This is a genomic window from Mesorhizobium sp. M0208, assembly GCF_040322015.1.
Lineage (GTDB): Bacteria > Pseudomonadota > Alphaproteobacteria > Rhizobiales > Rhizobiaceae > Mesorhizobium.
Genome location: NZ_JAMYSP010000046.1, coordinates 1 through 41,232 on the forward strand (window position 1 = coordinate 1; position 41,232 = coordinate 41,232).

Below are 41,232 nucleotides of genomic sequence, written 5' to 3' on the forward strand. Positions count from 1 at the left end.
ACGGCATCAACACCTCCCGGCAAAAACCGAAAAGTGTTACCTATGTGTCCGGTACAAATCGTCACCTATGTCTCGGGCCGCTCACTGCTGCCATTGCCCGCCGGTGCGCAGGAAAGCTCGGCCTCGAGCTCCGGCAGCGGCGGCAATTCGACCACAACCGGCTGGCTGGACACCTTGCTTTTGTCTGTCTTGCACGGCTTGATCCGGATCCACTTCTCCACGGGTCGGACTGCCCAGTGCGGCAAAAGGGCGGCTGCGGCGTGAAAATAGGACAGGAGAAGAGGCCGATCTCGTCCGCGTTCTGCGCAGAGGGTGAGCGTGTGCCATAGACCAAGCGAGTGACGTTCGTTCAACCCACCGGCTGGACCGAGCGGGCCGTCGCCTGAGTAGCACTCACCGTATCCGTCGTAACGGACGACTTTTGTCTGATAGTGCACCGGCTTCATGCGGTCTTGACGTCGAAAATCGGCCTTCACATATTTTCCGCAGGTTGCTGCCGATTGCTGGGGCGACCATCCTCAACCACCTGAAATCGTTCAAAGATTGGAGGTTTCGATGAGCGAGAGAACATTTGAGAGTCCCGTGTTCGTGAGAGCCGCGGAAGGTCTCATTCAAGAGATCGCCTGTCTTGAGGATGCTTTCGATTTTCTCGACGAATGGCCGAAGCATCGGCGAGGCGTGATCTACGAAACGGCAAAGCGCGCGTGTCACCGCGCCTACGACGGTCTCATACCGTTAAAAGTCGCGCGGGATGCGTTCGCCGGCTTTGCCCGCTCCGTGAAGATCCTCGAGGACGTCGCAACGGCGATGCCTTGGGTGGCGGCCGCAAAGTCGGGCGAGACGGGCGGCGTTGCCGCCTGACCGTTTCGGAGGGAGGAAATCATGCTTTCTCAGCCCTTCGAAAAGCCCGTTCGCGTCTGGGTCGGACTCGGGTTCCCGAGGCAGCTGAATTCGGTCGTGGATGCCTACCAGTTCGTCACCGACTGGTGCGGGAACAGCCCTGAACAAAGGGCTGCGATCCGCGCCTGTAAAGCCGCATTGGCCGGCGAGATCGACGCGGAGACGGCGCGCGGCGTTCTCGTGCAGTTCGCCAGGAAGAAAGACATCCTGGTCGAAGACGGAATGATGCCGCCGGTCACCACTACCGGGCAGGTTCTGCAAGCTTGATCCGCGGGCGGTTTCAGAGGCGGTGGCCATCGGGCCGCCGCCCAAAAGGTGCGCCGTGCGAAAACGCGCGCGTCGATGCGCCGGCAGAGTTTGCTGGCGGTTTCTATGTGCACCGCACTCCACTGGGTTGGGCGGTGAGCAAGGTTAAGGTCACAAGCTGTCAGACGTTGCGCCTGTTTCGCTGACTAGATGGGGTAACGGACCGCCAAAAAGCCGCGAGCGGAGCGCGCCACCCAAGCGCCGTAGCAAAGTGAGCCGCCCGCTTAGCGGCCCATTACCCCGCCTAGGTAAGACGTGGCGCCGCGAGCGCCGATGGAGTAATCTTGCCCCATCAGTTCTCGGGAGTAAGAGCCATGAACGCAGTTCCTCGATGGCGGCTCGCAGGCGACTGGTTCGACATCTGCAGCTGCGACATCCCTTGTCCTTGCGAATTTGCACAGCGGCCGACCGGCAATCACTGCCAGGGCGTGCTCGCCTGGCACGTGCGTGAGGGCCAATACGGTGACGTGAAGCTCGACGGCCTGACGCTGGTGGCGCTCGGAGAGTTCGAAGGCAATCTCTGGGCCGGCGACGCAAAGGCCGTCATGGGCATGTACCTTGATGAGAAGGCCAACGAGAAGCAGCGCGAGGCGCTGCAGACCATCTTCGGCGGGCAGGCCGGCGGCTGGCCGGCGGGCTTTGCCGCCAACATTGGCGAAATGCGCGGCACGGAGTTTGTGCCGATCGCCTTCGAGGTGGCGGGCGACCTCGCCACCTGGCGGGTCGAGATCCCTGGCCGCGTCGTCGGGCGTGCGGAAGCGCTTTCGGGGCCGACTACCCCACCCGGCAAACGCGTGCAGACGATCAACCCACCGGGCTCCGAGGTCGGTCCCGGCCAGGTTGCCACCTGGGGCCGTTCCGTCGAGGTCAGCACCAAGGGCTTCGGCCTCGACTGGACGGGCACTGCCCGCTCGAGCAAGCACATACCGTTCGAGTGGACCGGCCCGAGCTAAGGCGGTGGCAGACCCACGCGCCATCGGCCGGTTCTCCTTGCCGCCGCTTGTCAGAAGGCTGGGCGGCGTGCCACTCGGCCTGCTTGCTTCCCTCGCGCTGCTGACGGCGGCAGCCTGGGCGGTGACGCTCTACCAAACCCTCAGCATGAACATGCCGATGGGCATTGCCGTGCGCGGCCGGATGGGAGGCGTGGAGGGTATGGCCGGCATGGCGATGGGCGGCATCGCCGCCGAGCCTTGGTCGATCGGCAACGCCGCCGTGTTTCTCGCGGTATGGACCGTGATGATGGCGGCGATGATGCTGCCTGCTGCTGCGCCGATGATCTTCATGTTCGCGTCGGCACAGTCAAGGCGCGAACGCCGCGTTGCAGTTCCGACCTGGATCTTCGTCGCCGGCTATATCCTCGTCTGGGCTGGAGCCGGCTTTCTAGTGTATGCGCTGGTCCAGCTCGGCAGCGATATCGCGATGAGCTTCGATCCGCCTCAGCGTTCGCGTTGGGCGCAGCTCGCGCTCGGCGCCACGCTCGCAGCGGCTGGGCTCTACCAGTTCACGGCGGCCAAGCACATCTGCCTCGGGCACTGCCGCTCGCCACTGGCCTTCATTGCCGAGCACTGGCGCGACGGGCGGATCGGCGCCCTTCGCATGGGGCTGCGGCACGGCCTGTACTGCCTCGGCTGCTGCTGGGCGTTGTTTGCCGTTCTGGTCGCGGCCGGTGTCATGAGCCTCGCCTGGATGCTGCTTTTGACGCTGGTCGTCTTCGTCGAGAAGCTGTTGCCGCGCGGCCGCCGCTTCGAGGCGACGGTGGGGATCGCGTTGCTCGCACTCGGCATCGCGGTGGCGAGCGGCGCGGTGGCGATGCCATGGATGGCAGGGTAGCGCCGACGACGGCTCGACCCGACATTAACGGTGTCGGCAAGGAAGCGGGCCGAAGGGAAAATCGTCTCTCCGTCGCGGGTGACCACCTCGAAGAGCCCGCCATGGATGTGCATGGCGTGGGATGAAGCCGTTGTTGGTGCCGATGAAACGCACTTTCAGGGTCTCGCCGACCTTCACGCGGATCGTCTCTGGCGCGAGCCGCTGGAGTGGAGCTTTCTCGCCATCGGCACTTCGGCAAGTCCAGCCCGATAAGTCCTCCTGGCGACCGCTATCAGGCGCCACGTCTGCCGCCGCCAAGGCCAATCCCGTTTTACGAATCGGAGCCTGATATATCCCAGGCGCCGACACCGTTTCCCGCCATTCCCTGGAACAGATCATCCGCTTGCGCCGGTGAAAGGTTCGTGTCGGTGGCGACCCACCAGGTGAGGACCGCAAGAAATGCGCCGGCGATGAACTGGACGGCGAATTCGACGGGCACTCCACCTCCACCGACCCGCTTTCCGACAAGTTCTGCTCGGACGGCGCGCCGGATACGCTCGCGCAATTCGTCATGGATCGTGTCGCCGCTGCTCGCAAGCAGCGCGTGGTGAAGCGACCGGAACGCAAGTGCGTGTTCGAACATGGGAAGGCTAAACGCAAACAGGCGAGCACCAATCTCCTGACTTGCCGACATGCGCCCACGGCTTAGCGACCCCAGATGCGCCTCGATGGTCGCGCTGCGTAGAGCATCCTTGTCTGCGTAGTGGGTATAGAAGGTCGACCTGCCGACATTTGCTCTCTGACAAATGTCGTCGACCGTGATGGCCGCATATGCGTGCTCCGGGATCAGGGCAATAAGCGCATCCTGCAGCAGCGCGCGCGTCCGCGCGACGCGGCGATCGATGGTGTTTGAGTCGCTCGTTCGGTCGATTTTTTATGGTCATCGCCACGTTCGGCGCCTGCTTCTGGACATTCAAAGGTCTGGTGTCCGGAATCTCATGCTGGACATTGTGTCCAGTATGATACGCCAAGTCCAGAAGCTCAAATCGTATATTGGACAGGCCGCAACGGAAGGTCGCCGACATGCACTTATCTGGTCACCGCGCCGGCAACGGACGGCATTCGCGCAAGGGCGTGATCGCGATGGCCCTGCTTGCCAAACTGTCGCTCGTCGCCGGCTTCCTCTTTCTGGGCAATTTTGGCATGGGCTACATCGGCGCCGGCGCCTGGGTGGCGGCGTTCCACGGCCTTATCCTAGCGGCAATCGCGATCGTATTGCTGTGGGGCTTCCTTTCTCGCATAGGCCTCGGCGGAAAAGGCACGCACAGCACGAGCGACAGGGGGATCGGCATCGTCCTGCACCGGGCGGCGGGCTATGACTGGCTTGCGCACGTTCTGACCTTCGGCGGCGAGGGGCGGTTTCGCGAGCACATGCTTCGCTTGGCGAAACTCCGGCCGGGCGAAGCGGTGCTTGATGTCGCCTGCGGAACGGGAACCCTTGCGATTGCCGCGAAGCGGCTAGTGGGTTCTGATGGAAGCGTCACAGGCGTCGATGCATCGGCTGAAATGATCGAGAGGGCGCGCGCCAAGGCCAAAAGGTCTGGCCTCGATCTGACTTTCGTCAACGGGACGGCGCAGAAGCTTCCCTTCAAGGACGCACGGTTCGACATTGTGATCGGCACGCTGATGCTGCATCATCTGTCGAAGCCCGTTCGATCGGCCTTCGTCCGCGAGGCAGCACGCGTCTTGAAGCCCACTGGCCGGCTGTTGCTTATCGATTTCGGCAGGCCGGTACGCAAGTCCAGATTGCCGAGACTTCATCGACATGGTCACGTGGACATGAATGGGATCGCCTCGTTGTTGACCGAGAGCGGATTCAAGGTCGGCGACATCGGCGCCGTCGGAACCAAGAACCTGAACTATGTTCGCGCGACGACGGACAAGGTCCGATCAGCGTGACCGAGGCATGCGACAGCCGCCAGACTTAAGCGTCGCCCCGAAAAGTCACGCGACATGGAGCCCGGGCCTCGAAGGCGTAGCAGTCTGGCGGGTCGTGCGAACTGAGCGCCGGCCTTGCCGACTCGTGGCAGGGTCGTCGACGTGGGTCGTGACGGCAAGCCCCTGATCCGCATGTCGTTGCTGATCTCGGCCGAAGCCCGCCGCGGCGGCCAACGCCTCGGCCCTTCAATCGATCAGCGTTGTAGATATTTGACGAGCGCCGCGATCGCGAGCACGAGGGCGACCAACACCAGGATCCAGATGAGGCCCATCCCACCCATCAACCACATGCCCTCTGACCCATCCATCATGGAAATGATCCTCTAGCGCGAAGGCTGAGTTCGCCGCCCACGATTGGCGAGTGCAAGCTAAGTTAAGTCGCCGGCAACCTCCGCCAAGACAACGGTGATTCCGGTTACAGAACGGGGAAAGATGCATACTCCGGCAATTCTACATTCCCCCGCCGCAGCCGTCGGACAGGTCCCATACATTCACAATTTGCGTGCCGTCAAAGCCGTGTTCGTGGATCAGGTATTTCGCCAGTCCACCATACACTCTCCAGCGCCAGCATGGGCAGCAGCAGGGGCCCTTCTCCTCGGAATTGGCCATCGCGTAATCGTAGGCCTTCTGCTCGTCCCCGGTGAGCTTCAGATCGTAGTAAGGCAGCATCTGCTGCGCGGTCGCCGCCGGTATGTCGTACGGGTCGCTGGGGATCATCGGGATGGCGCGATATTGGGTAAGCCCATTTACCTGCTCGCGATAGCGTTTCAATTCCATCGGGCTGCAGCACGAGCCCTTGATGCGCGCCATCGCGGGCATGGTCGCGATCGACTCGGTAAACTTGGCCGAGCAGGTGCTGTTGCCGCTCTCGCTAAGATCTTTGAACCGTTTGGTCAATTCGGGATCGTCGGCAGCGATTGCCAAATCCGGTGCGAGAAAGCCTGCAGCCGCGGCGGCGCCGAAGACGCCGAGAATGACCGTGCGTCGATTTGGGGTCCTTGTCATTTGCCGCTCCTCGCCTGCTCGATGAGCTTCTTCAGCGTCGCAAGATCGGTGGCGCCGGGAAAAATCTGGTCGCCGGCGATAAATCCCGGCGTTCCCGTTATTCTCAGCGCCTGGGCCAGTTCCATGTTGCGGTCGATCAGCGCCTGGATGTCCGGCTGCCGCATATCGCCCTTCATGCGCTCGACGTCCAGCCCGGCCTCGGCGGCGATCTTGAGGACGGCCGCCTCGGTCACCCTTGTCTTGGACCCATAGAGCGCCTTGTGAAACGCTGTGTATTTGCCCTGCTTGTCGGCGGCGAGCGCCGCCTTGGCCGCGAACACCGAATCTGGGCCGAGGATGGGGAATTCCTTGTAGACGATCCTGAGTTGCGGATCGTCGGCCGCAGCCTGTTCCATGACCGGCGCCATCTGCCTGCAATAGGGACAATTATAGTCGAAGAACTCGACCAGGGTAACGTTGCCCTCGGCGTTGCCGCCGACTGGACTTTGCTTGTCACGGAAGATGTCGTCCGCGCGCGCCTTGAGCACCTGCCTGGCCTGGGCTGCATCTGCTTCACGCTGGCGCTGGTCCAGGCTTTTCAGCGCCTGCACGAGAACCTCCGGATGCGCCAGGATATAGTCGTGTATCCGCTGGTCGAACTGATCCTGGGACATTTCGCCTGCAGCATTCGCCTGTATGGCTTGAAAGCCCGGATCGATCAGGAACCATCCTGTCAGGCCGGCAAAGAGCAGGGCGCGGGCGATGCCGCTGCAATACCTGGCTGCATCGCTTGGCTTGGTGAACATGCGCGTCTCCCTTTCTTGTCGTCGAGAATGTCGGTGCCTCTCCGTCAAAAGAGGCCCTTCAATTTTGCCAGCCAGCCTTCGTCCCGTTCGTGGTGCGTGCGCTCGACATTGTTGGTGAGCGCGTTGACGAAGGTGACGAGATTGACGGGCGCGAAGTTCAGGCCGTGGAAATTCGCCCGCCAGCGGCCCTCCTTGTCGATCACATGCGTGACGATCCCGTGCATCTGGTAGCCATCATTGGTCAGGCTGAATTTGTGACCGAAGGCTTCCGCCAGATTGCGGGTCATATCCTCCGGCTGGCCCGGGGCAGTGGTCAGGAACAGCCAGTTGACAGGGTCGAGCCCATGCGCCGGTCCATAGGCATTGAGCACATCGGGCTTGTCCTTTGTGGGATCGGTGGTGATCGTCACGAAGGTGACCTGATCCTTCATCGGCGTGCTATTCACCATCTTCTGGATCTCGGCGATCTTCTCGGCATGCAGCGGGCAGACGTCCGGGCACGATGTGTAGATGAAATGGAGGACGACGACCTTGCCGATGAGGTCGGCCGGCCGCACGATGCGACCGTCGGCGGTGCGCAGCGTGAAATCGGGCGTTGGCCTGTCGATCTGCTGGAAATATTTCTCGTCGTTCTGCAGCATGGCGTCGACTTCGTCCATTGAATGCGCCCGCGCTCCATGCGTGAAGCCGGCGATCAGCGCGGTGAAGACGATCAGGCCGCACAACAGACGCATCCATTCGTTCCAGGTGGATGAAACGTCCCGAACCGTCGGCTCGTCCCGGTTTCTGGCAAGCATCAGCCTTTTCCTTTCGGGCTAGCGGCAATACGGCTGCGGATGAAATCGACCATGTCGGGAGAATCCCATTCAGCCGGCCCGATCAGCCGGCCGATCTCCTTGCCGTCGCGGTTGATAAGCACGGTCATCGGCAGGCCCACCGCGCCGAGCGTGAACATGACTTTGGCCGAGGTATCGATGTTCAGCGCAAGGTGTATAACGCCGGTCTCGGCGAAGAATTTCTTCACGGCGTCGGGCCCCTTCCGGTCCATCGACAGCGCGACGACCTCGAAATCCGGTCCGCCTAGCTTGGCCTGCAGCCGGTCAAGCGTCGGCATTTCCTTGCGGCAGGGCGCGCACCATGTCGCCCAGATGTTGAGCAGAACCACCTTACCGGAGAAATCGGCGAGCGTTTTCGGCTTGCCGGTGCCGTCCTCGAAGCTGATTTCCGGCACGGCGGCGGGCGTATCGAGCAATGTGAAGTTCTCAGATGCCCCCGCTGCCACGGAGGGCGGCGGAAACGCCAGCAGCGAACAGACAAGGAAGATAACCCATTTGCACTTGATCACGGTGCGCTCACTCGGTCGCATAGACGGTCGGCGCCTTGCCGTCCTTGGTGAAGGCGTAGATCGTCCAGGTCTCGGACTTCTCGCCGCCCATGCCGGGCGCGCCTGCCGGCATGCCGGCCAGCGTGATGCCGCTGATGGCTGGCCGCTCGGTCAACAGCTTCTTGACGATTTCGACTGGCACAAGGCCGTCGACGACATAGCCGTCGACAATCAGTGTATGGCAGCCCTCAAGGTCTGCCGGCACGCCGGCATCGCTGCTGATTTGAGAGAGATTGTTGACCGGCTTGATATCGACCTTGAAGCCATTGTGCTCAAGATAGTTGGCGTAGGATTCACAGCAGCTGCATTGCGGGTTCTTGTACATGACGGCGTTGATCGTTGCGGCGAAGGCGGGCAGCGGCGTTGCGATCAGCAGGGACAGTGCGGCAAGGCGGTAGGTCAGTTTCATTGCAGTTCTCCTTGGTTGGATAAAACTTTCAGGTCACGCGGAACACTGTCATCAGGCCGGCCATCTGGTGATCGGCGACATGGCAGTGCAGCATCCAGTCACCGGGATTGTCGGCAACGAAGGCGCATTCGATCGTGTCCTTGGGGGCGAGCAGCACCGTGTCCTGCCATTGCCGGTGCGGTACCGGCAAGCCGTTGCGCGAAAGCACCGACAGGCTGAAGCCGTGAACGTGCATGGGGTGCCACCAGGCGGTTTCGTTGCGCACAGTGAGGTGGCAAGTCACGCCGCGTTTGAGCGTAAACTGCGGCGCCATGCCGGCATCGCCATCGCCGGTCATCGACATGCCGTTGATTGCCCAGGCGGCGGCGCCGTTCATGCCGGGCATCGCCATGCCCATCATACCGCCGACGCCGGCCAGCTTGCCGCCGCCCATCATGCCGCCTTGCAGGACGATCTCATGCCGTTCGGCCTTGGCCAGATCGGGGGCCGGCAGCGGATTGGCGGGCAGGCGACGCGGCGCATCGAGAAGATGGTGGCGCAGCGGCGGCGCCTTGTCATAGGCAAGCGTTGTCAGCGTGTAGACGAGGCCGTCATAGAAGTCGTCGACCACGGCGTGCCTGCTGCCGGGACCGCCCTGCATGTCGAGCATAATGTCGATGCGCATGGCCGGTGCCAGCACCAGGCGGCCGTCTTCCGGTTCATGCGGGTCGCAGGGCTGGCCGTCGACCGCGACGATCACCGGACGGTGACCCTCGAAGCGCAGCGCCACCATGCGGGCAAGGCAGGCATTGGCGAGCCGCAGTCTGACGCGCTCACCTGCCGTCACGCTCAGGTCGGCCGGCGCCGCGCCGTTAATGGTGACGGCATTGCCGACGCGGCCCGACATCGACGCATCCATCATGCTGCCGAAGCCGCCGGCGATCTGGCCGTCGCTGGTGAGCCGCCAGTCCTGCAGCAGCCAGAGGAGATCGCGTCGGCGGCGACGGGCTCACGTTCCTCAACGATCAGCGGGCCGGCGAGTCCACGGCCGATCTGTACCAGGCTGTCGGCATGCGAATGGTACCAGAAGGTGCCGGCATCTGGCGGCGTGAACTCATAGACGAAGTTCTCGCCCGGTCCGATCGGCCTCTGGGTCAGGCCCGGCACGCCGTCCATGGCGTTCGGCAAACGGATGCCATGCCAATGGACGGTCGTGTCTTCGTCTAGTCCGTTCGAGACAGTGATGCGGACCGGCTGGCCCTGCCGCAGGCGCAATGTTGGGCCGGGGGTGGTGCCGCTATAGGTCCAGACTGCGGTAGACGGACCGTCGGCGCCATTGAGCAGCGCCTGGCCCGGGCCGACCTTGATCCGGCGCTCGTCCTCGGTCGAGGCGCGTGCAGGACGCAGCGAGCAGGACACGGCAGCGCCCGCCGCCGCCGCAAAAAACCCGCGGCGCGATATCGAATGACTGAAATCGTATTTCACCCTGCTAGCCCTTTGCGATCTCGATCGATGGCGAGCCACTCGGCATCGAACTGGAATGCTGTATGCGCCCGCGCGCGCAACGATGCGCAACACAGGCGATCAGGCGCCGGGAATCAGCCGCGTCACGGCTGAAACGGCGTCAAGCGCTGAGTCGGGGAGGGTATGGGTCGGGTAGGGAACTTCGTCCCTGCAGGAACGGGGCAGCTTGCGTCGATGGCTGCTGCACGTGGAGAACTGCCGTCACCGCGAGGTCTTGCGGCAGCACCGCCAGCACCGGTGCGATGCAGGTCGGCGGACAATGCATCGCGTTGCCACTGTCGCCGATGTCTTTGAGGCACGCCCTGCAGTCGCCGTTCATGGAAGCACCGGCCAAAGTGCCTGTGCTGGCACCGGTGGACATCGCCATAGCGTCCGCCATCTTGGCCGACATGACGCTGGCCTGAGCGGCAGACAGGCTGAACCCGGCGGTCAGGAAGACCGCTATTAGCATGACGAGGAGATGCTTTGGCGACAGCCGGGCCATCATCCGCCTAGGCTGGCCGCAAAATGCAGCTTTTGCAAGTCCCCGATGCTGCGACATCAAGACTTACGCGATAAGCTCCGGATTGGCTTCGGTGGATTCAGCGTGCGGAACGAATGATGGCTAGTTCCTTCATCGCGAAGGGCCCGGTCGATCAGCACGAAATAGGGCGGTGGTCCAAGCACCGTGATCTGGCCGGCCGAGGTGATGCTGATCAGCAGGCGGCACCCCGACGCGAAAAGCTGCTCGGCGACCGGCACGGCGAAGGAGGAGCCGACCGCACAGCCAAATGATGCCAAGCGTCTGGCCATCCAGTTCGAACTCGTGAAGGACGGTATGATAGCAGGCCCAGCCCGACGATGGGCGGGCGCGGCCTTCTTTGCGCAACCGGCGCACTATGTCGCCGTCCGGATCAAGGACACACACAGAAGGCATGCGTTCCGGCGACAGGCCTTTTTGCCGCCGCGCCTCGCGAAGCATGTTTCAACCTGAAACACGGACTCGGCCGAATAGTCCTTCAGCTCAAGCAGCGGTGATCGCGGAACTGGTGGCGTCATGTTGTTCGATCGAAAACTTTTGGCTGCGGGACCACTCAGGCCGCTGCCTCAATTGGAAGGCCTGCGGCCTTCCAATCGGGATACCCGTCCTCGAGCCGGTGAGCGACATACCCTCGCGCCCGCAGTGCCGCGACAGCCTCGAACGAGAGAACGCAATAACGGCCGCGGCAATAGGCAATGACCTCGCGGTTCGCGGGAAGTTCCGCCAGCCGGTTTTCAAGTTCAGCGAACGGAATGTTGAGCGCCCCCGGTAGATGTCCGAGCGCGAATTCGTCCTCCGACCGGACATCGAGAACCGTGACAAGGCCATCACGCAACCTTGAGACAAGCTCTTCACGCGACACAGCCTCCAAGGCGTCGCGAGCCTGGAAATAGTCGGTCATGACGCGGTTGACCTCGGCGACGTTCCGCTCGCCCACGCGCCCCAGAGCCTTCATTAATTCAACCACCAGAACATCTCCTGAAAGGCGATAGAGCATATGCTTGCCACGCCGCTCGGCCTCGACAAGTCGCGCGCGTCGAAGGATTTGAAGGTGGCGCGAGGCGTTGGCAAAGTTGAGGCCGGCCCGAGCCGCAAGTCCTTCGACGCTGCGTTCACCCTGTGCGAGGTGCTCCAGCAATTCCAGCCGGTGCGCATGCCCGAGCGCCTGAGCCACCTCGGCAAGGCTGGCGAAAATCGCCTGTTTTGGTCCAATGCTTGACACGACTGTTCCTCGGTGAAACATTCAGCAGAATAGTTGAATATTATCGCAGCGAGGTAGGGAGCGCAAGCCATGATCCTCCGTCAATTCCTCCATTCCGATCCCGTCGCCGCATCCTACCTGTTCGGATGTGGTGGAAAATCGGCCGCTGCGGTGGTCGATCCGGTCGGTGACATTGCGCCTTACCTTAGGGTCGCCGAGGCGACGGGCATGCGCATCCTCTATGTGGTCGACACGCACATCCATGCCGACCACATTTCCGTCGGGCGGGCGCTCGCTGCAGCGTCCGGCGCGGAATACCTGCTCTTCGAAGGCGCGGAGGCCGGATTCCCGTTTCTGCGCGCCAAGGACGGTGACGTGCTCGAGCTCGGCAATATGACGATGGCCGTCATGCACACGCCCGGGCATACGCCGGAGCACATTTCGCTTTTGGTCACCGATCGGACACGCGCGAGCGAGCCGTGGTTCGCGCTGACAGGCCACACGCTGATGGTTGGCGATCTCGGGCGAACCGAACTGGCAACCGACGCCGAGGCCGGGGCGCGGACGCTGTTTTCCAGCGTGCGCCGTTTCAAGCAACTGCCGGATCACGTCGAGGTGCTGCCCGGCGCATATTCCGGCTCGGTCTGCGGGCGCTCGCTCAGCGGCAAGCCGACATCGACGATTGGCTTCGAGAAGCGCTTCAACAGAGCATTCCGCATTGAGGACGAGGGCACCTTCGTCGCCACGATGGTCGCCGACACACCACCCCCGCCGCCGGATGCGGCGCGCAACCGAGCCACCAATGCCGGGTTGGTCGCCGCGGCCTGACCGATGGGCGTTTCGCGGTCAGCAGGCTCGACTGTCAGACTTGGGCTTAGGGAAAACTGGCGGCAGTTTGCTCTCCTGATGCTGGTGAATGCTTTTGTCGGCGGCATGGTCGGGATCGAGCGAACGGTCGTGCCGCTCATCGGATCGGAAGAGTTCGGCATCACGTCAACGACACTTGTCGTCTCCTTCATCGTGAGCTTCGGCGTGGTCAAGGCGCTTGCCAATCTCGTCTCCGGCCAACTCGCCGATAGCTGGGGACGCAAGCGCGTTCTCGTCCTCGGCTGGCTTGTCGGCTTGCCGGTTCCGTTCATGATCATCTGGGCTCCGAGCTGGGGATGGGTGATTGCGGCCAATGCACTGCTCGGCATCAATCAGGGACTGGCCTGGTCGATGACTGTGGTCATGAAGGTCGATCTCGTCGGTCCGAAATCACGTGGCCTTGCAGTCGGCCTCAATGAATTTGCCGGCTATCTCGCCGTCGGCGTAACGGCATTCCTCACGGGCTATCTCGCTTCGCGATGCGGCCTGCGCCCGGTGCCCATCTATCTCGGGATCGGCTACGCCATCGTCGGCACCGTATTGTCGGTGCTGCTAATCCGTGACACGCGCGACCACCTCCGGTTGGAAACATCCGCTCACGCAATGCAATCCGTGCCGATCAGTTTCCGGGAGGTGTTTGCGCTGACCTCGTTCCGGAATCGCAATCTGTTCGCGGCTTCGCAAGCCGGCCTCGTCAACAACCTCAACGACGGCATGAGCTGGGGTATTTTCCCATTGTTCTTCGTGTCCTTCGGACTTGGCATCGAGCGCATCGGCATCCTGAAGGCGGTCTATCCTGCAACATGGGGAATCCTGCAGGTCGTCACCGGCCCCTTGAGCGATCGCTGGGGCCGCAAGGGCCTGATCGTCGCCGGGATGTGGACCCAGGCCGGCGGTCTGTTTCTTACCGCCGCCACGGGCCGGTTCGAATGGTGGCTCATCGGCAGTCTTCTGCTCGGCCTTGGAACGGCAATGGTCTATCCAAGTCTGATCGCTGCCGTTTCCGACGCCTCGCATCCCAGCTGGCGCGCCCGCTCGCTCAGCGTCTATCGGTTCTGGCGCGATCTCGGCTACGCGATCGGCGCGCTCTCAGCAGGTCTCATCGCCGATCGCTTCGGGCTCTCGTGGGCGATAACATCGATTGCCGCATTGACGTTTGTCTCTGGCGCAATTGTTGCCATCGCGATGCAGGAGGCCGCCAAAGGTTCGCGCCAACCTTCCCGCAGATAGTCGACCGGGGGTCGGCCTGATATCCGATGGCACTCACGGACTCGCTCACACTCATCCTACGGTACATTGGTGTTGCGCAACTGGCCATCATTGCCGGCCTGGCCGTTCGTGATCTGCGCTTCAGTCTCGTCGGCTATCTCGTTGCGGTGTTCTGCTTTGGGGTCGCCTCCAGCACCAGATTGCGAGCCTGCCGGCTCGGCAATCCTTAGCGTGTAGTATTCGATCGGAACGCCTCTCGTACCGACGCGCATCAGCTTGTTCCTCGCTAAAGGAACGCATTCAGGCAGTATGCTCGCATGGGTTGGATAAATCCATATGATGTCGACGCGAGCCAATGCGCCTGTGGGCTCACGTTGGGTTGACGGATGGGCAGGTGCCAAGTCGGACCAGCGCCTACTGTATATGCAGAAGCTTAGACAGCCACCTGGGTTACGATCTCGACCACACGTCCGGTCGGAATCTTGCAATATTCAGTCGCATCAGCCGCCGTGCGCGCCAGCCCGGTGAACAGCTTGTCCTGCCAGACTGGCATGCCGGAATTGGGCGATGTCTTGAGCGAGCGCCGCGACAGGAAGAAGGATCTCGTGATGTCGAACTTCCAGCCTCCTTGCGGCAGATCGCCAGCGCGCGGGGGATGTTGGGCTGCCCCATATAGCCGAAGGTCAGCGTCCCGAAAAACCTTGGTCAAGCAACGGGGTAGAGCCCTCCAATTTCTGGAGCAGGGAACTTGCTTCTTCACGGGAAACACCGGAGGAATGATGATCAACTGAGAATTGATTCGGAGCTTGTGCATGCGCGGGGTGCAAGCGGCTTTGGCTGCGCTGATTCTGACCGGTTCCTTCACTTCCGCCCTCGCCGACAACAGTTCTCCCTTCATCTATTTTGCAACCGAAGATCCTTTCGCTGCCGGTCAACCGACGAAGAACGACGTCTATGTTTTTGGGGGCGTCTTTGTGACCGGGTCCTTCGGGGATACTATCAACGTCTTCGGGGCCGACTATACGAACAATTACATGATTGGAGCTGCTTACGGCCGTGATTTCGCCGATGTTGGCGCCGGTTTTGTCCTTGGCGGTGTGACTGGGGCTGCCATAAGGTTTGGCGAGGACGACGATACATCCGGAGAGCTTTGGGCCGGGATGCGGCTTCGCCACCAGGGCCTTGTCATCGGCGATCTGGCGATTGCGCCAGCGCTGACGGCCGGTGTCAGTGCCGTTACAGGCGTCACCGAGATCGAGCACGCCCGCGAAATCCATTACGATGGCGATGCATCCTTCCTTGGTTTTATCGGCGCGGAGCTTTCTTTCAGACTAAGGCAAGCTCCCAACGTCGAGCTTGTCTATCAACTCCATCACAGATCCGGCGCCGGAGGCACGTTTGGAAACATGGGAGAGGGTTCCAACGCGAATACTGTCGGAGTGCGTTATCGCTTTTAGCTCACGCCTGAATGCTTCGAGTCGGGGCTGACATTCTGTGAGGGTGCGCTGGTTGCCGGCCGCACGCCACGAGAGCGGCCGAGTAGGCGCGCTGGATGGCTTGAGAGCGCGGGCGCAATCCACCATTCTTCACGGGATCCTTGATGGGCCGTACCAAGCGACACTATCGTTCGAAAGGTTCTCCCAGCGAAGCCACGCCGTTGAGCTTGAGCAGACGGCGGTTCGAAGAGATGATGCCGAGCACGATCACGGTCACGAGATAAGGCAAGCTCGATAGAAGTTGCGAGGAAACGTCCAGCCCTGTCGCCTGGGCCGCGAGGCTTGCGAGGGACACGGCGCCGAAGAGGCACGCACCGAGGAAGATACGGCTGGCAAGCCAAGTGCCGAAGACGACGAGCGCAATCGCAATCCAGCCGCGCCCTGCGATCATGCCATCGGCCCAGAGCGGAGTGTAGACCACGGATGCGTAGGCACCGGCGAAACCTGCCAACGCGCCGCCGAAGGCGACCGCGGCGAAGCGCACGGCGATCACCGGATAGCCGAGCGCACGGGCCGCCTTGGGGTTCTCGCCGACGGCGCGGACGACGAGGCCTGTTTTGGTGTAGGCGAACATCGCCCAGATGGCGACGGTCGCGGCAAGCGAAAGCCACACGACAACGTCTTGGGCGAACAAGCCGCCGATCACCGGGATATCCGAAAGCCCGGGCAATGAAAGCTTCGGAAGCCCCTTAACCGTGAGGCTCTCATAGCTCTTGCCGAACAGCGCCGAGAGGCCTTGGCCGAGGATGCCTATGGCAAGGCCTACCGCAACCTGGTTTGCGCGAAATCCCAGCGCGATGACGGCAAAGACCAGGGAAAGAGCCGCGCTGGCGAGGCCCGCGGCGAGGAAACCGAGGAGATGCCCGCCGCCTTGATAGACGATAATGAAGGCGATGACGGCGCCGAGGGCCATCAGTCCCTCCACCCCGAGATTGAGGACGCCGGCCCGCTCGGCCACCAGTTCGCCGAGCGCCGCCAGGAGAAACGGCGTAGCCGCCGCCAACATCCCGGCGATGATGAACTCGACGGCGTTCATGACGTGCTTCCGTGGGCGGCATGGCGCCATTCGAGCCGGTAGCGGACGAAGGCAATGGCGACGAGATATGCGAGCAGCAGGCTGCCCTGGAAAACCCTGACCGCAGCGACCGGCAGATTTGCCGAGACCATGGCGTTATCGCCGCCGATATAGAGGGCCGCCATGAGCAACGCGGAAAAGGTGATGCCGACCGGGTGAAGGCCACCGAGATAGGCCACGATGATGGCGGCATAGCCGTAGCCGGTCGAGATGGAGCGCTGCAGCTGGCCGAGCGGCCCGGCCACCTCGGCCGCTCCGGCGAGGCCTGCCGCGAAACCGCCGATGAGCAGGGAAAGCCAGATCGCCCGTCCTTCGTTGAAGCCGGCGTATCCGGCCGCGCGTGGCGCGAGGCCGCCGACCTGCAGCTTGAAGCCGGCGAAACTCCTCTGCATGAAGATCCAGGCCGCAAGGGAGAACGCGCAGGCGATAAGCAGCGAGACGTTGACGCGGGTGCCGGGGATCAGGATCGGCACCATCGCGTCGGACTGGAACATCACCGACTGCGGGAAGTTGAAGCCGTTTGGGTCCTTCCAGGGGCCGAGAAGCAGGTAGTTGAGCAGTTGCGCGGCAACGAGCGCCAGCATGAGCGATACCAGAATCTCGTTTGCATTGAGCTTCACGCGCCAGAAGGCCGTGAGCGACGCCCACAGAGCGCCGCCCAGCGCACCGATGACAAGCATGGAGGGCCAGATCCATTGGCCCGTTGCCTCTGGGAACCAGATGGGAATGGCCGATGCGAAAATCGCGCCGAGGATGAACTGGCCCTCGGCGCCGATGTTGAAGACCTTTGCGCGAAAGCCGATCGCGAGCCCCTGCGCGATCAGCAGTAGCGGCGCGGTCTTAAGCAGGACTTCCGAGAAAGAGGTCCAAGACAGGAAGGGCTCCAGAAGCATCGCGTGGAAAACGGCTACCGGATCGCGGCCCATAAGGAGGTAGAGCCCGAGATTGAGAAGCGTCGCCAAGGCGAGCGCGACGGGCGGGGCGATCAGTTTGACGGGAAGCGAGGCATGCTCCCGGCGAACCAGAACGGGAAGGAGCGGCGCGGACAGAGCGCTCATGCAGGGACCTTTTTAGCCGTCGAATGCGCGCCGATCATGTAGCGGCCGATCTCCTCGGGTCTCGTGTCGCGCGTCACCAGCGGCGGGCTCAGCCGGCCTTGATGGATCACCTGGATCGAATCGCAGAGTTCGAACAGCTCCTCCAGTTCCTCTGAGATGACGAGGATACCCATGCCTTCGTTGCGCAGGGCAATGAGGCGCCGGCGGATGGCGGACGCGGCGCCGATGTCGACGCCCCAGGTGGGTTGCGCCACGAACAGCAATTGCGGGGACAGCATGATCTCTCGGCCGACGATGAACTTTTGCAGATTGCCGCCCGAAAGCGCGCCGGCCTCCGCTTCCGAACCGGGCGTGCGCACGTCGTATTGCCGGATGCAGTCCTCGGTGAAAGCCTTCACCTGGTTCGTGTCGACGAGGCCGCGTTTCAACAGGCCGAACGGATGGGCGGTCAGAAGGCTGTTGAGGACGAGCGACATTTCCGGCACGGCGCCGCGGCCGAGCCGTTCCTCCGGAACGAAGGCGAAGCCCAGTCGGCGGCGGGCGGCCGCGTCGAGCGCGCCAACATTCTTTCCCATCATGTAGATACGGTCGGACTGTTCGCGCGGCAGCACCGTTTCGCCTGAAATCAACGCTGCCAGTTCACTCTGCCCGTTGCCCGATATGCCCGCGATGCCGAGGATCTCGCCGGCCCGGACCGTCAGGCTGACGTCGGAAAGCGCCACGGCGAAGGGATCGTCCGGCCGATGGTCGAGGCCGACGATTTCGAGGCGCTTTTCGCCGCCGGAATGCGCAAGCGCTGGCATGGGCTGCGGCATATCGCGGCCGATCATCATCCGGGCAAGGTCGTGCGCGTCGTGGTCGCGCGGGTCCACGCGGCCGGTGACGCGCCCGCCGCGCAGGATGGTCGCGCGGTCGCACCCCGCGCGGATCTCCTCCAGCTTGTGCGAGATGAACAGGATGGACACGCCGCGGTCGCGCAGCCGCCGCAATGTCTCGAATAGCTTGTCCACCGATTGCGGGGGCAGGACGGAGGTCGGTTCATCGAGGATCAGGAGTTGGGGTTCGGTCATCAGGCAGCGGATGATTTCCACCCGCTGCCGCTCTCCGACAGAGAGCGCGTGCACATGGGCGAGCGGATCGACTTCGAGTCCGAACTCGCGGCCGAGCATGCGGATGCGATCCGCAAGATCCGATTTGCCCCTGGGCACGACCAGCCGGATGTTCTCCACCACCGTCAGCGTCTCGAACAAGGAGAAATGCTGGAAGACCATGCCGATCCCCTTGCGCCTCGCATCCGCCGGGGAAGCAAGGGCCAGGGGTTCCCCTTTCCAGGTCGCCATTCCGGCGTCCGGCTGCTCGACGCCATAGATCAGCTTCATCAGCGTCGACTTGCCCGCTCCGTTTTCCCCGAGGATCGCATGGATCGAGCACGGAGCCACATCCAGATCGATGTCTCTATTGGCATGGATTTGGCCGTAGCTCTTGGAGATGCCGCGCAGCGACAGGAGCGGGGTGGTCATGGTCACTTGGGCAGCGGCGTGGTGACACCCTTGACGTGCCAGTCCATTGCGACGATCTCGGCATCGGTCATCGTTTTGCCGGCGGGGACTCCCTCGCTGCCGTCGGCCTTAGCGAACGGACCGGCAAAGGGCGAGAAGCTGCCGCCGGCGATCTTGGCTTCAACCTCTTTGATCCTGTTCATCATGTCGGCCGGGATACCCGGGTTCCAGTCAACGACCTCTACAACCTTGTCACCGACACCCAGGAAAGCGTTGACGCCCTTGAACTTGCCGGCGAGGTGGGCGTCGACCGAGGCTTTGAAGAAGGGTGACCAATCGGTCGCCACGCAGCCTAGATAGGTTTCAGGCGCATATTTCTTCATCGACGAATTGAGGTTGAAGGCAGGGACGCCGGCCTCCTCGCAGGCCGAGACGACGGAGGGCGTGTCCTGCGCGTTGGAGAAGATCACATCGCATTTCTGCGCCAGCAGCGCCTTGGCGGCTTCCTGCTCCTTGGCCGGATCGAACCAGGAGTTCACCCATACCACCGAAACCTCGACATCGGGTTTCACCGCTTGCGCGCCCAGCGTGAAGGCGTTGATGGAGGTGATCAGTTCGGGGATGGCGAAGGCGGAGACCGAGCCGAGCTTGCCGGTCTTTGACAGCGCGGCGGCCGCCATGCCCATCAGGTAGGTACCCTGGAAATATTGGGCCGCGAAGGGCGAGAAGTTCGGTGCTACCTGGAAACCGGAAGCATGCAGCACGGTGACGTCGGGGTTCCGGCGCGCGATCTGCAGGGCACCGTTCTGGTAGCCGAAGGAGCCGGCGATCAGGAACTTGTTCCCGTCGGCGACCACCTTGTTCATGATGCGGTCGGCATCGGGTCCTTCCTGTATATTCTCGATGATGGTGACCTTCACCTTGTCGCCGTAGGCTGCCTTCACCGGCTCGAGCCCGTCGGCGAGCGCACGGCCCCAGCCGACATCGCCGACCGGCGACGGGACCACGAGCACGATGCCCAGAGGTTCGTCGGCAGCAAGCGCGCGGCCGCCCGCCGCTGCGACGAGGCCGGAGGCGGCCGCGCCCTTCATCAATGTTCTGCGGGTAAGATTTGTCAGCATGTCGGTTCCCCTTGTTTTCGGTTTAGAATTCCACGGTCGCGAGCGCCGCCTCGGCTTCCGCGAACAGCTGCGCCTCGTCGAGCCCCGGGAACTCGCCCTTGGCCCAGACGATGCAGCCGTTGATCATGGTCATGTCGGTCGGCATGCCGATGCCCACCTTGGCAAGCAGGCTCAGCGGATCGTGCCGCGTGCCGACATAGTCCATGCGCCGCGTATCGATGGCGAAAAGGTCGGCAGCCATGCCAGGCGTCAGCCTGCCGATGTCGCCGCGCCCGAGCAGCGCCGCGCCCCCGGTCGTCGCATAACCGAGAAAATCGGCCGGCGGCGGAACGGGATGGTCGCGTGTCGATGCCGACAGACATTGCAGCATGTAGGCGGAATGGATGCAGTGCATCAGGTTGGAATTGTCGTTCGAGGCGGCACCGTCGCAACCTAGTCCTATGCTGAGGCCGAAGGCCGACATCGCCGGGATATCGGTGATTTCGGCGCCGACGAGATAGACCGGCTCAGGGCAATGCGAGACGCCGGTACCGCTTGCGGCCATCTTGCGCAGCTCGTCGTGGGTTAGCTCCCAGCAATGGGCATAGAAGGCATCCGGCCCGCAGAAGCCGATCTCCGCGCAGTAATCCACCGTCCGCATGCCGTGACGGTCCTCGATGACCGGGCTTTCGCCCTCGCCGACATGGGTATGCATACGCACCCCGCGATCACGCGCTAGCGCCACCGATTCCACGAAGGTCTCGCGATAGCAGTTGACTGGCTGGCAGGGCGCGACGGCGACCCGGCGCATGCTGAAAGGACCGGCATCATGATAGGCGTCGATCAGCCGGGCGCAATCGGCGATGAACTCGTCCGTCGTCTCCAGCATGGCATCGGGGATGGTCGAGCCTTTCGATTTCGGCAGCGTGTTGCCGCCGCGTCCGGCATGGAAGCGCATACCGAGGAGTTCGGCTGCTTCGAACTGCCGGTCGATCAGCCGCTTGCCGGCCTTCCACGGAAAGCAATACTGATGGTCGAATGCGGTCGTGCAACCGTGCTTTATCAGCTCGGCCATCGCCGTGACCGAAGCGTGGTAGAAGCATTCCTCGGTCAGCCGCGAGAAAATGGGATAGATGCGGTCGAGCCATTCGATGACCGACAACTTCGTCCAGTCCAGATCGGCGCGGTTGCGCACGAAGCATTGAAAGAAGTGATGATGGGTGTTGACGAGGCCGGGATAGACGAACCAGCCGGCGGCGTCCTGCGTGACGGTCCCGACGGGCAACTCTCCCTTGTCGAGGTCTTCGCCGATGGCCCGTATCGCCGGGCCGTCGGTCAAGACATCGACATTGCGCCGGATGTCCGGACCGTTGCCCTCGTCCACGATGACCGCTGCGCAGTTCTTCAGCAAGTGGCCCGCCAAGTCACGCCTCGCCGGCTTCGAGGACGGGCTCGGGCTTCAGTTCGTGCAGCCGGTGGATGCCGGGCATCTCAATGAAGCCCTCGAGACTGCGGATCGCCCGCGACCAGAGCCGGATCGCGGGATAGGGGTCGAGCGAAACGCCGCCGTCCGGCGCCAGCGCCACATAGGGAAAGCAGGCGACGTCCGCGATCGTCGGCCGGTCCGACGCGAGGAAGCGCTGGCCGCGGATATGCTGTTCGACAAGGCCGGCTTCCAGCTCCCGCAGGGCCGCTATCCCCTGCCCATGAAGGGTGGCGATATCGCCCGGACGCAGCAGCATCTCGTGCAAGCGCGCCGCCCCCAGGCTGCCGGTCAGCCGATGCGAGAAGGAAAGCCATTGCTGGACGCGTGCCGCCTGCAAAGCAGTATCGTTGCCCAGCCATTGCGGTGCGGCCTTCGCGGCGAGATAGACCAGCATGGCCGAGGATTCGGTCAGGACGAGGTCGCCATCCTCCAGGATCGGGATCGAACCCGCCGGATTGAGCGCCATGAGTTCGGGACCGCGATGCTCGGCGCCGGGATGGAAGTCGACGGGGCGGATGTCAAGCTTCACCCCGGTCAGCGCCGCCATCAGGCGCGCCTTGTAGCAACTCGGGGACAGCACGTAGTCGTAGAGCTTCATTGCGCCACCAGTTGCGCGCCGTAGGTGTAGCCGTGGCGTTTCAGCCAGCGCCGGTAGGCAACCGATGTCAGGTCCGCCCTTGTGGGGATCTCCATGCCCGGATCGAGCGGCAGCAGCCTCGGGATCTGGTTTTCGAGAATCGACCGGTCCTGAAGGAAGATCGTCTGCTGGAAATGGATCAGGTCTGCCATCGATGTTTCGTCGTCAAACAACGCCATCCACGGCCAGACGTCGCACAGGTCTTCGGCAAGCGGCTGCACGAAAAGCGTGATGACGTCCCATTCACCCGGCCGCGGCGGGCAGGTCTTGTAGAGGATCGAGCAGGTCGGCGCAGGCACGCGATACATGTATTCGATGGTTATGCCGCCTTCCGCCGACTTGGCGGCCTGCGGCTGGTAGAACTTCACCTGGGTCGCCCAAACCTCGTCTTCGTCCTCCCGTATCTCGACCTTGTAGTTCGGGACTTCCGTGTGCGGTTCGGCCCCTAATATGTCCGTATGCACGAAGGGGAAATGCGCAATGTCCAGGAAGTTCTCCACCGCGCGCAGCGGCGAGCAGCGCACGCGCACAACCCCGACATCGACGAGCCGGCGGCCGGGCTGATCAGCCTCGGGGATGGCAAAGAGCGCCTTTTGCGGGTCGCCGAGCGACGACCAGACATGACCGTAGCGGATGCAGACCGGCAGGGCACGCCCGTTGCTGCCCGTAAGCTTCGCGTTTCCGTTTGCGCCGAGCCTCACCCCGATCGGCTCGCCCATGAGCGCCGTCTGGCGCTCATGGGTGTCAAGCCGGCCGGCAAGGCCGACCGGATACCATTGGTCGATCATCGCGTTGCGGGTCATTGGGCGACGCCACTGCGCAGAATATCCTCGGCCGTCCGCCGTAGCGTCTCGGCTGCCCTCGACGCAGCGATACGCTTGGCCGGACCAGTGCCTTCGTCGACCAGAACATGCATCAGCGTCCGCGCTTTCCCCTGGGGGGTCAGCAGCAGCCGTAGGTCTGGGCATCTTGCGCGTAGTCGAGCAGGCCTCCGTCGGCCTTCGTACCGGCGGCCGCCTCCAGCGCGGCAGTGCCCGCCTCTACTATCATGGAGCGAAGAGGAGCCAGGCCGTCGAACCGCGGCGGCCGAGCGGTGGGTTCGCCTACGGAAATCCATATGATTCCGCCGCTGTCCTCGACGGGCTGTATTGCGACACCAATCGTTTCCGGCGGCGTCAGGCCCGGATGGGCCGGAATGCGCAAGCAGTTTCCGGCCTGGGCATAGCTCCAACCGTGATAAATGCAGGACAGGGCCTCACCGCGCACGAAACCACGGGAAAGGCGCATGCCGCGATGAGGGCATCTGTCCGCGAAGGCCGCCGCGCGGCCGGACCGGCTTCGCCAAAGGGCAATCGGTCCGACCGGGGTTTGCGCCGGCATTACGGTTCCCGCTGGCAAGTCCGCGGAGAGGGCAACTGGCATCCATGAGCCGGACGGATAGGGCAGCATGCATCAACCTTCGAACGACATCGACCCATCTTCCCAAATGCAGATTCGCGGTCAAGACATGACGATCAGTCCGATCACGTTTGCACAATATTTTCGCACTGGCAACAATGCCCAAAAAAGAGGCAGAGACCCGGTCCCAACCTAGCCTGATTCGTTTTCTATCGGCGTCCGACGAATGGCCTCGACCCAGACATCGATTGGTCCAAGAGAGCACCCCATCTCCATCATATCGACCAGTTCCGCAGGACCGGCAACGTCGAGTTCGATCCGGTCGGCACCGGCAACGAATATTGCCGGCGCGAGGCCGAGCTTGGCGGCATGACGCTCGATCCATGGAAGAAAGGATGCCGCTTTGACATCGCCGAGGATTGTCATGCGCTCGCGCGTAAAACGTCGATCTTGCTCGTTCATGAAGGACCTTAGCAACGAAATTGATATACAGATACGTCGTATCCAATCACGTGGCTAAGGGCGTGAAAAGGCGGGCGGATCTTTCGCCGACAAGAACGCTCGTCATCCTCGCCGACCGGTCAAGACCGGTCGCTGCCGTCCCGATGCTCCTTGGTAAGCGACAGGCCTTTGACGGGCCATGTCCGGTAGCCCGTCATCGAGGGATCGGTTCGGAACTGCGTCGCAAGATCGGTCATCCGGCTCCAGGACTTTCCTAAAAGCGTATTTTCGGGAAACCAAGCCAGACGGCACCTGCGGAATAGTGGCGCCGGGGTCGCGGAACCATACGGAACGATGCGGGAAGATTTCTGATTTATACGAAAGGAGTACAATTCATTGAGGTCGGCCAGGAACCACCGACGGCTGGCGGTTGGCCAACTCCTGAAGGGCTCACGCAAAGGGCTGTATCGATGGCCACAGCGTTGGTTGTTCAAAGCGCTGCAGCCGGGATTGCTCGGCGCCGGAGATGGCGCGCAGCTCTTCGTGGATGATGCGAAGCAGGCATTTGGTGTGGCCAATTTCAAAGCGTCCGGTGGGGGCGGAACGATGCGAGACAATACGGGAAACTCTCTGATTTAGGCCCACGAAAAAGCCAATAAAATCAATAGTTCGAGGACGTTCTCCAACGGTGCGCGACAGTGACCGTCCTACCAATGATGAATGGTGCCTTTAGATTGTTCATGCAGTCTCGACGAGGTTCGGAACCAGCGATCGGCAGCCTTGGCCGGACTAGCCCGATCCGCAAAGCACCGCTTCAGTCATCGCCGAGATAAATGCGTCAGATATTTTCCGGCGTGACTATTTCAAAAGGTATTGACCGCTGAAGGGTTGCCAACGGTGTCTGTGGCCCAATCACGTCGATCATTGTCTGCACTAGAAGGGCCGAGGTCGCCTCGAGTGGATGACAAAGAGCTGCAGTGACTAATCCCTCAGACAAGCCTTTTCGCGTCTCGGGCCCTATGTCACGGCAAACCAGCTTGATCCCCGCGCGCCTTTCGGCAGAGACCTCCCTCAGCGCACGGAGCACTCCGGTTATCCCACCACCCACGATCAGAATTCCCACAAGATCATCAGTCGTCTTTAGGAGCTCAGCCAGCATACGGTAAGCCTCGCTCGATTCCTCATGAGTAGGTCGACTCTCCGCCACTGTGAGTCGCGGCGCGTGTTCGCGCAAATAGGAACGGAAGCTAGCATCTGAGACGTCTTGGCATTGATACCGGTGATTGCCTATGAAAACCGCAATGCGACCGGGACCTTGGGTGGTTTGCGCAATCAAGAATGCCGCCGTACGCCCGAGCTTCCAGTTGTCCGTTCCCACGTAGGCCGCTCTTTCCGGCGCGGATTGGTCGGTAATGTAAGCAACAACGGGCTTCCCAATTTCCTTCAGTGAACGGATGGCCTGTCCTATGATAGGGTGATCTGGTGCGATCACCGCGACTGCGTCGCAGGTGTTGCCGAGCGCGATAAGGCGGCTAGAGATAGTCTCCGGCGTCAGTAGATCCACAAACTCGACGATGGCCTCGACCACCTCATCGCGACGATCGCGACAGGCTGCGATGATTTTCTTCCCGAACAGTTGGTAGAGTTCACGGGTCGATTGCTGCAACAGGAAACCCAATCGATGATGCGGCGATATTTTCTTGGCCCGGTCGTCGATCGCTCCGATCCCATAGAAGCCGATTTCTTCGGCTGCTCTTTGTACGCGTTGAACAGTCTTTGGGCGAACCGAGACAGTGCCGCTGAGGATTCTGTTCACGGTCGCTACGGATACGCCGGCGGCTTGAGCGAGGTCGCGAATCGTAGGCCGCCTCATTAATCCTCCCAATGCTGTATCATCATGATTGACACTAAATGATACGAATGCGATCTCCATACTATTTTTGTATTCCGATGATATCAAGCCTCCGATATGAATCGCCTCCGCACTAGAGCCCGAACTGGTTCAAGGCCGATTGGATGGTCGGTCGGGAGGCTGTTAAGATGGATGACCTTCAGTATGGAATGCGCGACAAGCGCGGAAACTGGGTCCCGCACCGCCGCGCCGAGCCGGTGCCGATCTGGCATCGCCCGTTCAACGCCAAGAAGGTACTAGCCTGGATTCCCGAGTTTCTTTGGCCTTGGAACGCGTTCCACATGGCCACGGCAATCATCTGGGTCAACTTGCTCATCCCGAGCTGGGACAGCCTGGCAAGCTTTTCCCTGCTCAACTACCTTTGGCTTTACGGGCTGAACGCGGGGGGCATTTTTCTCTTCTACGGATTCTTTGAGCTGCGCTATTACATCCAGCGCAAGCAAGAGACGCGCTTCAAGTATAATCCGAAATTCCCCTCCGACGCGCCGTCCGACGTCTTCTGGTTTCAGAGCCAGAATATCGACAATTTCAGCCGGTCGTTTTTCATCACCATACCGCTGTGGACCGTGGTCGAAATCGTGATGCTATGGGCATACGCGAACAGCTGGGCCGTCTGGCTGCCGTGGACGACGCATTGGCTGTACCTGTCGTTCCTCGTCATCATCGCTCCGGCTGTGCACGAAGTGTATTTCTTCTTCCTGCACCGCGCGATCCACTGGCCGCCGCTCTACAAATGGGTGCACTCGGTTCACCACAACTCGATCAACCCCAGTCCGTGGTCGTCGCTGTCCATGCATCCGGTGGAAGGGTTCCTCTACCATGCCGAAGCCTGGCTGCACCTGCTGATCCCATCCAACCCTGTCTGCGCGTACTTCACACTGCATGGGGCCGGCTTCGGAGCGGTGAATGGCCATCTTGGGTTTGAGACCTTCGAACTCACGGACAAGATCAAGCTCGATAGCCATTCCTATGTCCACTACCTGCACCACAAGTATTTCGAGGTGAACTACGGCGGTGACGGTCTGGTTCCTCTCGATAAGCTTTTTGGCACTTGGCACGACGGTAGCAAAGAAGCTGACGAGGCTATGAAGGCGCGCTTCCGCAAAAAGAAAGAAAAGCTGCGCGCGCAGCAGGAAGCCCGCGGCGGCCCGGCCACTGGAATGCCGGCGGAATGACGATCAGACGCTGTCTCGACTAAGCCCGAGAGGAGCGGGTGCGGGGCAGCCAGGCTTTTGTTGAAACCCCGCGGGGCGGGTAAACCGGGAGGAAGACTATGAAGCTTTTCAAGATACTTGTGTCCACAGCAGTGCTGGCTGCGTACAGCACCAGCAGCACGCTCGCCGCCGACATCTTCGTTATCGGCGGCAAGCCGGACGATCCATTCTGGTCAATCGTCAAGCGTGGTGCCGAAGACGCCGGTAAGGTGGTCGAAGCTCAAGGTGGTAAAGTCACCTGGCTCGGGCCGCAGAACTACGACAATCTGGGTGTGGACGCGGCCGAACTGATCCGCCAAGCCATCGACCAGAAGGCCGACGCCATTGTCGGTCCGGACTGGGTGCCGGAAGCCATGGATCCGGCGTTCAAGGCGGTTGTGGACGCTGGCATTCCGCTTGTTATCTACAATGCCGGCGGTTTGCAGGCGGCTGATCGCCTCGGCGCTATGAACTATGTCGGCTCGGACGATTACAAAGGTGGCGTCGCCGGCGGCGAGTATCTCGCTAAGGCCGGCAACAAGAAAGGCGTCTGCATCAACACACTGCCGGGTGCGGCCAATATCGAGGCCTACTGTGGTGGCTTTAGGGAAGGGATGAAGAATGGCGGCGGCGAGGCCGATGTGTTGCCGTTGCCAGCTACCTCCTTCGGCTCGGCAACAGCAGTGGCGCAGGCGGTGAAGGCCTATCTGCTGCAGCATCAAGCCGTGACCGCGGTGTTCACCATCGGCAATGTCGACGCCAATTCGGCCATGAACGGTATTACCCAGGCCGGCAAGGCCGGGCAGGTTCAACTCTGCGGCATCAACTTTGACGAGACCATCCTGAACAACATCAAGGATGGAAAACAGGCCTGCGCGATCGACCAGCAGGGCTACTGGCAAGGCTACCTCGCCGTCTCAATCTTGAATGGCAAGGTAAACTACGGGCTGACTGTGCCGACGCGCGAGATCCTCACCGGTCCTGGGATCATCGACAAGAACACTGTCGAGCTGACCATTGCCGGCGTGAAGGCCGGCGCGCGATAGGTGTCCTTACGGCCGCCCGCCTTGTGAGGGGGGCGGCCAGTGCATTCTACTTCCATAGCGACCGCAATTTTTGGCGCTCGATAACTCGCGGATTACCCATGACGGCACATCCCGTGACATCCACCCCAACGCCGATGGCAAATCGCGGCCGTTCTGGACTGGCCCTGGGTCGTCTGGCGCGGCGGCCCGAGACGGGCTCGTTCCTGGGCATGGTCGCAGTCTTTCTGTTCTTCGCCATATTCGGAGGCAGTGGCTTTTTGTCAGCAGCCGGTACGGCCAGTTGGCTGAGCATCGCCTCCGAGATCGGCATCATCGCTCTGCCGATAGGGCTGCTGATGATCGCTGGTGAGCTGGACATCTCGGTCGGCGCCGTGATTCCCGCGGCCTCTCTAACGGCCGCGATCATATCCGGCTACTATGGCCTGCCTGATTGGCTCGGCATCACGGCCGCCCTTGGGCTCGGTCTTGCCATCGGCTTGATCAACGGCGTGTTCGTCACACGAACCACGATCCCGTCCTTGATAATTACAATAGGAACGATGTTCGGCACAATGGGCCTGACGCTGGGCCTTACGGTGATGATCGCCGGCAGCACCGGTGTCTCGCTGGTGCCCGACGAACTCACGAAGACGCTTCTCGGCCAATATCTCGGGGGCATGTTCCAAGTGACGATTCTCTGGTGGCTCGTCTACATCGCCGCCCTTCTGTGGCTCCTCCACATCTCGCCCGTGGGCAACTGGATCTATGCACTCGGGGGCGACAAGGAGAGCGCGCGCAACGCGGGCATCCCCACCAAGCGGCTTACCATCGGTCTATTCATGCTTTCGGGGTTTTCCGCCGCGTTCGTCGGAGTCAGCCAGGTGATGGTCTACCAGAGCGCTCAGGTTCTGGCTGGGCAGTCCTTCATCTTCAATTCGATCATGTGCGTGGTCATCGGGGGCGTTCTGCTTACCGGCGGATTTGGCTCGGTCGTAGGTATCGTGTTCGGCACGATCACCTTCTCTATCGTAAACCAGGGCATCTACTTCACGAGTATCGATCCCAACATGGGAAGCGTCATCATCGGCGCGCTTCTCCTGATCGCCGTACTCACCAACGACACCTTTCGGCAGCTGGCGCTCAGCTACTCATCGAAGAAGGTTTGAGGGACCGCCATGACTGAGGCAATCAAATCCTTGTTGCGCCGCCCGGAAGCAGGCTCGATCCTCAGCCTGATCGGGGTGGTGCTGTTCTTCGTATTTTTCGGTGGCGTGGACCTGGGTACACTCCTTGGGGCGGCGAGCTGGGTGAATTTCGCCGCCAATCTCGGCATTGTCGCCATTCCGGTCGGTCTGCTGATGATCTCGGGTGAACTCGACATCTCCATCGGCGCATTGATTCCCGCGGGCTCTATGACCACCGCCATCCTTAGCGGCTACTATGACCTGCCCATCGCGGTGGGCATGGCCGGCGCCCTGGCGGTCGGTGTGGCGGTCGGCCTTGTCAATGGTTTGCTGACGATCCGCACCTCGGTGCCTTCGTTGATCATTACGCTCGCCACCCTGGTTGCGATGCAGGGCTTGGTGCTCAGTGGGTCCGTGTTGCTAACTGGCAACGCTAGCGTTGCCGTCACCGCGCCCGAATGGGCCAAATTCCTGTTCGGACAGCTTATCGGTGGAAGCCACCAGGTCATCATCGTCTGGTGGGTAGTGTTCGCTGTCATCATTGGCTTCGTGCTGCACAAGACCCGCTTTGGCAACTGGCTGTTTGCAATGGGCGGCGATCGCGTCAGCGCCCGCAATGCAGGCATTCCGATAAACCGCATGACCATCGCACTGTTCGTGCTGTCCGCCGTCAGCGCCACATTCGTTGGCATGTGCCAGGCGATCCTGTTCAACTCGGCCCAGGTTTCCGGCGGAATGAACTTCATCTTCAACGCAATCGTGTCCGTGGTGGTCGGCGGCGTACTGCTCACGGGAGGGTTCGGCTCGGTCATCGGCATCTTCGTCGGCACCATCACGTTCGCCATTGTCAGCCAAGGCATCTACTTCACCCAGATCGACCGGAACTGGTCGAACCTGATCATCGGCGTGATGCTTTTGACGGCGGTGCTGATGAATCAGGCATTCCGGGAACTGGCTCTGTCTTACCGGCGAGGTTCGAAACAAAGCGTGCCGAGGGCACCCATACAGCACTAAGCGATGCGGCTGCAGTTGCGATCAGCGACTGCTTGGAAGAACGAAAGATGCGACAATTATGAGCGAAAAACCTGCCATTCTCGAACTGAAAAATGTCAACAAGTCTTTCGGCCCGATCGACGTGTTGCATAAGATCTCGCTGCAAATTCGCCGGGGTGAGGTCTTGTGTCTCCTCGGCGACAACGGCGCCGGAAAGTCCACTCTCATCAAGGTGTTGGCAGGCGTCCACAAGCCGACCAGCGGCGAGATCCTGATGGACGGAAAGGCGGTCAGCTTCGACCGTCCGAGCGCTGCGCAGGAGCGGGGCATTGCCACCGTGCACCAGTTCGGCGGAACGTTCCCCTTAATGAGCATCGGCCGCTCCTTCTTCGTTGGATTGGAGCCGACAAAGGGTTGGGGTCCGTTCAAGATCTACGACCGCAAGCGCGCCAACGAGATCGCGGTGAAAGCGGTGCGGGATTTCGGCATCACGCGTATCGACGACGGTGACCGGCTTGTTGGTGGCCTGTCAGGCGGGGAACGCCAGTCTTTGGCCATTGCCCGCGCCGTGCATTTCGGCGCTCGCGTTCTGATCCTCGATGAGCCGACGGCAGCGCTCGGCGTCAAGCAGGCAGCTCACGTGCTGCGCATCGTCAATGAAGCCAAGCGGCGCGGTCTCGCGGTCATCTTCATCACCCACCAGGTGATGCACGCGATGGCGGTGGGAGACCATTTCGCCGTCCTCATTCGCGGTGCGATCGCCGCCGATTTCCGGAAGCGCGAGAAAACCCGCGAGGAGATCACCGACCTGATGGCCGGCGGTGAAACCATGGCTGACCTCGAGGCGGAAATCGAGCATGAATTGCATGCATGATCACAATGAAAATGCGCCGCCTCTCGAGCTGGATGGGCGGGCGGCCCGATCGTTTTCCTCGGGAAACCTCTGCCTTCGACCGGCCCTGATGACCCTTGGCGCCACCAGCCTCTTCACGTCGAACAAAGCAGAAGAAATATGACAATACGGATCGCAGTGATCGGTGCCGGTGTGATGGGCGCCGACCACGCCAGGATAGTGGCGGAAGACCTTCCCGGAGCAAGCCTTCAGCTGGTGTGCGACATGGATGAGGCGCGTGCCCGCACTGTTGCCGACACCTTTGGTGCGCCCGACATCTCCACCGATCCAGAAGATGTTGCCGCGCGGAAGGACGTGGACGCAATCATCGTGGCGAGTCCCGATACCACGCATGCGCCGCTGTCGAAGGCCTGTATTGCCGCCGGCAAGCGTGTGTTGTGCGAAAAGCCCCTCTCACAAGCGTCCGCTGACTGTATCGCGGTGATGGAGGCCGAACAGAAGTCGGGCGCGAAATTCGTCCAGCTTGGTTTCATGCGGCGCTACGATCGCTCCTACGAAGAGATGAAGCGAGCGCTTACAGACGGCCGCCTTGGCCGGCCCCTGATGATGCACAATTTTCACCGCAATGTCGAAACGCCGGCGGCAGATTTCACCGGCGCAATGGCTATCACCAATTCGGCCCCACACGAGTTCGATGTCGTGCGCTATGTGCTCTCGACGGAATATGCGTCGATTTCGGCCTTCCAGCCGAAGCGCTCAGATGCCCGGGTCGCGCCTGTCTTCATGGTGCTGGAGACGGTCGATGGCCAACTCGTCAACATCGAGATCAACAACAATGCCGCCTATGGTTACGATGTCCGTGCCGAGCTGATCGGCGAGCGGGGCACCGTTGCGATGAACAACGTCGCCTACACTCGCATCGATTCTGCGCTTGCACAGAGCACGAGCTACGACGCCGACTGGCGGACCCGCTATGCCGATGCGTACCGTCGGCAGAACCGCGACTTCCTACGCTTCGCCATGACTGGTGAGTTCCCGGCAACCGCTGCGAATTGCTGGGACGGTTATTGCGCCGCCGTCGTTGCCGAGGCGGGCGTGAAGGCGTTGCACGAGGGCCGCCGCGTACCCGTCCAAATGATCGCAAAGCCGGAGTTTTACGCGTGAAGCTGGGTTTCGTTTCAGACAGCCTCGGCAACCTGCCCTTCGAAACGATGCTGGATCATGCGAAGCGCATGGGTGTCTCCGGCGTCGAGGTGAACACCTGTGGCTGGTCCACCGCGCCGCATTTTCGGCTTTCGTCCATGCTGGGCAACAGGGAAGGCCAGAAGCGCTTCGTTGGCGCGTTCGAGGCGCGCGGGCTAGAAATCATCAGCCTCAACGCAAACGGCAATCCGCTGCACCCGACCGACCCGGCCCAGGGCGAAGGGCTGAAAACCACTATTCGCGTCGCAGGCGAAATGGGCATCCGGACGGTCTGCACCATGAGCGGCCTCCCGGCCGGCAACGCTGCAGATATCATGCCCAACTGGGTCATCTCGTCTTGGCCGCCGGAAACACAGGCCATTTTGAAATACCAGTGGGAAGAGAAGCTGATTCCCTTCTGGACCGAGATCGTGGCGTTGGCTGAAGAGAACGGCGTGGAGCGCATCGCGCTTGAACTCCACGGCAACCAGTGTGTCTTCAACGTGCCCTCGCTTCTGAAGTTGCGACAGGCGGTCGGACCCGTCGTGGGGGCGAATCTGGACCCTTCGCATCTGTTCTGGATGGGTGCCGACCCGCTGGCGGCGGCTCAATCGTTGGGCGAGGCGGTTTATCACGTTCATGCCAAGGACACGATGCTCAACGCACCAGTGCAGGCGACGACATCTCTGCTCGAGAATGGCAGCCTGATGAATCTTCCAGCCCGGTCATGGAGCTACATCACGCTTGGCTTCGGCCATGGCGAGGAGTGGTGGCGGCAATTCTGCTATCGCCTCAAGATGGCCGGCTATGACGGCTGGCTTTCCATCGAGCATGAGGACGTGCTCCTGAACTCTCTGGAGGGACTCGAAAAGTCCGTAGCGCTACTGCAGGGGGTCATGCCGTCCGCCCCCGCCGACTACAAACCGCAAGCCATCTGAAGGAAGGTTCCATGCCTTGGATCGACGCCTGTGCCGCCGCCGACATCGAAGCCGAGGAAGCCAAGCGCTTCGATCATGGCGGTCGCACCTTTGCGATCTTTCGAAATGATGCGGACGAATATTTCTGCACCGACGGGCTTTGCACGCACGAGAGTATTCACCTCGCTGACGGTCTCGTAATGGGGAATACAGTGGAGTGTCCTAAACACGCATCCGTTTTCGACTTCACGACTGGGGACGTAGAGACCCCGCCCGCTTGCGAGAATCTCAAGACGTACAAGACGAAGGTCGAAAATGGCCGCGTCATGATCGAGATCTGAGCCATATGGACCAGCCGTTCCAGCTTGCAGCCTGCGCCGAGATGCTCTGGCGCGACCGCCCGATTACTTGGCGCGCCGAAATGAATTGGCCATTCATCGCCAAGGCGCTGTTTGACTGCCTGATCCCCTGCGGAGGCTGATTATGGGCATGTATCACAACCGTCCTCATGTCGAGGACATCCGCAAGATGAAGAAGAGCGGACAGAAAATCTCCATGCTCTTCGTCAGCACCCCGGATGAGGCGGCTGCCGCAGCCGCTGCCGGCATCCATATGCTCTCCATCGAAGGTCGATATTTCGATCCGGAAATGCGCCAAGCAGCCGGCGATTGTTTCGTACAAGTCGGTTTGCCATATGGCAGCTATGGGAGTTTCGCGGGCCGCCCGCTCGCAACAGCGGAGGACTATCTGCGTGCAGCGTTCCACTTTGCCGGCACAGGCGGCGACGCCTTTTATTGTGCGGCGTCATACGACATCCAGAAGACGTTATGCGACAACTACATTCCTGTCGTTGGCCATATCGGCCTAGTGCCGTCTTATATCACCTGGACGGGTTGGCGCGCAGTCGGCAAGACCGCGGACGAAGCAGTGCGCATTTGGCGACACACCCAAAAGCTGGAGCAAATAGGAGTCTTCGGCGCGGAGCTGGAAGTCGTCCCAGATCGCGTCGCGAAATTCCTCACCGAAAACTCCTCGCTTGTCATGCTAGGCATGGGCGCTGGCAAATATGCCGATGCGCAGTACCTCTTCACAGAAGACGTTTGCGGTTACGGCAAGAACCATAAGCCGCGACACGGAAAAGTTTATCGAAACCTTGGCCCTGAGCTGGAGAAGATTCAGGACGAGCGCGTCGCTGCCTTCAAGGACTACAAGGCAGACGTCGATTCAGGCAGATATCCCGGTTACGAGCACACGGTTCCGATTGTGGATGCCGAGTTCGATATCTTCATGAAGATAGTTAAAGGTTGAGAACTATGTCTGTGGGCTCATCTTATCCCTCACGGACATGCGGTCGACAGCGCGTATCAGTTGACAACCGCCGAGCGCCATCGCTTGACGAGCTCAAAGCGCTGATTGCCAAAAGGGAACTGACACTTCCGGAGAAGTCGGAGGCTGTCGCCCGGGTGATATTTGCGGAGCCGGATTACGTGGCTTTCGAAAATGCCACCGCAATCGCGCGCCGATGCCATGTATCACCCGCGACCGTGTCCCGACTTGCATCGCGTCTCGGGTTTGGGTCGTTTGTGGAAATGCAGAGCTGCTTCCGAAATCATATACTGCTTCGATTCAAACTTCAGGAAGAATACGTGAAGGCGAACTGCTGAGGATCATGTGCACGGACTTTTGACCCCCGACGGCCGAGTGCTCTTTCCAAACTTGACGGCGATCGTAATTCCCGAGGCGGCTGTTGGGAGCTTTTTCGCTTACGCGCACCTTGCGCAGTTCCGGCCCCTGCTGAAGCCTGTCCAGAATGGCGACCTGGTGGGTGAGCGATTGAGGGCGGTCGCCCTGCCGGGTCATGCTCCCGGTCATACCGGCTACGCGTTCGACACGGACGAGGACCGTTTCCTATTCTTCGGGGACGTCGTTCATGTGCCGGCCTTGCAGTTCGGCAATCCCGCGTTCAGTTGGGGCTATGACGACGATCAGCCGACGGCGCGCGCAACCCGCCTAAATGTTTTCAGTGACGCGGCCAAGGCGGGGACGTGGATCGCCGGCGCGCACCTTGGCTGGCCGGGCATCGGTCGCGTGGTGCGTAAGGGCGAAGCATACGGCTATGAGCCGGCAGGAGGACGAGTGACCGGATAGGCGGCCCGGTACTGATTGGTACCGCTCTCTTCGCCCAAGGCAAGGATCTCGACGAGCAGCGCGCCTCACTCCGCCGTCCTCAACGGCGGCGGCACATCGTCCGGCCCACAAAATATCTGATTCTTGATCCACTGGCGGCCGATCGACGCCTGAGGCTTACCGGATCGGCGTCTCGCCGCGAAACAGCGGCTGGTGCGCCCGCATCAAGGCGGCAATCCGGTCGGCGACTTTTCGTACCGGCGGGGAGTGACGTTCCTCGTGATGGGTGACGATCCATTGGTCGGTTTCGAGCTCGGGGATAGGCTGAGCGACGCGAACCAGCCGCGGATCGCTGTCACCGACGAAGCACGGAAAGACCGAAAGGCCGGCGCCGGCGGCCACCAGTTCACGCACCGCATGGGTGTTGTTGCCGCGTACGGCGATGCGGTCGCCGTGATGGGCTTGCAGCCAGCGCGCCGATGCAACGTTTGCGCCTTCGCCGGTGACGCCGACGAACAATCCAGCGGCGATGCCGTTGATCAGGTGACGTCCGGAATAAATGGCGTGAGCGACTTTGCCGCTCTGACGGCCGGCCAGCCACTGCTCGGTCGGACGCTCGCTGCGGATGCCGATGTCGGCGGCACGGCGGCCGATGTCGACCCGCTCGGTCGTGGTGACAAGCTCCACCCTTATGCCGTCGTCGACCGTCCAGATCTCGCCGATATGGGCGGAAATGAAAGCCGAGGTCCATGGCCCGGCCGAGACGCGGACAATGCGGTCGGGCAGGTTTCCCTCGCGCCAGCGGGTCAGCGACTGCATTGCTGCCTCGACGTCTTCGGCGCGCCGCAGCAGTTCTTCGCCGACCGGGGTCAGCCGGTAGCCGGTCTGCTGGCGCACGAACAGAGGTTCGCCGATCTGCTTTTCCAGCGCGGTGACGCGTCGTCCAAGGGTGGCTGCGCTGAGGCGCGTGGTTCCCGTCGCTGCGCTCAAGCCACCCAGCCGCGCAACGTCGAGAAACAACCTCAGATCGTCCCAGCCGATATCCATTTTGCAGAAATGAAAAACTCCTTGCGACCGTGGCTGTAGCGCGAAGGGGCATCATGCGCAAGTATGCAGGCGTTGGACGCGTTGGACATTCTTGCTTGGCGGGACAGTGACAAGCGCCTCGGCTGGCTAAGAAGCCAGCGCAATCTTTTCGATCGCGCATGCGCTTCGCGCCGATGCTTTGCGCTTTCGACCAACCCAAGCGCGCGGGCATTCTGCACGCCAAAGGAGACGATCATGTTGGATGAACTTCGACACCGTTTCGCCCGCTGGCTTGCCTATCGCCAGACGCTTGCGAGCTTGAGGCGGGCCCCAGACAGCACACTTGCGGATGCTGGCATTTCTCGCGAAGAGATCCGCGAGCATGCCCGCCACGCCAGCGTGCGTCGTTGAGGAACCGGGCATGCAGATGATTGAGCTTTGGGATGGCCGCTCGGTACCGGGCATTGGCATCGGCACCTGGGCGGCGGGTGGCCCCGCGCGTTGGCGTGACACGGCGACAACCTATGGCGAGGTCGATGACATCAGGTCGCAAGCCGCGCTGGCGATGGCCTATGAGATCGGCGCGCGGGTGTTCGACACGGCGGCCGCCTATGGCGCCGGCAATGCCGAACTGATCCTCGGGCGAGCGTTGAAGGGTAAGGACGAAGCCGTCATCGTCACCAAGGTCGGCTATTTCGGCGATCCCGAAACGCGCAAGATTGCTCCCGAGGATGCCTCTGCCGCAGCGATCCGGACATCGATCGACAATTCGCGGCAGCGCCTGCAGCGCGATTGTATCGACGTCGCGCTGCTACATATCAACGAGTATCCGATCGAGCGCGCCGGCGAGGTGTTCGATACGCTCGGCCTGTTGCGCCAGGAGGGCAAGATCGGCGGCTTCGGCTGGAGCACCGATCACCGCGAACGGCTTGCCGCCTACGCGCCGCGCGAGGGCTTCGTCGCCGTAGAGAACGACTTCAATGTGTTTACCCCGGCGAACGGGCTGATGGCCGTTGCGGCGCGCGAGAACCTCGTCTCGTTCAGCCGGCTGCCGCTGGCAATGGGGTTGCTCACCGGCAAATACACGCCGGCCATGCGGCTGCCCACCAACGATGTGCGCGGCGGCAATGCCGAATGGATGGTATTTTTCAGGGATGGCGCCGCCAACCCGCACTATCTGTCAAGGCTCTCGGCAATCCGCGACCTGCTCACGTCGGGCGGACGCACGCTTGCGCAGGGCGCGCTCGGCTGGATCCTCGCCAAGTCGGCAATCGCGCTGCCGGTTCCCGGCTTCACGCGGCCCGAGCAGGTCGAGGACAATCTCGGTGCGCTGGAAAAAGGGCCGCTGCCGGCAGCGGTGATGGCCGAGATCGACGCCGTGCTGAAAATTGCCGAGACTGCTTAGGGTGTGGCGAATCCGAAATTCGCATTGGCGATAACGCGACCAACTTCGATCTCTCTGCTGTCTGCCGATATCGCATTTTTCTTAGTCAAGCTTCCGTGGCGCGATTGAAGGAGCGGCGGACACGCTCGAGTTGAAGGTCCGCCGCTCCGGTTTTCAGATCAAAGAGTGATGCTGCAACGGGAGATGGGTGGCGAGCTGCGCTTGAGCTGAGCCGCCGACCGCGTCGCTGTCGAGAGAGAGCGACCCGGTTGAGCTGTCAAAGATGATGTGGTGGGAACCATCATCCGTGGCCGTACCAGCAGGAGACGCATGCAATGAAAGCCCGCTCGACTTAAGCTCGGTAAGAGCGGCTTGATCGAGGTGGAGCTTGTCCTGAAGCTTGCTGAAGTCGAAGGCATCGTTGCCTCCGTGACCCGACATGATCTCGGCGGCGGCGCCGTTCTTTGCCTGGGCCCCGACATTTTCACCGCTCTGGACGGTCTGGGCGAACCCATGGCCGGTCAGGTTGGTTGCGGTTCTGTCGGAGTGATTGTTGGGGGCGAGAAACTCCGAGCCGGCAGAAAGAGCATGGCTCAACACAGCCAGCACCCGGTCAACGCCGCTGCCCAAATCCTCCATCTTGTTGCCGCCAGTGTCGACATGGGAGGTGTCGTTGCCGCTATGGCCCGCCATTTTGTCGGTGCTTGCACTTGCATGGGAGGCATCACTGGTGGCTTTTCCGTGACTGGCCGTGCGGTGGGAAGTCGCAGCTCCAGCAGAATTACTATCGCTAGTGCTGGCGTCGGAAGGGGCGATGGCGGTAGCAGTCGCAGTAGAAGTGCCATGGCTGGTCTTGGAGTCGGAGGCGGCCACAGTAGAGCTATTATCGGCAGCGGTGGCAGTGGAAGGCACAGTTGCAGTGGAACTGCTATCGCCCGTCGCGGCTTCGGAAGAGGCCGCGGCAGTCGAACTGGTATTGCCGGCGTCGTCGGAAGCGGCAGTTACGGTCGAACTGCCATCGCCGGTGGCGTCATGGGAAGGGGCAGTCGCAGTCGAACTGCTATCGCTGGCGGTGGCGTCGGAAGGGGCCGTGGCAGTCGAACTGATATCGCCGGTGGCGGCGTCGGAAGCGGCAGTTACAGTCGAACTGCTATCGCCGGTGGCGTCATGGGAAGAGGCAGTCGCAGTCGAACTGCTATCGCTGGCGGTGGCGTCATGGGAAGGGGCAGTCGCAGTCGAAGTGTTGTCGCCGGTGGCGTCATGGGAAGGGGCAGTCGCAGTCGAAGTGTTGTCGCCGGTGGCGTCATGGGATGGGGCAGTCACAGTCGAACTGCTATCGCTGGCGGCGGCATCGGAAGGGGGTGTCGCGGCAGCGCTGCCGTCGCTGGTGTCGGAAGGTTCGGCCCCGGTGGTAGCGAGGTTGTGCTCCCGGAAAACGGCTTGCAATTCGGAGGAGCTTTCAAGCGCGGTGTCGCCGTTCTGCGTTCCCCATTTGTAGGTGTAGTCGAAGCCGGGCGTCGGCACCAGTGCGGCCCAATGATCGATCATGGTTTGCATCTGTTCGGGGGTGGGCATGACATGTCTTCCGCCATCGGAAGTCTCCCAGTTACCGCCGCCAAAGGCCTGATATACCGGAACGATGTTGTTAGCCGGGATGCCCGACTTCACCGCTGCAGCCACGGCTCGATCGATCATGTCGTAATCGACCGTGTCCGTTCCCGTGCGCACCGGATAGGGGTCTATTCCGAAATAGTCGATATGCGTGTTGGCCGGATTGTAGGTGTTCGTAAAATCCGGATTGGTCGGGGACCCCATGTTCATCATGGTGATGAAGGTCTTGGCGCCTGGAAAATGCTCATGGATCCAGTCGGATTCCGCCTTCAGGTTCTCAGCGGTTGCGTAGGTGCCCCACCTGCCGGTGGGATCGGGCTCGTCAACAAGATAGAACCCAAACACATTCGGATTGCCGAGGAAGGGGGTCATTTTCTCGATGAAGGATGAGGTTACGCCCTCGTGCTCATTCAGGTAAACCAAACCCTTCATGCCATCCGGCAATGCGTTGACCTGGCTAACATATTGAACGTCGGCCAGATTGAAGCCAGCGTTTGCGATTTCGGTGGCGGAACCACCCGAGGTGTAGTGCAGAGTTGCCATCCAGTAATCCTTTTTCTCGTTCGATAGCGCCCGAGGCCTACCTACTAGAGGGTGTATATTAGCGCCAAATCACATAAAGACACCCGTTGATAAAATCATTGAGCGTTTGTTGGAATGCTGCATGCATTGTGGCTTATTTTGATAAAAACGGGTTGTACACAAGAAACTTATCGCTTTTCTTAGGTCACAATTCCGGCGGAATCGCGACTTTATTTTGAAATAGCTGTAGCTTCGCAACTTATGACGTTTAAATTACGGGAAATTACATTCTTGTTTGCTTTTGATTTGTCAATTTACCTTACGAGATGAAAATCAGACAGACGTTAACCACAAGAGCCAAACTGCTCCGTGGTCTCCCGTGGTCTCACTGCCGCAAGCAATTAGTTGTGGACAATTCGTAGGGATCTGCGCGCTCAGCGGGCGGCAGATCTCCGTGATCGAGATCAAGTCAATGTAGGAAGCCGCTCAAGGTGAGAATAGGGGCGGTTCCCAGCTGGAGCGCCTGCCGCACTCGCCCATGAGGAAGACTTAAGCGACATTAAAGCGGTTCGGCCCACGTTTACAAGCGAGCGACAACTGCGGAATGACTGCCGGGTTCGCGGTGCCTGGTTCCTGCTCTCGCGCTCAAGTAATTGGCAGTCCCGATTTATAGATCGTGATCTGCGAAGGGGCGGTTTGTGAAGCCATAGCCGCTATTGCGCAGCGGATCTGATAGCGGCCCAGGGATCTGATAGTCGATACCGGGCTCAGATGGGATCTGACCGTTCGTTGCCGACAAGAATCGAATAAGAGTAAAGAGACGAGAACCGGATTGGTCGCGAAGCCGTTTGCTTCGTCGTCGTGCACCGTGCGATGAGCCTCTATTTCACTGAGATGCACTAAGTCCGTTCAAGACACGGAAGCGGGCCGCGAACCGCGCCGAGTAAACTCGGTGGCGGGCAGATTCAAGCCACCCTTCAATGATACCCTGCTAGCGAACCCGCTGGTGACGAAGGTTGAGTATCAGCCCGAATGGGCACCCGCTTTGGAAAAATCCGGTGCTGAACAAAGACGGAGCGGCGGACCGGCTCGAGCAGAGGGTCCGCCGTTCCGGGTCGTTCAGATCACAAGGAACGAACCTGCTGCAAGCGACAGACCTGGAGAGAGCGTGGCGAACTGTATTTGAGCTGCGCCACCGATCCCGTCGCTGTCGAAAG

42 protein-coding genes and 6 pseudogenes are annotated in these 41,232 nt (G+C 61.4%); 23 read left to right on the forward strand and 25 right to left on the reverse strand.

Annotation, left to right across the window (positions count from 1 at the left end; all coding sequences use genetic code 11):
• The 5 genes from NKJ17_RS29445 to NKJ17_RS29465 all read left to right on the forward strand — a co-directional run.
• Positions 1–264, forward strand: a 264-nt coding sequence (locus NKJ17_RS29445; RefSeq protein ID WP_352691275.1) for a hypothetical protein, incomplete at its 5' end; no start/stop codon positions are given.
• 291 nt (positions 265–555) lie between these two features.
• Positions 556–861, forward strand: coding sequence for a DUF982 domain-containing protein (locus NKJ17_RS29450; protein ID WP_352479369.1), 306 nt, complete (start codon positions 556–558; stop codon positions 859–861).
• A 21-nt stretch (positions 862–882) separates the two neighbouring features.
• On the forward strand, positions 883–1,167 hold the full coding sequence (locus NKJ17_RS29455; protein WP_352479368.1) for a DUF982 domain-containing protein: 285 nt from the start codon (positions 883–885) through the stop codon (positions 1,165–1,167).
• Positions 1,168–1,520: 353 nt separating this feature from the next.
• Entirely contained in the window at positions 1,521–2,159 is a 639-nt protein-coding gene (locus NKJ17_RS29460) for a DUF1326 domain-containing protein (protein ID WP_352691276.1), read from the forward strand.
• A 4-nt stretch (positions 2,160–2,163) separates the two neighbouring features.
• The gene (locus NKJ17_RS29465; protein WP_352691278.1) at positions 2,164–3,036 is read left to right on the forward strand and encodes a DUF2182 domain-containing protein; all 873 of its coding nucleotides are present in this window, start codon (positions 2,164–2,166) and stop codon (positions 3,034–3,036) included.
• Between the two features lie 5 nt (positions 3,037–3,041).
• On the opposite strand, the pseudogene NKJ17_RS29470 reads toward NKJ17_RS29465, so the two are convergent.
• From NKJ17_RS29470 to NKJ17_RS29480, 3 genes and pseudogenes are all read right to left on the reverse strand, one after another.
• Positions 3,042–3,225: pseudogene (locus tag NKJ17_RS29470) on the reverse strand (multicopper oxidase domain-containing protein); the annotation flags it as partial.
• Between the two features lie 121 nt (positions 3,226–3,346).
• On the reverse strand, positions 3,347–3,658 hold the full coding sequence (locus NKJ17_RS29475; RefSeq protein WP_352691279.1) for a TetR-like C-terminal domain-containing protein: 312 nt from the start codon (positions 3,656–3,658) through the stop codon (positions 3,347–3,349).
• A 102-nt stretch (positions 3,659–3,760) separates the two neighbouring features.
• A pseudogene (locus tag NKJ17_RS29480) lies at positions 3,761–3,946 on the reverse strand (TetR/AcrR family transcriptional regulator); the annotation flags it as partial.
• A gap of 152 nt (positions 3,947–4,098) precedes the next feature.
• Here NKJ17_RS29480 and NKJ17_RS29485 point away from each other — a divergent pair.
• On the forward strand, positions 4,099–4,974 hold the full coding sequence (locus NKJ17_RS29485) for a class I SAM-dependent methyltransferase (RefSeq protein WP_352691281.1): 876 nt from the start codon (positions 4,099–4,101) through the stop codon (positions 4,972–4,974).
• A gap of 489 nt (positions 4,975–5,463) precedes the next feature.
• On the opposite strand, the gene NKJ17_RS29490 is transcribed toward NKJ17_RS29485, so the two are convergent.
• The 7 genes and pseudogenes from NKJ17_RS29490 to NKJ17_RS29520 form a co-directional block, all read right to left on the reverse strand.
• A complete protein-coding gene (locus NKJ17_RS29490; protein WP_352691282.1) occupies positions 5,464–6,018 on the reverse strand; it encodes a hypothetical protein in 555 nt (184 codons plus the stop codon).
• A complete protein-coding gene (locus NKJ17_RS29495) occupies positions 6,015–6,803 on the reverse strand; it encodes a DsbA family protein (protein WP_352691283.1) in 789 nt (262 codons plus the stop codon). Before NKJ17_RS29495 ends, NKJ17_RS29490 begins: the two co-directional genes overlap by 4 nt.
• A gap of 44 nt (positions 6,804–6,847) precedes the next feature.
• Positions 6,848–7,537: an SCO family protein gene (locus NKJ17_RS29500; protein ID WP_352691300.1), complete on the reverse strand. Its 690-nt coding sequence runs from the start codon at positions 7,535–7,537 to the stop codon at positions 6,848–6,850.
• A gap of 62 nt (positions 7,538–7,599) precedes the next feature.
• Positions 7,600–8,148 (reverse strand): TlpA family protein disulfide reductase, encoded by a 549-nt coding sequence (locus tag NKJ17_RS29505; RefSeq protein WP_352691285.1) that lies wholly within the window; start codon positions 8,146–8,148, stop codon positions 7,600–7,602.
• Positions 8,149–8,155: 7 nt separating this feature from the next.
• Positions 8,156–8,596 (reverse strand): DUF411 domain-containing protein, encoded by a 441-nt coding sequence (locus tag NKJ17_RS29510; RefSeq protein WP_352691287.1) that lies wholly within the window; start codon positions 8,594–8,596, stop codon positions 8,156–8,158.
• Positions 8,597–8,624: 28 nt separating this feature from the next.
• A pseudogene (locus NKJ17_RS29515) lies at positions 8,625–10,060 on the reverse strand (multicopper oxidase family protein).
• Between the two features lie 139 nt (positions 10,061–10,199).
• Positions 10,200–10,583, reverse strand: a complete 384-nt coding sequence (locus NKJ17_RS29520; protein WP_352509013.1) for a hypothetical protein — start codon at positions 10,581–10,583, stop codon at positions 10,200–10,202.
• A gap of 183 nt (positions 10,584–10,766) precedes the next feature.
• Here NKJ17_RS29520 and NKJ17_RS29525 point away from each other — a divergent pair, with 183 nt between their 5' ends.
• Positions 10,767–11,072 carry a hypothetical protein gene (locus NKJ17_RS29525; protein WP_352509014.1) on the forward strand — a complete coding sequence of 102 codons (306 nt, stop codon included), beginning with the start codon at positions 10,767–10,769 and terminating at the stop codon, positions 11,070–11,072.
• 100 nt (positions 11,073–11,172) lie between these two features.
• Here NKJ17_RS29525 and NKJ17_RS29530 read toward each other — a convergent pair whose 3' ends face one another.
• Positions 11,173–11,841 (reverse strand): ArsR/SmtB family transcription factor, encoded by a 669-nt coding sequence (locus tag NKJ17_RS29530; RefSeq protein WP_352691288.1) that lies wholly within the window; start codon positions 11,839–11,841, stop codon positions 11,173–11,175.
• A gap of 69 nt (positions 11,842–11,910) precedes the next feature.
• Between NKJ17_RS29530 and NKJ17_RS29535 the strand changes: the two genes are divergently transcribed.
• Entirely contained in the window at positions 11,911–12,648 is a 738-nt protein-coding gene (locus NKJ17_RS29535; RefSeq protein WP_352691289.1) for an MBL fold metallo-hydrolase, read from the forward strand.
• A gap of 78 nt (positions 12,649–12,726) precedes the next feature.
• A complete protein-coding gene (locus NKJ17_RS29540; protein WP_352509017.1) occupies positions 12,727–13,917 on the forward strand; it encodes an MFS transporter in 1,191 nt (396 codons plus the stop codon).
• 56 nt (positions 13,918–13,973) lie between these two features.
• Here NKJ17_RS29540 and NKJ17_RS29545 read toward each other — a convergent pair whose 3' ends face one another.
• Together NKJ17_RS29545 and NKJ17_RS29550 are read right to left on the reverse strand one after the other, a co-directional pair.
• Positions 13,974–14,168: a hypothetical protein gene (locus tag NKJ17_RS29545; protein ID WP_254819356.1), complete on the reverse strand. Its 195-nt coding sequence runs from the start codon at positions 14,166–14,168 to the stop codon at positions 13,974–13,976.
• A gap of 161 nt (positions 14,169–14,329) precedes the next feature.
• A pseudogene (locus NKJ17_RS29550) lies at positions 14,330–14,586 on the reverse strand (KUP/HAK/KT family potassium transporter); the annotation flags it as partial.
• Positions 14,587–14,708: 122 nt separating this feature from the next.
• Between NKJ17_RS29550 and NKJ17_RS29555 the strand changes: the two are divergent.
• Positions 14,709–15,353, forward strand: coding sequence for a hypothetical protein (locus tag NKJ17_RS29555; RefSeq protein WP_254819357.1), 645 nt, complete (start codon positions 14,709–14,711; stop codon positions 15,351–15,353).
• A 163-nt stretch (positions 15,354–15,516) separates the two neighbouring features.
• Here NKJ17_RS29555 and NKJ17_RS29560 read toward each other — a convergent pair whose 3' ends face one another.
• From NKJ17_RS29560 to NKJ17_RS29605, 10 genes and pseudogenes are all read right to left on the reverse strand, one after another.
• On the reverse strand, positions 15,517–16,428 hold the full coding sequence (locus NKJ17_RS29560) for an ABC transporter permease (RefSeq protein ID WP_254819358.1): 912 nt from the start codon (positions 16,426–16,428) through the stop codon (positions 15,517–15,519).
• Positions 16,425–17,525 carry an ABC transporter permease gene (locus NKJ17_RS29565; RefSeq protein ID WP_352691291.1) on the reverse strand — a complete coding sequence of 367 codons (1,101 nt, stop codon included), beginning with the start codon at positions 17,523–17,525 and terminating at the stop codon, positions 16,425–16,427. Before NKJ17_RS29565 ends, NKJ17_RS29560 begins: the two co-directional genes overlap by 4 nt.
• On the reverse strand, positions 17,522–19,045 hold the full coding sequence (locus NKJ17_RS29570; protein WP_352691293.1) for an ABC transporter ATP-binding protein: 1,524 nt from the start codon (positions 19,043–19,045) through the stop codon (positions 17,522–17,524). The genes NKJ17_RS29565 and NKJ17_RS29570 overlap by 4 nt, the downstream gene beginning before the upstream one ends.
• Before the next feature lie 2 nt (positions 19,046–19,047).
• Complete coding sequence (locus tag NKJ17_RS29575) at positions 19,048–20,142, reverse strand: BMP family ABC transporter substrate-binding protein (protein WP_352691301.1); 1,095 nt, start codon at positions 20,140–20,142, stop codon at positions 19,048–19,050.
• Positions 20,143–20,167: 25 nt separating this feature from the next.
• Positions 20,168–21,547 carry an amidohydrolase gene (locus tag NKJ17_RS29580; RefSeq protein ID WP_352691295.1) on the reverse strand — a complete coding sequence of 460 codons (1,380 nt, stop codon included), beginning with the start codon at positions 21,545–21,547 and terminating at the stop codon, positions 20,168–20,170.
• A gap of 1 nt (position 21,548) precedes the next feature.
• Positions 21,549–22,208, reverse strand: coding sequence for a glutathione S-transferase family protein (locus NKJ17_RS29585; protein WP_254819361.1), 660 nt, complete (start codon positions 22,206–22,208; stop codon positions 21,549–21,551).
• Entirely contained in the window at positions 22,205–23,050 is an 846-nt protein-coding gene (locus tag NKJ17_RS29590; protein WP_352691297.1) for an aromatic ring-hydroxylating dioxygenase subunit alpha, read from the reverse strand. The genes NKJ17_RS29585 and NKJ17_RS29590 overlap by 4 nt, the downstream gene beginning before the upstream one ends.
• Positions 23,047–23,696, reverse strand: a pseudogene (locus tag NKJ17_RS29595) (aromatic ring-hydroxylating oxygenase subunit alpha). Before NKJ17_RS29595 ends, NKJ17_RS29590 begins: the two are co-directional and overlap by 4 nt.
• 141 nt (positions 23,697–23,837) lie before the next feature.
• Positions 23,838–24,107, reverse strand: a complete 270-nt coding sequence (locus NKJ17_RS29600; RefSeq protein WP_254819364.1) for an acylphosphatase — start codon at positions 24,105–24,107, stop codon at positions 23,838–23,840.
• 817 nt (positions 24,108–24,924) lie between these two features.
• Positions 24,925–25,959, reverse strand: coding sequence for a LacI family DNA-binding transcriptional regulator (locus tag NKJ17_RS29605; protein WP_352691302.1), 1,035 nt, complete (start codon positions 25,957–25,959; stop codon positions 24,925–24,927).
• A gap of 167 nt (positions 25,960–26,126) precedes the next feature.
• Between NKJ17_RS29605 and NKJ17_RS29610 the strand changes: the two genes are divergently transcribed.
• The 11 genes and pseudogenes from NKJ17_RS29610 (at position 26,127) to NKJ17_RS29655 (ending at position 35,493) form a co-directional block, all read left to right on the forward strand.
• Positions 26,127–27,173 (forward strand): sterol desaturase family protein, encoded by a 1,047-nt coding sequence (locus NKJ17_RS29610; protein WP_352509022.1) that lies wholly within the window; start codon positions 26,127–26,129, stop codon positions 27,171–27,173.
• A gap of 98 nt (positions 27,174–27,271) precedes the next feature.
• On the forward strand, positions 27,272–28,237 hold the full coding sequence (locus NKJ17_RS29615; RefSeq protein ID WP_352509023.1) for a sugar ABC transporter substrate-binding protein: 966 nt from the start codon (positions 27,272–27,274) through the stop codon (positions 28,235–28,237).
• Between the two features lie 134 nt (positions 28,238–28,371).
• Entirely contained in the window at positions 28,372–29,382 is a 1,011-nt protein-coding gene (locus tag NKJ17_RS29620; RefSeq protein ID WP_352479442.1) for an ABC transporter permease, read from the forward strand.
• A gap of 9 nt (positions 29,383–29,391) precedes the next feature.
• Positions 29,392–30,414 (forward strand): ABC transporter permease, encoded by a 1,023-nt coding sequence (locus tag NKJ17_RS29625; RefSeq protein ID WP_352509024.1) that lies wholly within the window; start codon positions 29,392–29,394, stop codon positions 30,412–30,414.
• Positions 30,415–30,472: 58 nt separating this feature from the next.
• Entirely contained in the window at positions 30,473–31,267 is a 795-nt protein-coding gene (locus NKJ17_RS29630) for an ATP-binding cassette domain-containing protein (RefSeq protein WP_352509025.1), read from the forward strand.
• 138 nt (positions 31,268–31,405) lie between these two features.
• Entirely contained in the window at positions 31,406–32,410 is a 1,005-nt protein-coding gene (locus NKJ17_RS29635; RefSeq protein WP_352509026.1) for a Gfo/Idh/MocA family oxidoreductase, read from the forward strand.
• Complete coding sequence (locus tag NKJ17_RS29640) at positions 32,407–33,366, forward strand: sugar phosphate isomerase/epimerase family protein (protein ID WP_352509027.1); 960 nt, start codon at positions 32,407–32,409, stop codon at positions 33,364–33,366. Before NKJ17_RS29635 ends, NKJ17_RS29640 begins: the two co-directional genes overlap by 4 nt.
• An 11-nt stretch (positions 33,367–33,377) precedes the next feature.
• A complete protein-coding gene (locus tag NKJ17_RS29645; RefSeq protein WP_352509028.1) occupies positions 33,378–33,686 on the forward strand; it encodes a MocE family 2Fe-2S type ferredoxin in 309 nt (102 codons plus the stop codon).
• Between the two features lie 5 nt (positions 33,687–33,691).
• Positions 33,692–33,778 (forward strand): annotated as a pseudogene (locus tag NKJ17_RS34150) (hydroxypyruvate isomerase); the annotation flags it as partial.
• A 50-nt stretch (positions 33,779–33,828) separates the two neighbouring features.
• On the forward strand, positions 33,829–34,653 hold the full coding sequence (locus NKJ17_RS29650; RefSeq protein WP_352479337.1) for a 3-methyl-2-oxobutanoate hydroxymethyltransferase: 825 nt from the start codon (positions 33,829–33,831) through the stop codon (positions 34,651–34,653).
• A 393-nt stretch (positions 34,654–35,046) separates the two neighbouring features.
• Positions 35,047–35,493: an MBL fold metallo-hydrolase gene (locus NKJ17_RS29655; RefSeq protein ID WP_352509029.1), complete on the forward strand. Its 447-nt coding sequence runs from the start codon at positions 35,047–35,049 to the stop codon at positions 35,491–35,493.
• A 156-nt stretch (positions 35,494–35,649) separates the two neighbouring features.
• Here the strand turns inward: NKJ17_RS29655 and NKJ17_RS29660 are convergent, their stop codons facing one another.
• Positions 35,650–36,519 (reverse strand): LysR family transcriptional regulator, encoded by an 870-nt coding sequence (locus tag NKJ17_RS29660; protein ID WP_352509030.1) that lies wholly within the window; start codon positions 36,517–36,519, stop codon positions 35,650–35,652.
• 81 nt (positions 36,520–36,600) lie between these two features.
• Here NKJ17_RS29660 and NKJ17_RS29665 point away from each other — a divergent pair, with 81 nt between their 5' ends.
• Entirely contained in the window at positions 36,601–36,909 is a 309-nt protein-coding gene (locus tag NKJ17_RS29665; RefSeq protein ID WP_352509031.1) for a DUF1127 domain-containing protein, read from the forward strand.
• 10 nt (positions 36,910–36,919) lie between these two features.
• Positions 36,920–37,903: an aldo/keto reductase gene (locus NKJ17_RS29670; protein ID WP_352509032.1), complete on the forward strand. Its 984-nt coding sequence runs from the start codon at positions 36,920–36,922 to the stop codon at positions 37,901–37,903.
• A 153-nt stretch (positions 37,904–38,056) separates the two neighbouring features.
• Here the strand turns inward: NKJ17_RS29670 and NKJ17_RS29675 are convergent, their stop codons facing one another.
• Positions 38,057–40,036 carry a calcium-binding protein gene (locus NKJ17_RS29675; protein ID WP_352691299.1) on the reverse strand — a complete coding sequence of 660 codons (1,980 nt, stop codon included), beginning with the start codon at positions 40,034–40,036 and terminating at the stop codon, positions 38,057–38,059.
• Positions 40,037–41,232 lie beyond the last annotated feature (1,196 nt).

Bases quoted from the DNA above. Each gene is read 5' to 3' on its own strand.
- NKJ17_RS29450 (WP_352479369.1), top strand. From the start codon at position 556: ATGAGCGAGAGAACATTTGAGAGTCCCGTGTTCGTGAGAGCCGCGGAA.
- NKJ17_RS29455 (WP_352479368.1), top strand. From the start codon at position 883: ATGCTTTCTCAGCCCTTCGAAAAGCCCGTTCGCGTCTGGGTCGGACTC.
- NKJ17_RS29460 (WP_352691276.1), top strand. From the start codon at position 1,521: ATGAACGCAGTTCCTCGATGGCGGCTCGCAGGCGACTGGTTCGACATC.
- NKJ17_RS29475 (WP_352691279.1), bottom strand. From the start codon at position 3,658: ATGTTCGAACACGCACTTGCGTTCCGGTCGCTTCACCACGCGCTGCTT.
- NKJ17_RS29485 (WP_352691281.1), top strand. From the start codon at position 4,099: ATGCACTTATCTGGTCACCGCGCCGGCAACGGACGGCATTCGCGCAAG.
- NKJ17_RS29490 (WP_352691282.1), bottom strand. From the start codon at position 6,018: ATGACAAGGACCCCAAATCGACGCACGGTCATTCTCGGCGTCTTCGGC.
- NKJ17_RS29495 (WP_352691283.1), bottom strand. From the start codon at position 6,803: ATGTTCACCAAGCCAAGCGATGCAGCCAGGTATTGCAGCGGCATCGCC.
- NKJ17_RS29500 (WP_352691300.1), bottom strand. From the start codon at position 7,537: ATGCGTCTGTTGTGCGGCCTGATCGTCTTCACCGCGCTGATCGCCGGC.
- NKJ17_RS29510 (WP_352691287.1), bottom strand. From the start codon at position 8,596: ATGAAACTGACCTACCGCCTTGCCGCACTGTCCCTGCTGATCGCAACG.
- NKJ17_RS29520 (WP_352509013.1), bottom strand. From the start codon at position 10,583: ATGGCCCGGCTGTCGCCAAAGCATCTCCTCGTCATGCTAATAGCGGTC.
- NKJ17_RS29535 (WP_352691289.1), top strand. From the start codon at position 11,911: ATGATCCTCCGTCAATTCCTCCATTCCGATCCCGTCGCCGCATCCTAC.
- NKJ17_RS29540 (WP_352509017.1), top strand. From the start codon at position 12,727: ATGCTGGTGAATGCTTTTGTCGGCGGCATGGTCGGGATCGAGCGAACG.
- NKJ17_RS29545 (WP_254819356.1), bottom strand. From the start codon at position 14,168: ATGCGCGTCGGTACGAGAGGCGTTCCGATCGAATACTACACGCTAAGG.
- NKJ17_RS29555 (WP_254819357.1), top strand. From the start codon at position 14,709: ATGCGCGGGGTGCAAGCGGCTTTGGCTGCGCTGATTCTGACCGGTTCC.
- NKJ17_RS29560 (WP_254819358.1), bottom strand. From the start codon at position 16,428: ATGAACGCCGTCGAGTTCATCATCGCCGGGATGTTGGCGGCGGCTACG.
- NKJ17_RS29565 (WP_352691291.1), bottom strand. From the start codon at position 17,525: ATGAGCGCTCTGTCCGCGCCGCTCCTTCCCGTTCTGGTTCGCCGGGAG.
- NKJ17_RS29570 (WP_352691293.1), bottom strand. From the start codon at position 19,045: ATGACCACCCCGCTCCTGTCGCTGCGCGGCATCTCCAAGAGCTACGGC.
- NKJ17_RS29585 (WP_254819361.1), bottom strand. From the start codon at position 22,208: ATGAAGCTCTACGACTACGTGCTGTCCCCGAGTTGCTACAAGGCGCGC.
- NKJ17_RS29590 (WP_352691297.1), bottom strand. From the start codon at position 23,050: ATGACCCGCAACGCGATGATCGACCAATGGTATCCGGTCGGCCTTGCC.
- NKJ17_RS29600 (WP_254819364.1), bottom strand. From the start codon at position 24,107: ATGAACGAGCAAGATCGACGTTTTACGCGCGAGCGCATGACAATCCTC.
- NKJ17_RS29605 (WP_352691302.1), bottom strand. From the start codon at position 25,959: ATGAGGCGGCCTACGATTCGCGACCTCGCTCAAGCCGCCGGCGTATCC.
- NKJ17_RS29610 (WP_352509022.1), top strand. From the start codon at position 26,127: ATGGATGACCTTCAGTATGGAATGCGCGACAAGCGCGGAAACTGGGTC.
- NKJ17_RS29615 (WP_352509023.1), top strand. From the start codon at position 27,272: ATGAAGCTTTTCAAGATACTTGTGTCCACAGCAGTGCTGGCTGCGTAC.
- NKJ17_RS29620 (WP_352479442.1), top strand. From the start codon at position 28,372: ATGGCAAATCGCGGCCGTTCTGGACTGGCCCTGGGTCGTCTGGCGCGG.
- NKJ17_RS29625 (WP_352509024.1), top strand. From the start codon at position 29,392: ATGACTGAGGCAATCAAATCCTTGTTGCGCCGCCCGGAAGCAGGCTCG.
- NKJ17_RS29630 (WP_352509025.1), top strand. From the start codon at position 30,473: ATGAGCGAAAAACCTGCCATTCTCGAACTGAAAAATGTCAACAAGTCT.
- NKJ17_RS29635 (WP_352509026.1), top strand. From the start codon at position 31,406: ATGACAATACGGATCGCAGTGATCGGTGCCGGTGTGATGGGCGCCGAC.
- NKJ17_RS29645 (WP_352509028.1), top strand. From the start codon at position 33,378: ATGCCTTGGATCGACGCCTGTGCCGCCGCCGACATCGAAGCCGAGGAA.
- NKJ17_RS29650 (WP_352479337.1), top strand. From the start codon at position 33,829: ATGGGCATGTATCACAACCGTCCTCATGTCGAGGACATCCGCAAGATG.
- NKJ17_RS29660 (WP_352509030.1), bottom strand. From the start codon at position 36,519: ATGGATATCGGCTGGGACGATCTGAGGTTGTTTCTCGACGTTGCGCGG.
- NKJ17_RS29670 (WP_352509032.1), top strand. From the start codon at position 36,920: ATGCAGATGATTGAGCTTTGGGATGGCCGCTCGGTACCGGGCATTGGC.
- NKJ17_RS29675 (WP_352691299.1), bottom strand. From the start codon at position 40,036: ATGGCAACTCTGCACTACACCTCGGGTGGTTCCGCCACCGAAATCGCA.